Source organism: Staphylococcus nepalensis, from assembly GCF_002442935.1.
Classification (GTDB): Bacteria; Bacillota; Bacilli; order Staphylococcales; family Staphylococcaceae; genus Staphylococcus; species Staphylococcus nepalensis.
The window spans coordinates 2,422,202-2,479,872 of the sequence record NZ_CP017466.1; the positions used below are offsets into that span (position 1 = coordinate 2,422,202).

Genomic DNA, 57,671 nt, shown 5'->3' on the forward strand with positions numbered 1-57,671 from the left:
CTTAGAACATTATCTGGTAAGCGTAAAATAAATTGATAAAACAGCTGCCTATTAATCGGACCAGAAAAATGATAATTTACACTATTTATACCGTGATGATGTGCATGAGTGCTAGCTTTAACACCACTATTGTCTGAAGTTATATGAATATTATCCATACTTAAATTCGCGTATGTGGTAAAGTACTTAGAAGCGGTAGGGTTAATTTCATTTACTGCCATATCCATTACCTGTTTATTATGGTCAATAAGATCCATTTTATTCATAACAATCGCATGACACACAGCTAATTGCTCTTCCATTAACTGTATTGTATGCTTTGTATATTGGCCACGATTTAAGAATCTAGGCCCGTCTACTAAGCCTATCACCGTTGGTGGATTGACTTGTTCAACAATTTCTGGGTCTTGGCATGCTGCAATAATATCAATCGGATGTGCCAAACCTGTAGCTTCAATTATTATATGGCGCGTTGCACTTTTGCTAAGAAAATGTTTTAATTGTTTTATTAAATCTAGTTGCAAATCACAGCATACGCAACCATTTAATATGGACACAACCTCAATATCATTGCTTATTGCATGGCTATCAATATCTAAATTACCGTATTCATTTACGATAACTGCTGGGTTTTCATTGTTTTTTTGTAAATACTTTATATATTTGCTTAAGAACGTGGTTTTGCCACTTCCTAAAAACCCTGTGATGACTGTAATTGATGTTTTTTGATTTTTAATATTTTTCATATACTCACTCATTTCGTAATTAAAAATGTTTGCGTAAAACCTTAATTATTCTTATAATTAATCTTTCACTTGATAAAATATTGATTTTCTTCTAAACTTTATACATACTTTATTTTAGCATGGCACAGTGCGAAAGTATGTTTGAGGAAGTGTTACACAACATTAGACGGATTCAAATCCGAAACAGAAGGAAGAAAACGGATAGAATGTCTGGAGGAGAACTTTATGTCTGAACCACTTAATTTAAAGGATCAACTATGTTTTAGTTTGTATAACGCTCAAAGACAAGTAAATCGCTACTACTCAAATAATGTCTTTAAAAAATACAAGCTAACATATCCACAGTTTTTAGTTTTAACAATCTTATGGGCTGAATCACCTGTTAACGTGAAAAAAGTCGTTACTGAATTAGCGCTTGATACAGGCACTGTATCACCATTACTGAAAAGAATGGAGCAAGTTGATTTAATCAAACGTGAACGTTCTGAAGTCGATCAACGTGAAGTATTTATTCACTTAACAGATAAAAGTGAAGCAATCCGTCCTGAATTGGATACTGCATGTCAAGATGTAGCAATTGCATCTTCACTAAGCTCAGAAGAAAACAAAGAACTAAACCGATTACTTTCTAAAGTAATTAACGCCTTTACAGAAGAAAAAGCAAAATAACGCTAAGTATTAAATGTTTAGGTTGAACTACCTCAAATTGGATAATCTAAATATATTTGATTGATGATAAGGTGTACAGGACAGCAATGCATTTTGAAAAAGAAGCATTGCTTACTGTCTCGCCAAGACATTGGTGGATTGCATTAGAACTACTTGGTATAAGTTAGTTTATTTTTAGACTGATTCACCAAATACCAATATCAGATTAAGAGGCTGAGACGTTTAATAATGTCTCAGCCTCTTCTTTAGTATCTATTAAAATTTAAATTTACAACTGATTTATCGTTACCATTTGATATAAATAACCTTTGTTTGCTAATAGTGATTGATAATCACCATATTCAATGATTTCACCATCGACCATAACTGCTATTTTATCAAATTTTGGTAATAATCTTAAGTCATGAGTTGCAACAATTAAGGTTTGTGCTTGTTTATGAATTTCTTCCATTACAAGGTTCGTATGATAAATATCTAAAGCTGTCGTTGGCTCATCAAGGATCCATATAGGCGCTTCCTTCAGCAGTAATCTTGCAATACCTAGCCGTTGAATTTCTCCACCTGATAATGTATTACCAGAAAGCGTAATATTTCTATCTAAGTCTATATGCGTCAATCCTAATATATCGAAAACTTCTTTTATTACCTCATCCTCTTCATCTGTAAATAAGTTATCACGTACTTTACCATCAAATAATTGTTGTGTCTGTAATAATGCGTTAATGGCATCATATTTATTTGAATCTAAAATGTTTGTGACATCTTGTTGATTTATTAAAATAGCTCCATTATCACTTTGATAAAGACCTAACATCAATTGTAACAATGTACTCTTTCCTGAACCTGAAGGTCCAATAACTGCGATATGTTCACCTTCATGAATATTTAATTGAACTGCTTGCAAAGTATATGTGGATTGGTTCCAATATTTAAAGTTAACATTTTGAACTTCTAATAAAGGTTTATTGCTAGTAGCAGTTAACTCTAATTGCTCGTCCCCTTGTTTCATTGGATGTGCGATAACTTCATTTATATTACTTAAAGCTTCATCTGTGTCTGCCTTGTAATATGCAACATTGCTCATAGGTATAGCTTGTTCAAATAGTGTCAGCATCATTAGCACAATGCTTGTCAAATAGACAACATCTAATTGGTGATTTTGCACTTGTATTACACCCAAAGATAAAGTAGCAAATAAAGCAATCATTGATACTACATTCAAACTAAATTCATACAAAGATAAAAACCGTTGCTCTTTTGCTTGAGCTTGTTCATATTTACCTAATTGGTTTAAAACCCTTTGTTCATACAAAGCCGTTTGTTGGAAACGCTCTAATTCTTCATATCCTTCTTTATAGTCATAAAATTGATTTAAAAACTGACCTTGTACGTGGTTAACCCGTTTTTTGAGTGTTTGCGCTTTTTTAGCACTTAGCCAAGGTATCAATACCAACGTTATTAACATACTTAAAAATATGATTATTGCATGAACATAAGAAAAATAAAATGTTACAATCATTGCAATCAACGCAGTTAAACCTATAACGACCGGCGGGTAATAGACTCTTAGATAAATGTTTTGCAGTGATTCTACACTACCTACCATACGACCAAGAAGATCGCTTGAATTAAACTTTCTATAAACATCTGGTACAACAGGTATAATCCGTTTAAAAAATTGTACTCTGACATTTCTAAGCATAGTAAATGTTGTTTTATGCGATAATAGACGTTCAATATATCTTGCAACAGCTCTTAAAAATCCAAAGAATTTGACAGTTACGATTAATATCATTAATGCAAATAGTGGTGCACCGAGCGCACTTTGGGTTACCATATAACCGCTTAAGAAAAACATACCGAGTGCAGTTAAACTACCTAATACGCCAACAATAATAGATAATATTAAATCTTTATCTAGCTTAAATTGAATACGTGGTCTCATCACATGTCACCACCTTTATATTCATTTTCGTTTGTTACTTTGTTAGATTCAACCGTACCTTGATTAATTACAATACGTCTATCTGCATTTTTAATTGTATTCTCTCTATGAGCTATCGTAATAATAGTAGTATTTTTAAATTTTCTACTGATTGCTGATTGTATGATTTGTTCTGTTTGCACGTCTAACCCTGTTGCTGGCTCATCAAAAATCAATACATCAGGTCGCATTAATAACAGTCTTGAGAGTTCGATTCTTCTCATTTGTCCGCCTGATAGCATTTCTCCTCCCTCGCCAATCCAGGTATCTATACCGTCTTTTAAAATATTAACTTGTTGTTTTAAGTCAACATCTTCAAGGACTGCAAATATCTGATTATCATCTATCTCTTGAAACATCGTCATATTATCACGAATGGACGCATTAAAAATATATGGGCTCTGACTTAAAAATCCAATTTTCAATTGTTTTTTCTGATAAGTAACAGACCCAGTTTGCTGTATAAAATGTTGCGCGATTACTTGGGCTAAAGTAGACTTGCCTGCACCACTTTGACCAATTAATGCAATATGCTCTCCATTATAAATATTTAAATTGATATGCTTCAATGCCCGATGTTTCGCACCTTCATATTGATAGTCCACATTCTCAAGTTGAATTAAAGGCGTTTGCTGTATATTGGTCGGCACTTCGCGTTTGTTAATTGTTTCTTGTCGATCTAATAAATCAAACACAACGTCGCTTGAGCCTTCACTCTGCTTTCCTGTATGAAAAGATTGACCTAAATCTTTGATTGCATTATAAAATTCTGGAGCTAGAATAATGGCGATAGCTGCAGTTTTAAAGTCTATATTGTGAAATAAAATTAACCCTAACCCTGCTTCTAACGCGACAAGACCAATACCTAACATACTAATAAATTCCAACATTAAACCCGATAAAAATGCACTTTTTAAAATACGCATTGTTAAATCTCGAAATGTTGTACTTTCTTCGTATAAAGCTTGTTCGGTAGTCTTTGTTTTATTAAATAGTTTTAATGTGATAAGTCCTTTTATTTTATTTAAAAATTGTTGACTAAATTGATTTAAATAAGTCATTTTGTCTTTCGACTCATCGCGTGTTTTTAGTCCAAAAATGATATAAAATAATGGGATAAATGGCGCTGTTACAATCATAATTAACGCTGTATTCAAATGAATAAAACACATGGCGATAATGATAAATAAAGGAATCATCATTGATTTGAATACTTGTGGAAAATAACTATTAAAAAATGGTACGATGCCATCGATATTTTCTGTCAGTGTATTAATTTGAACACCGATTGGATCTGAAGATTTATTTAAAATCAATTGACGGCGCAAATCATATTTTACTCGTGTAGACATACGATCGCCTATCATTTGATTCATTGTATTAAATGTCGCTCTTGCTAATAAAATAATTAATGTTATCAGTAGTAAAATTAACAAATCTTGATGCGTATTACTTAACATTGCATTTAAAATTTCTGCTATAGCAATATTTTGAATAACTACAGTAATAGCTAATAATGCACTGATTACAAACATTAAAATAGGATAAGTTTTATATTTTACCGCTAAATTTGTTAATCTTTTCACAATTATCACCTAGTTCATATTATATAGGGATTATACAAAAATTAAATCAATTCGCTCATTGATTTATGTATTTTTATGAATGTAATTCATACTTTTGTCATAATTATAATTTTATTATTAAAACCTAAATTACATTCATGTAAACCATTCTTTTTTGACAATCCTATTTAGTTTTTGGATTATAGTAGATAATTCTATGTTTTTCTTGCTTTATTAAGACATTTAAACGAATAAACATTAAGCTAATCTAAAAATTTTTATTTTCTCTCGGCCTTTAGTCCAAATTCATATATATCTGTAGCACATTACATTTTTAATGTGCTATTATTATAAAATGAAAATAAATAAATTATAATCCATAATACGAAAGTAGGTTAATTATGATATTGATTGAATTAATAAAAGGTATCATTTTAGGGATTGTTGAAGGCTTAACTGAGTTTGCACCGGTGTCTTCGACTGGTCACATGATTCTTATAGATGATATGTGGCTCAAATCAACTCAATTTTTAGGTTCAGAATCCGCATTCACCTTTAAAATTGTCATTCAACTAGGATCCGTTTTCGCAGGAGCTTGGGTATTCCGTGAACGTTACTTTGAAATGTTACATATAGGAAAATATAGAGGTGAGCCTATCGACGGTATAGGCCAAAAACCAAAACGTCTAAACTTGTTACATATTATCGTTGGTATGATTCCAGCAGGCATTTTAGGTTTATTGTTCGATGATGTTATTGAAAAATATTTATTTAGCGTCCCAACAGTTATGGTTGGACTATTTGTTGGAGCAATTTATATGATTATTGCCGATGTGTATAGTAAAAGAGTAGCTCACCCTAAAACGGTTGACCAAATAAACTATTTCCAAGCTTTTGTGATAGGTTTATCTCAAGCCATTGCTATGTGGCCAGGTTTTAGTAGATCAGGATCTACAATTTCTACAGGCGTTTTAATGAAAATGAATCATAAATCAGCTTCCGATTTTACGTTTATTATGGCAGTACCTGTGATGTTAGCCGCTAGTGGATTATCTTTATTCAAAAACTTTGAATATATACAATTAGATCACTTTGGTTTTTACTTATTAGGCTTTATTACAGCCTTTATTGTTGGTTTAATTGCAATCAAAACGTTCTTATTCTTGATTAGTAAAATAAAACTCATTCCATTTGCTATCTATAGAATTATTTTGGTCATTATTATTGCTATTCTATACTTTGGCTTTGGTATAGGACAAGGTATTTCTGGTCAATAAAATGAGATTAAATACCAATTAATACTTGAAAAACTATTGAAATTCACCAAAAATTTCAATAGTTTTTTTAATATTTCCCTTTAATAATCCCAAGCAATAAATCCTTGAAAGACCGTATATTTACCGTTTATTTTCATGTATCATAGGGTAATAAGTAGATAGTATAAAATTATTGGAGGCAACGAGTATGGACAAAAAGCAATTAATCAGAACAATCATCACAGTAGCACCTGTGTTTTTAGTACCGTTAATCGTTGAACGTAAACGTATTAAGGATCACCCTGATGTTAAAAAAGCAAGTGATGCAACTGCTAAAGCTTCAAAAACAGTAGCAAACAAATCTGTTCAAATTAAAGATACAGTGGTAGACAAATCTGCTAATGCTAAAAATTACGTAATTGATAAAAAACACAATATTGAACAAAAACGTGAATTAAAACGTATTGCTAAAGAACATGATCCTGCTTATATTGAGAAAAAAGGCGAAAAACTTGAAAAAGAAAACCGCAAAGAAGCAGATAAAATGAATAAGACGCTTCAAAAAAATATAGATAAACGTCATAAAGAAGAAGATAAATCACGTCAAGAAAACGAAAAACAACGCATCCATTCAATGAAAAAATCTAACAAACATATGGAAAAAGTTGGCATGACACCAGGAAAACTTGACGAAGAAACTGAGAAAAAAGGCGAAAAATTAGAAAAAGAAAATCGCAAAGAAGCAGACAAAATGAATAAAAAGCTCCAAAAAAATATAGACAAACGTCATAAAGAAGAAGACAAAGCTCGTGAAAAAAATAAAAAAGCGCGTTTAGCTGAATTCAAAAAATATAAAGATTATGTTGCTAAAAGTATTGTTAAACAGAACGATGAAGAAAAAGGTAAATAAACATTATGGCTCAAATCATAATTGACGGAGATGCTTGTCCTGTTACCAATTCAGTAATTGAATTGACTAAAGGGACAAGCATCTTTGTTACCGTCGTTCGTAGCTTTAGTCACTTTTCTACCACTATACAACCTGACCATGTCAATATTATTTACGTTGATGATGGACCAGATGCTGTCGATTATAAGATTGTTAAGCTGGTCCAACCAAATGATATTGTAATTACACAAGATTATGGTCTTGCAAGTTTATTACTAAATAAAGCCAAATTAGTAATGCATCATAAAGGTTTTATTTATAATCAACATAATATCAATACATTACTTGAACAACGACATGCGAGTGCACAATTTCGAAAAAGTGGCGGTCGTACTAAAGGACCGTCTGCTTTCACATCAGAAGATGTCGCTTTATTTGAACAAAGATTTTTGTCTATTATAAATGAATCATCATTATTTACGGAGGAATGACATATGAAAAAAATTGCTGTTTATTGCGGTGCAAGCAAAGGTAAAGATGCTTCTTATATGAAAGAAGCATATCATTTAGGTCGTTATATGGCTGAGAATGGTTATGAACTCATATTTGGCGCAGGTTCAGTGGGAATCATGGGTGCTATTCAAGACGGTGTATTAGACTATGGCGGTTCAGCCATTGGTGTCATGCCGAATATGTTAAATGAACGTGAAATCACCAGTACAAGATTAAGTGAACTTATTTTAGTTGATTCTATGCATGAAAGAAAAAATAAAATGGCTGAATTAGCAGATGCATTTGTTATGGCACCAGGTGGCGCAGGGTCTTTAGAAGAGTTTTTTGAAATGTATAGTTGGGCACAAATAGGTATTCATCAAAAACCGATTGCTGTATTTAATATCAATGGTTTTTTCGAACCTTTACAATCGTTAATTAATCATATGATTCAAGAAGGCTTTATAGACGAAAAATACAAAACACTTGCCCCACTTTGTGACAGCCCGAAAGAACTGTTTGACTCCATTCATAACTATAAACCATTAGGTGTTAGAACATATGATTAAAAGTATAAAAATATGAATAAATCATAAATAGCACAAGCTTCAAGATAATAGAGCGGGGTGACGAATTCTTTAAAATGTAGTCCTTCCCCGCTCTCTTTTTATAATTATCTAAATAATATATTCAACAATTGTTTTAATATGAGACATGCAACAATGATGATAATAATGGCTGAAATTTTATTTAATACTATGATGTATTTACCTGTTCTATCAACATGCCCTACAAATTTACCTGCAATTGCCAAAAATATAAACCAAATCCATGAAATAGTTACCGTTGCCACAGTAAACAACACTTTATCCGAACCTTCATATAACGCAGCATTGGTGCCAATAACGCCAATCGTATCCATTATCGCATGTGGATTTAATAATGATACAGATATTGCGAACCCTATTTGTTTTCGTGCTGTCATAGAGTAATAATGTTCAAGTGTTTGTGGCTGTTCTTTCCACAATGACCAAGCCATATAAATAAGAAATACAAAACCTATGCAATAAATGATAATTTGTAATACCGGTAAAGATAATAATATAACGGAGACGCCTAAAACAGCTAACATAATTAAAAATGTATCACATAGCCCCGCAGTTATAATGACTGGCATTGCCTTGATTAATCTTTTATGATTTGCTCCTTGATTAAATACAAATACATTTTGCGCACCTAAAGGTAAAATCAAACCAAAGGCTAAAATCAAACCATGAATTAATGGTTGAATCATCCTATCTTCCTTTCTCTTTGTAATAACACAACTTTCCAATATAAAATCATACCATCATCTTCAAAACACATTATTTAACCAACCAATTTATTTACATCTTTAAATCATATGTTGATATAATCTGTTCTCCCTTAACTCATGCTTAATGTTAGTATATTGCCTATAAGAAGTTATTTGTAAACTACAAATTAGAATTAAATATTTGAGGTATATCTCCTAATCTATTCCTCTATATTAAGTATGATACAATAATTTCAAATTGATTTTATCAACCAGCTACAAACTAAAAAACCCACCAATCATTCAAAGGAGAAGTTTTAATGTTCATGCCAAAATACAAGCGAATTATTGATGATATATTATTAAAAATACATGACGGCGATTTAGAAGTAGGGATGAAACTCCCCTCTCAAAGAAATTTAGCTAATCACTACGGCGTCAATCGTTCAACTGTTATTCAATCATTAGAAATATTGCAAAGTTATGGTGTTTTAGAAAGTAAAGAACGTGATGGTTTATATGTGTCGAATAGTAAATGGAATACTTACATTAATCACAATATGAATTGGCATGAATATATTCACAATAGCAGCTCAAAGAACAATCAATACTTTATACAAAGAATCAATGAATTAGAGTTTGATGAAAGTTTATTACGTTTAAGTACAGGAGAACTTAGTCCAGATTTAATTCCAAACGAAAAATTTCGAAATATCTTTTCCAAGCATCTGACAACGCCTCTCAATACAAATTATGAACACCCTTTAGGGAATTTAAATTTAAGAAGCGCTATTGTAGATTACGTAAAAAAAAGAGGTATTCAATGCAGTGAGGATAATATTTGTGTTATTTCTGGAGCATTGCAAGGGTTAAAACTTATTGCTGATGGACTGCTAATACCGCATTCAAAGATTATTATAGAAACGCCTTCATATATAAATTCAGTGCACACGTGGCATAATATTCGAGCAGACCTTAAATTTCTACCAATTTCTAAGATTAAACAACAAATTAATAATATTTTTAATGTTAACACTCAAAATCAAAATAATATCTTCTATTGTATACCAACTTTACATAACCCTACGCAAAATTCATATACACAGGCAGAAAAGTATAAGCTAATTCAACAATGTAAACAGGCACATATACCAATTGTCGAAGATGATGTATATGGTGATTTGTGGTTTGAGCATCAACGCCCTCAACCTTTAAAATCTTTAGAAGATAGCGATAATATATTATACATCAGTAGTCTATCTAAAACAGTTAGCCCGGGGCTAAGAGTAGGATGGATTATAGGCAAGCCATCTGTTGTGATGCATTTAGCAGATTTAAAAATGCAAAATGATTATGGCGCAAGCTCATTATCACAATTTGTCGCTACTGAATGGTTAAAAAACCCTGCATACCATGAGCAACATTTAACACATCTAAATCGAGCACTTTCAATACGGCGTGATAAATTTTTAGACGCTTTAAATAAACATTTTCAAGCACTTGGTACCTGGACTGTCCCCCAAGGATCTTATTATATTTGGTTCAAATTAAATGTGCCGTTGAACATGAAATTACTGTTTGATTCAGCTATTCGTCACCATATTTTAATCAACCCTGGTGAAATATACGATAAAAACGCGCGAAATTATATTCGTTTTTCTTATTCTTATATAAATATTGAAGACATTGATTTTGCATTAGGCACCTTGAGTAAACTAATCAAAAACCAAATTTGTAATAAAACAAATTAAATATCTAACAAAATTTGCATAATAATTAAAAAGAGGGTTAACTGATTATAACCACCAATCAGTTAACCCTTTTTTAAAGGTCTTGTTCTTTATTTTGCTTTTTTGTTAAATCTTTAAAATATCTCACGTGCCTTTTAAGTGGATGATATTTACTTAGTTCTGGGTATTCAAAATAGTCATATCGTTCCATACCTATTTTTTCCATTACTTTACGCGAAGCAGCATTGCTTTCAGAAGTAAATGCATAAACTTCGTTAATGCCCTGTTGTTTGGCGTATGTTAGCACTGATTCTGCACCTTCAGTAGCCAAACCATTTCCCCATACTTCAGGTATCAAACGCCAACCAATTTCATAAAATGGTAATTCATCAAATGAATATTTACTTTCTTTAGGTACATAATTCAATCCGATAAAACCTAACCATCCATTTGTTTCTTTTAATTCAACAGCAAAAAGTCCAATACCATAATTTTTTATGATTTCATTCATTTTTTTCATATCATGTTCTGAACGTCTATAACTCAATAAACTTGGGAAATATCTACGCACTTGGTGGTTCGCATTCATCTGTTGAAACGGGAGTAAATCCTCCGCCTGCCAATCCCGTAATCTTAAACGCTCAGTTTCTATATAAACGGTCATATGTTACACCTCTAAACTGAAAAATAAATTTCTATAGAAAAGTAACGCGTTATGATTATCCTCATATCGCGCTACTACATGTATCAAGCGTTGCTTATGCTCTTGAAATATAACTAATTAACTCAACGTTCACAGCCACTTCTTTTAAACGACCACGTTCGCTTTTTGGCGCAGTGAATGTTGCGTCTATAAAATCATTTCTATGATTTAATTTGTAAGTAGCAACAAACGTATCAGTATCCGACTCAAAGTTAGGTAAATGTGCTATAACACGTTTAATCTCACCAGTTGAGTCTTTAATTTCTCTGCCTGTTATATGCTCAATTTCTCTACCTAATTCTGGTAGTGTAATAGAACGACCTTCCAATAAAATAAAATCTTTTTCATGCATTGTTATTCCCTCTCTCCTTATGAAAAATGCTTCTTTATAAACTTCGAATCATAAAGTCAAAATCAATAAATTAAAAATTGTCCCATTCATTAATCAGACTTTTAATTTTAAATGTACTTTTACAATTTTATTTATGCTCATTATGTTAATGATACCCATTATAACAATTAGTAAAACGATAATACAATCATTTCCTGGGAAATACAGTATTATTATTTTATAAACTGATTTAATTTAATTACAAATTATGTTTCAGCACTGATGTCTTTTTCTAAATTTTTAGATTTATCTTGAAGTTTGTCTTTTTCTTTTTCCAAATCTTTTTTCTGTTTTTCCAAATCTTTATTTTGTTTTTCTAATTTATCAATATCTTTCTCTAGCGATGCTTTTTCGTCATTTTGCCCGCACGCTGTAAATAATACAGTTGATGCAAGTATGAGTGCTAAACACTTTTTCATGTAAGAACTCCTTTTTAATGTCTTAATATTAATATAATTTTATCATTTTTCACTTTTATCTTCATTATTTATTGTTAATCTTTTACTCATTATCACCTTTTTTATATGATAACCTTGTTCTATATTGAGCCCTTGCATGATGCTATTATCGTTTGCTACTGTACTTTCAATCTCAACTGCACCTTTAGCATAAGCCCATAATTCAATCTCTTTTTTTAATGATTGGGCTATACCTTGATGACGATACGGTTTAGCAACATAAAGTATTTCTACAACGACTTTTTCTTGTTGTTTCAAATATCTGGCACAAATAAATGCAATTAATTGTGAATGCTCCCTTTCAATTAATACAATATCCGTTTCAGCTTTTAATCCACGTTCAATCATTTCTTTACGTAAAGCAACAGTGATCGTTGTCTTTTTATAATTTTCATATTGTTGCTCGAGTTCTTGTTCATGAATTTCAGCAATTTCACTTAGATATCGTTGTTCTGATAATTTTAATTGTTCCATAATGCCTCCTTTAAATGTGTTATTGATTTATATTACTATATTAGTCATAATTAGCTTTATCAATCTATTTCATATTAAGAAGGAATGTGATGTGACAATGAAATCTACTGATAAATTAATGCGTGAAAATAATGTGAAAGCATTACGTTTAAATAATACTGATCGTGATACATTTGAAAATTATATGACATACGTAAGAGCCGATTTAAGTGTAAATCCACATGACTCTGAAAAAATGTTAAATCGTGTATTAAACCAATTGCTAGAAGCTGAAAAAGATGGTGCGCTAGCAATGGAATTTTTTGATCATGACCCTAAAACCCATGCTAAGAAAGAACTTAGACGTTTACCTAATGAAACAATAAGAAATATTTTCAAATATATTATAAGACATATTATGCTTTTTGTTGGTATCTTTTGTTTCCTTAAAGGTTTTGCAGGTTTTTTTATTGGTGCTAAACGGTTATATCTATATACCTTTCCAATCACATTATTTGTCGGTATTGCGATTATCTTTTTCTTTATTTGGATGTTGTTCAAAACCGTTCAAATACGTTGTTTTAGCACTTCACATTGGGCATGGTTTTTAACTTATCTAGTTCTTTTGCTATCTGTATGCGGGATATTTTACGTATTTTTCATACCCCAAACTTTTTTGGCCATAGGTCCTTATATACTCATTAATAATTGGACATTTATCATTATTTCGTTCATTTTCATTCCAACTTCACTTTATATCGATCATCACTTCACTAATAAAGATACGAATGCTTCTTTATAATCTAAATATTATAAACAAGCTATCATAAATTACCATATAACAAAAACACCCCCTTCAAAGTTCTCACTTTTTAAGTGTCTACATTGAAGGGAGTGTTTAAAATTAAATAATGCATGCACAATTTTTATAAATGTTTTAATTAAGACATTGTCATGCTTTCTTTCTTTTCTACTGCAACATTTATAAATAAGAATATAAGGCCTATAGCCGTTAAAATTGGCGCAACTAAGCTTAGTGATGCGACTGGTAAATTCGTTACTACGACGCCTCCAATAAATGCACCTAATGCGTTACCTAAATTAAATGCTGATTGATTGAGTGTGCTGGCAAGTGTCGGCGCGTCTTGAGAAATTAATGTACTCTTATATTGAAGTGAAGGACTCATACTGAAACCTATGAGGCCAAAGAAGAAAATACCTGCTACCATCAACAATCCATTCATTTGGACAAAGTATAGTAAGATGAAATATAAGATAAACACACTAAATATAATTTTTAGTGCTTTATTCAAATTCCAATCCGCAAGTTTCCCACCTACAATATTACCTAATGTGACGCCCACACCGAATATAATCAATAGATAAGAAATTAAGTTTTCTTGTACATGTGAAACATCAATTAATACAGTTGATATATAAGTAAAGTATGCAAATACACTACTAAATCCAAAAAGTGTAACTGCTAAAGTGAGCCACAAACGTTTTTCTTTTAATATTTTCAATTCATTTAAAACAGAGGATTTCACAGTTTCTTTTTGCATTGGCACAAATATAATAATACCAATTAATGCTAATGCACCTATGATAGAAATAATAATAAATGTCATTGGCCAACCGAAGTTTTGCCCTATTAATGTTCCAAATGGCACACCTAATATGTTACTCATACTTAACCCCATAAACATTAATGCCATCGCACTAGCGCGTTTTTCAGGCTTAACCATGCTTGCGGCTAATATTGAGCCTATACCAAAGAATGAACCATGAGCTAATGAAGTGATAATTCTACTTGTCATCATAAAACCATAACTTGGACTGAATGACGCTGCAAAATTACCGATAATAAATATGGTCATTAACGCTAATAATAAGTACTTTCTGTTCCATTTAATGGTTAACATCACAATGATAGGACCACCAATTGCAACGCCTAAAGCATAACCAGTGATCAGCTGCCCTGCTTGGCTAACACTAACGTCAAAGTCTCGAGCGATATTAGGCAACAACCCCATTATTACAAACTCTGTCATACCGATTGCAAAAGCACCGATTGCAAGCATCCATATGGCAATTGGATATTTCATTTAAGACACCCTTCCTATTTCCGTTTTTTACACATGTTTGTGATTATACTAAAGTAACCACAGCGAAAACAAGCGTATTGCTTAAAATTTTTCCAATACATTATATTAATGCGCTTACATAAATTACCTTTTTTATTTATTGCTATATAGCCACCTCTGAAGCTTCAAAAAAGCAATACAAAATAAAAAAACTAGTAATTATTTAAAAATCAAACCATAAACTTTATACATGTTTATGATTGAATATAACTACTAGCTTTTGGGTTTAATTGATTAATAAAGCATCGATAAAAAACCATATAACCATAATAACCATGATGATTGCTTGCGCAATAGAACTTGCTAAAAACGCTATAACTGAACCAAAACTTGCTTTTAACGCTTTCGACAAATTCGGCTCTTGTATTAACTCTACCGCTAATACGGCCACAAACGGAATAATAATTATTCCAAAAGGTGGAAAGACAAAACATCCTATTACCACACCGATTAATGCTGCATATTCACTTAATTTAGAACCGCCAAATTTGTTTACAAAATACTTATTCATAACAAAGTCCGCTATAATAATAAATACTGTAAACAAGATCATCGATACATAAAATACCCAAGATAAGTTTTGATTATCAAAACCAAATTGATAAATCAAAAAACCTATCCATAATATAAGCACTGAAGGAATAATCGGTTTAATAAGCCCGATGAACGCCAAAACAAATGACGCTATAATGAATAACCATAAAATAAATGTCATCAAAACCTACTCCAAACTTTCTTCCGTAAATTTTTGTTCTTTTGTGAAGTATATTAATATCATACCTAAAAAGATAGAACACGCAGAAACAAAAAACACATTGCCTAAACCTACCCAATGGCTCATAATTCCCCCTAAAAGGTTACCACATAGTTGTCCTATTACCATTGCATTCGCAAACAGCGTAGATGCGTAACCTGGGAAATCAGGTAAAATATCTTGGAAGTAACTAATACCTAAACCTAACAAAATAGCTAGGAAAATAGCTAGAAACACTTGTCCTACAATCATCATTACAATACTGTTAAACACACCAATACTAAAGTAGAACAACCCTCCAAATAGTCCACCTAGTAGGAGTAAAGTTCGTGTAGTAAGTTTAGCTGATAAAATGCCTAATATGACCATAAATGGTACTTCTAAACCTGCACAAATACTTGCTAAAACGCCCACGCGGCTCTCTGGTTCTTTTAAATAATTGGTAACATACAATGGCATATTCAAGGTATACATCCATTGACCAATATGCAATAAAATGAAAGCTAAAAACGGTACAAATAGTACTTTATCACGTAACATATTCGGTGCAGCCGCTTCTACATGCGTACTGTCAGCAACTGGACGCTTCGTTTTAATGTCTTTAAAGAAAAATACTTGTAATAAAAGTGTAATTAAAATGATTGTTATCGTTCCGCTAAATAATCCTGCATATCCTTTAAACTCTAGTAACAATGCCCCAATTAGTGGACCAAATAAGAAGCCAAATGAAAATATCGAACGTAAAACCGCATTGGCAAATTTAGCTCTATCTTTTGAAGTAGAAGTATTTATGGATTCTCTTGCCGATGCATACATTTGAGGCATAGCCGGAGCAAAACATCCTTGAAAGATGGCATACATTGCTATAAATATCCATATCTCATGAATATAAAAATAAATTGAAAAACTGATTGCTCCCATAAAAAGTGCAGTAATGATAATGACTTTCCTGTTGATACTATGTGTATCAGAAAAACGCGCTACAATTGTATTCATAGTAAATTGACTAATTGCGGCTAACGCTAACAATAAACCGTACTGAGTAGATGTCATACCTAAATCATTTGTAGCGAATAAAACAAGATATGGCACTGTAATAGCAATCCCCATACCTAACAACATCATATTAACTACAAATAATTTATAATTTTTTATATGTAATAGTTCTCTAAACATTTAGCAGCCTCTATTCCTATTAATTTCAATTAGCTTCTGGCTAAGTTAAATTTATAATCGAATAATGATAAGCACTTTCCATGTACGATTACTCTACATATTCCATCATTAAATTAATAAATGAATCTACTTGGGGCAACTGTAACATGCTCGGGTCATAACTCAAATAAGTCGAACGAATTAATGGTTTATCATCGATGTCTACACGTTGAAATTCGAACTGTTCCCGATCTAAGTGTTTCATCATAATCTCAGGTAAAATCGTAACGCCAACACCATTTAATAACATTTCTTTACATGTTGCAACTTGGTCAACTGTAATCATCGCATGGTAATCTTGTCCTATTTGATTACCGTACCATTCTTTAATTTGATTAATGTATATCGGGTCAGCTTGAAACTCGATAAATGGCATTTTCTCAACTTCATCGTTTCGATTTTTAGGATGTATGAAAAAATGTTCGTCATTAAATAAATGTGTATTACTCAAATTCATCATTTTATTACCACGTATAATCATTACATGGTAATCTCTATGGTTTGCTTTAATCTGCTCACTTGAACCTACTTGAACTTGGATTTCTACATTTGGAAATTGTCGTGTATATAAATTCAAAACAACTGGTAACAATGTTTGGCCAATTAAAGATGAACAACCAATCGAAATCGTACCGTTTACTTCACCGATATGTGCTTGCATTTTATCTAAAAACAACCGTTCTCTGTTTAACATATCACGTGCATGTTCAATTATCATCATGCCTTCTGTTGTAGTTATCAGCTGTTTTTTAGTACGTATAAATACATCTACACCAAATGCATTTTCTATCGCTTTCAACCGCTGTGTTACTGCCGGTTGCGAAATATATAAAATTTCCGCTGCTTTTCTAAGCGTTTTTGTCTCATCTAATGTAGTTAACAAGCGATAATCGTCAATCTTCATAATTATCCCCCTATTTTTAGCAAATACTTCAATATTTTTATTTCCTTTTGTGGCGACTTTCCGGTTACGCTTCAACAATCTATTTAAATGCGATTTTTTCAAAACTTGCAGTGTTTACTATAACATGGTTATACCATAACTCATATAGCTAATTTCTATATCTCATAACCTAAAAATCATCGTGAAGTATAAGTGTTTTTGGAGTCTATATTGTTATTGGCTTTATTTTTATTTTGGCTAGTATCACAATGATGGTTATTATCATTTCCAGACTTCTTATACTGCGTATCTTTATGTGTGAAATCTTTACGTTTTTTGCTTTTAGCTTTATTTTTATGCACAGACGATTGCTTTTGGTTTTTGGCTTTTTGCTTTATTTTATGATAACAATACATCATTTTATCTTGCATCGTTGTAAAGTCTGTATCAATTTTAATCATCAATTGATGGGCTATAATATACGCTTCATGGTATTGCTTGTTTGTTATTTGCCCTTGATTTAATGCACGTATCAAGTCATCTTCATCAACAAGTTCGTATTCACCATTAGGCAAAACTAATACATCTAGACATAAATCAATAGTCCGTGCATTGCCCTTTTGTGTAACATTTTTTATATTTATATCGAAGTAATACTCTAATGGATTGCCCTTGTCGTCTAACATCACCGTGATACTATAACGTTTTTTTTCAGGTAATATTTGTAACCACTGATAATTATCATCAGCGACAATAATATTTTGTCCTACAACCGAGACTTCTAGCGGTTCTCGTACTTTTTTCATAGTTACTAACCCAATAATACCTTTGAATTTGTTATTATTCACTTTGACTTCGGTATATTCTCGGTCAACGATGCGACGCCAGTGACGTTTATCAATATATTTTACTTTCACTGCCACCATCTCCTTGTCATTATTATATAAAACTGAATCCTACATGTCATCTTATGTTTGTTGCATTTAGTTTTAAAATTGGTATCGAAAATATAATTATTTTTATTGTACTATATTTCATAGTGTAAAAGCGAAATTGACAATCATTGATAATTTTGTTAAATTTTATACATATTTTTCAGAAAATTCTTTAAAAGGGAGATAGTATTATGCCAACGACTCAAAGACCATTTAGAGCAGATCATGTAGGAAGTTTATTGCGCCCGCAACGTTTAAAAGACGCGCGTAAAGATTTCCAGAACAATGCCATTGACGCACAGACATTAAAAAGTATTGAAGATGAAGAAATTGAACGCATCATAGAAAAACAGCTAGAAATTGGATTACATAGTATTACTGATGGCGAATTTCGCAGAAGTTGGTGGCATTTCGATTTCTTAGAAAATTTAGACGGTGTAGAAGGCTATACATCTGACCGCGGATTATCATTTGAAGGTGTTGAAACTCGTAAGCACAATGTCAAAGTAGTTGATAAAGTGAAATTCAACCCAAACCATCCTCATTTTGAGCACTTTAAATTTTTATTCGATAAAGTGAATGGTCGAGCAACAGCTAAAGTTTCTATTCCAAGCCCAAATCAGTTGTTCCATCCTAATATTTTAAATGAAGCTATCTATCCAGACATCAATGACTTTGCACGTGACGTATCAAAAGCTTATCATGATAGTTTACTTAAATTTTATGAATTAGGCGCGCGTTATATCCAACTAGACGATGTCTATTGGGCAAATCTAACGTCTGGAACACAAAATACACGTGGTAGAGACAGAAGTGAAGAAGAAAAAGAAATTGCACGTCAACTTGCTTATAAAGTCGTTAATGATGCAGTAGAAGGATTGCCGGAAGACCTATTAATTACAACACATATTTGTCGTGGTAATTATCAATCTACTTGGGCAATTTCAGGAGGGTACGAACCAATTGCACCTTATTTATTTAAAGAACAATTAGACGGTTTTTTCTTGGAATATGATGATAACCGATCAGGTGATTTTGAACCTTTAAGATTCTTCCCTAAATCGCGTTCCTATGCAGTATTAGGATTATTCACTTCAAAAACAGGTGAGTTAGAAGATAAAAGTACTATTTTAAAACGGGTGAAAGAAGCACAGAACTATATAGATTTAGATCAAATCTGCTTAAGCCCACAATGTGGCTTTGCCTCTACAGAAGAAGGAAATAAATTAACTGAAGACGCCCAATGGAAAAAATTAGCATATATTGTTGAAATAGCAAATGAAATTTTTGGCACTTCAAAATAACTTAAACTAAAAGAGCGTATGACTTTTTCACATCAAAACGATTGTGAGAGTCATACGCTCTTTCAAGTATTTAACGTTTTATATCTTTTTGTGATAAAGCATAACGATTGTTAATTGTTTTTAAATTTGGATAAGTTTTATTCAACCATTCTTTACTGTATAATTCAAAATGATTAAATTCAAATGCAGGATGGCACATACATCCGACGAGCGCATAACCAGAACCACCTTCAATAGACGAAGCAAAAATCGTCCCCTTTGGGACTACAAATTGTAAAACATCGCCATTCTCAATATGAGGCCCTACCGTGACTTGTTGATAATTACCTTCTGGATGTATCATATGCACAGTAAGCGAATCGCCTGCATGATAATACCAAATTTCATCAGCATCTATACGATGAAAATGTGAAATATTATCATGTGTTAAAAGAAAGTAAATACTTGAGTAAGCTGGTCTTAAACTTTCCTCATTCCATACTTCTTTAATCACTTCTTTATAATATCCACCTTCTGGGTGCGGGTGTAATTGTAATTGATTAAGCCATTGTTCTACAGCGTTATTTTTGTTCATATTATTTCAAATCCACGTTATGGAATACGTTTTGAACATCCTCTAGATCTTCTAGCGCATCTACTAATTGTTCAAATGTTTCTTGATCTTCTGGTGATAATTCAATATCTGTCTGTGGTAACATTTCAAACTCAGCTACTTTAAATGTTTCAACACCTGTTTCACGTAAAGCGTCTTGTACTTGAGCAAATTGATCTGGTTCAGCGTATACAATGGTTAGACCGTCTTCATCAAAAACATCTTTAACATCGATATCTTGTTCCATCAAACCTTCTAAAATATCGTCAGCTGGTTTACCCTCAATGCCAAATACCGCAGTATGTTCAAACATATAAGCAACAGAGCCAGAAACGCCCATGTTACCGCCATTCTTACCAAACGCAGCGCGGACATCTGAAGCTGTTCTATTAACATTTTCTGTAAGTGCGTCAACCATTAACATTGAACCATTAGGACCAAAACCTTCATATCTCAGTTCATCGTAATTTTCTTCACCGCCACCTTTGGCCTTTTCGATTGCTCTATCGATAATATGATTTGGCACGGAGTACGTTTTTGCTCTTTCCAATGTTAAGCGTAATGCTTGATTAGATGTAGGATCTGGTTCCCCAGATTTAGCTGCTACGTAAATCTCTTTACCAAATTTAGCATATATTCTACTAGTATTTTTATCTTTCTGGGCTTTTTTCTCTTTAATGTTATTCCATTTACGTCCCATGATTTCATCTCACTTTCTAAATAAATACCTTTATCAATATGATATATTATACAATATTTTCATTATATTACATAGATTAAGCGATGTTTTTTTGAATTAACACTTAAACAGACTATATTTATTAATAAAATAGAGTCTTGTATCATTATACTTTCGATAACGGTATGATTGGTTCAAAGCCAAAACACTTGTTTGTTAAGAAAAAGCAAGATAGAAATTCAATTTTTAAATTGGATTACTATCTCGTCCTTACTATAAATATTTTAATCCTAAACATCGTATATATAACTTTAGAATTAAGATAGTTAATTTTTTGTCGTTTATACAAACATATGACATTTAATATATTTTTTTAAAGTTTCAATATAAGTATGCATTCAATTTTTATTATATTTAACAAAGCAGATCGTTTTAAATAGTGAATTGTCAGGCCATACATAGATAAAATGATTTTAAAAATCCAACACAATCAAAATTAGACTGCTAACTTCTCTTAGAACATAAGAAATCAGCAGCCTACCTTATCTTTGTCTAAACCTATTTTAGTTATTCAATCTAAACCATTTCTTATAAACCTTAAAAACACTTTTTAAGCGCCGCTTCTTTAAAGGTTTAGCGCTTGCATGTCTTATTTCTAAATTAGTAACACTTATATATGAGGCTTAGCTTATATCATTTCATGCAATATTACTATTTTCTAAATTTATTTGCTAATCTTAGTACGTATTTTATAATGTGTAATAAATTAATGAATAAATTAAAGCCCATTTCACGCGGCGAATATTGCCCTCGTTTCATACGGTTGAAATCATATAATGTATATAATAGAAATAGTAACAAACCAACTATGGTAATGATCGTATGAAAAATTGGATTATTTACAAACATACCAATAATGCCCGCAACAATTAATGCGACTAATGTTACAAATAAGTATTTACCCATACTCGATGCATTACCCACAAAAAAGTAACCTATAATGCCAAACGCAATAAATGCTCCTATAGCTAACAACACATTTTTATAGAATACTTCTGTCCCTAAATTTTGCAGATAAGCTGTAAATGTCGCATACGACAGCAAACCAACAACAATAGCATATATGTGAGAAATGACTAGCCCATATTTACGCGCACGATTAGTTAAAACTGTAAACAATACTAATACTAGCAGTACAATAGAGAGTGGTTTTCTCCATTCCATAGGTAAAAATTGTCCAAAATAACAACCGATACCAAATATAATCCAATAATAAACAAAGAACAGCCATACTTTGCCATAAGCACGTGCTTTAGATTTATCTTGTTTTGGTTTATGTTGCTTGTGGTTTACGTGTTGTGCTGAGTCAGCCAATGCATTCACTCCTTAGATGTTTTTATGTTTTATACGTTGATTATTTTACTCATTCAGACAGCATAATTAACGCATATCAGCTTTAATAAATTTCACTTCTTATTTAAATGTGTTATTATCATTTTCACTAATCCACAAAAAATCAAACATTTCTGATATATTTTTTTGGACATTTTATAATTTAATTGAAATGACTGGCTTTTCAAATGTTACAAAGTAATAAAATTCGAAATCATTTTTTTATAATTAAAGTCTCCTCAACTCCCTAACAAAGGTATTTAGTGGTTTTTATAATCTATTTTTTTAAATGTTAATAATATTACATCTCTATAACAATAAACACAAGCCTCTTATTTTTTGTTAATATGTAACGTGAATCCAGTTAAAGAAAAGATTAAACTCATATATTTAATTTAAACAAAGTTATGTATATAGGTGTGAGGAGGAGTTCTTTTGAAAAAGTTTGCATTTGCAGTAACCGCTGCTTCGGGTGCAGCAGCAGTGATTGCTAACCATGAAGCTGAAGCGTCAACGCAACATACAGTACAATCAGGTGATTCACTTTGGTCAATCTCAGAACAATATGGTGTTTCCGTAGATGAGATTAAACAAAACAATAATCTCGATAACAATATGGTATTTCCGGGACAGGTTATCGAAATTGGTGGAAGTGATCAAGATTCAAGTTCAAACAATTCTTCACAAACATCAGGCGGTTCAACACATACAGTTCAATCTGGTGAATCACTTAATGTAATTGCTAGCAATTACGGCGTGTCAGTAGATGAATTAATGTCAGCTAATAATTTAAATGGTTATTTAATCCATCCTGGACAGTCGCTTACAATCCCAAATGGAACAGGTACTGGTGGTTCTGGTGGTTCTGGTAACGGAGCAACACAAACACCAAATACTGGTAGTTCATCAGCTAGTGACGCTAACTTATATGATTGGGGACAATGTACTTGGCACGTATTTAATCGTAGAGCAGAAACTGGCAAACCAATTAGCACATATTGGTGGAACGCTGATCATTGGGCAAGCAATGCAGCGGCAGATGGCTATACAGTAAATAATACACCAACTGCCGGTTCTATTATGCAAAATTACGAAGGCCCAATTGGTCATGTCGCGTATGTAGAGCAAGTAAATCCTGATGGCAGCATCTTAATTTCAGAAATGAATTATAATACGCCGCCAGGTACAGTGGATTACCGTACAATTCCTGCTTCACAAGCTTCAAGCTATAACTATATTCACTAAAATATAGTTAAAATTTAGAAAATGAATAATGAAAGTAAACCACTAAATCTTATATAAAGTATTTAGTGGTTTTTATTTTTCATCTTGACTGTAAAAATGAAAACAAACCATTTTCTTTTCATTTTTTACAAAGGGTTTTATTGTCTACGCTCGTAAAAACGTTTAAAAAGGAGACAATCCTGCTTATATACTAATCGAGGCCGAGACGTTATTGATGTCCCGACCTCGATTCAAATTTAAGATTAATAATATAAACATAACCTTTTAAATGTTTTATAAGAAAATATCAATAGCATAGTAAATAATTGCTGCTACTAACGCAGAAATTGGTAATGTAATTACCCAAGTTACAATCATGCGTTGTGCTGTATTCCACTTAACACCTTTGATACGATTAGATGAACCGACACCTAGAATAGATGAAGATACAACATGCGTAGTTGATAACGGGAAGTGTAATGATGAAGCAACAAATATTGTTAATGCAGACGATAAATCTGCTGCTGCGCCATTCGCTGGACGTATTTTCATGATATTTCCCCCAACAGTTTTGATGATTTTCCAACCACCAACAGCTGTACCTAAGCCCATTGCAGTAGCACAGGCTATTTTCACCCATAATTGTGGTTCGGTACTTGTCCCTGTTTGGATATTTGCTACTATTAGGGCCAAAGTAATAATCCCCATTGATTTTTGTGCATCGTTTGTACCGTGTGAAAATGATTGTAGCGATGCAGTGAAAATTTGGAAAAATCTAAAGTTACGATTCGTTTTGGTAAGATTAGCATTTTTGAATACCACTTTTACAATTGAATACATAATAAAACCAACACAAAAAGCAATAATCGGCGATAAAAGTAATACAACAATAATTTTTGTAAAACCTTGATAGTGCAGTACAGCAAACGAGCCTTGTGAAGCAATTGCTGCACCGGCGATTGATCCGATTAAAGCATGGGAAGATGAGCTAGGTATACCAAAGAACCAAGTCACTAAATTCCATATAATTGCTGCCAAAATTGCAGCTAAAACAACGATAAGCCCATTTTCTAATTTAAATGGGTCTACAATGTCTTTTGTTATCGTACTTGCAACTCCAGTAAATGTTAACGCACCAATAAAGTTCATAACAGACGCTAAAATAATTGCAGTTCTAGGAGTTAAGGCACGTGTTGAAACAGCAGTAGCGACGGCATTGGCTGTATCATGGAAACCATTGATAAAGTCAAATATCAAAGAAAAAATAACGATAGCTACTGTGATAATCAAAATATATTCCATAAGTTAGGACTCCTTAGCTATTTTTCATTATTATTGTTTCAAAGTTATTCGCTACAGCCTGACATTTATCAGCAACTTCTTCTAAACTTTCGTAAATTTCTTTGATTTTAATCAGTGTGATCGGATCTGTCTCACTATTAAAAATATGTTTAATAGACTGACGTAATATACCGTCACAATTAGTTTCAAATTCTTTAATATTAATAGAATGAATACGCATGTGAGAGAGTTTCTTATCAACCAATAAACCTACTGCCAATTTCATTTCAGCAATAGCTTTTTGGATATTATCAACAAATTCAGCCATATATTCATCCGTATATTCAATAGAGTACATTTCAAACATTGCGGAAGTTTCTTCTATTGCATCTAAAACATCGTCAATGGCGTTACATAAAGAGAGGATATCCTCACGTTCAATAGGTGTAATGAATGTTTGGTTCAAATCTGAAATCACTTGATGCATTAATTCATCACCATGTGATTCGTATGTTTTAATATTGTCTGAGTATGCTTTAAGATCTAAATGTGTATTAAAATCCATTTTGCCAAATTCAATTGCTGCACGGTCTAAGTTGAATACCATTTCCTCAAGTTTCACCATGAACTTATCTTTTTTCTTGTTAAACATTCAAAAAATCCTCCATTTACAGTGACCATTACAATCACCTTCAATAAATTTAAAAAAATTAGATTCCTTTAGAGACAAATTAAGATTGGCAAGATTTACAATGCGCTCATTATTTTGACAATTATTAAAATTATGTAAATGAACTTTTGCTTTCTAGGTTTAAAAAATCTTACAAATGTTGATTTGCTCTTATTTGAAAATAGCACAAATTTAACAAACTCACAATTAAATTTACAAATTCTTAACATTACATTTTAGTTAAATTAATAAAAATGTGCTTATTTCTACTATTACATTTTGCTTTTCCATAAAAAGTTTCAATTGCATATTACACATCGTTAATCAAAACTCACAATAGCAATAATTGCATAATTTCCATCTATAATCAACAACTATTTTGATTCATTTTTTAAAACTTTAAATGGTACGAACCTCTCAATTTCTATTCAATTATAAATATCAAAATAAAAAAATAAAAGAAGCAACAAAATCATACTTTCTTAAAAGATTTTGTTACCTCACTCACTATGAATATTACATTTTAATTCAAACTTATTTTAAATACACTTTCAATTCAGGCAATCATTACCAATTACATAGAAAAGCTTAATATCTAATAGCCTAGACTCTCTATTTGTTTTCTAAGTTAGTTATAACTTAAGGGTAAAAATACACAGTTTAGATATTTGGAAGTAGTTATTTTAAAAATTGAAATAATTAATGCTCAGATAATCTGGATACTAATTCATTTTGGTTAGGGAAAATAAATTGGACTGATGTTCCTTTTTGCATTTCTGAATTAATATGGACTGTGATACCTAATTTTTCTTTTACATTTTGGACAAGATACAAACCTATACCAGAAGACGTTGTTTCATTACGATTCGAGGTGGAAGTAAAACCTTTATCAAATATTCTTGGCAAATCTTTTTGGCTAATGCCTCTCCCCTCATCTTTTATATTCAACGCTACATGATTTTTAATTAACGTTCCATTAATATGGATTGTACTATGTTCACTATATTTGACTGCATTAGATATAATTTGCCTTATCATCATTCGACACCATTTAGTATCTGTATACACCTTGTAGGATGTTTCGAAATTGAGTTCAAAGTCTATACCTTTTGCTTGGCTGATATATCTAGAAATCTGAATTTCATCAATAACTAAACGTTTTAAATCAACATGTTCATAATACATATCTTTATTTTGTGATTCTAATCTAGTTAAAAATAAATGTCTATCTAACATATCGTTGATACGTGTCCATTCGAATAATAAAGCTCTTTTTCTTGTACCGTCATTTTCTTTTTCAATTAATAACTTTAAAGCAGTAACAGGTGTTTTAATATCATGCACAAAATCAGTTAGTGAAGCTTCAGTAGACTTAATTTGCTTTTTTTGCTTTGTTACTAACATTTTTTGAGTTGTAATTTGATTATACAAATATTCAACCATTTGTTGTTGAAACGGCGTATCTGCAAGTGATTTATGCTTTAAAGCTTCAGGTTCAATATTTTCATCTAAATGTTTTAAAAATTTAACTTCTTTTATATAGGTATACAGTAAAAATATAAAACTTAACCCTATATTTAAAATGATAATATATAAAATGCTATCTACACTTAAATCGTAATCTAAGTACGCAATACCCAAAAAAATAAATTGTAAAAACAGTAGCCATAATATCCAATGCTTACGTGAACGTATAAACATCCATACCCATTTAATACTATCCATGGGCCATATACCCTTTTCCTATTTTAGTTTCAATTGCATCCTTCATATCAATATCAGATAATTTTTTTCTTAAACGATTTACATTGACCGTCAGCGTATTATCACTCACAAATGCTTCATCATCCCATAACGCAGTAATCAAAGTATCTCTAGTGACAATTGTATCTTGTTTTTTCACTAGCATTTCTAAAATAATCATTTCTGTTTTAGATAAATAAATCACCTTATCTTCTCTGCTAATGCTATCTTTTGTAAGATCAAGTGTCGCTTCTTGCCAAGTTATTACTCTTTTTTCATCTAAGCTAAATTGATAAACACGTCTATAGATAGCTTGTAATTTTGCAATTAATACATTTGTATTAAATGGCTTTTGAACATAATCATCTGCCCCTAATTCCATACTCATAACTTGGTCCATTGGGTTATCTCTAGAAGATAAAAAGAGAATTGGTGTATTTGATATTTCTCGGATTTTACGTGTCCAATAGAAACCATCATATTTAGGTAGTTTTATATCCATGATCACAATTGCTGGATCTACTTCATTAAATTTATCCATCACTAGATTAAAGTCCTCAACACCATTAACATTAAAATCCCATTGTTCTAGTTCTTCACTCAGTTCTTTAAATAATGTCATATCATCTTCCACTAACAAAATCTCCATATACTCACCTCAATTATTTTGTATATTTTATTTTTTCACCCGAATTGATACGTACTTGATAATGTTTAATTCGGCAATCGATTTCAAATCCTCTCATCATTAAACCTTGAAATGGGGATTGAAATAGATAATAAACTGGCCAAGTTAACTTAGGAATATAATCATATAAATGCACTAAGACTTGTTGTGTGCCTTTTAATTTACGGAATTCTAACTTTCCTTGCTTTTTGAAATTAGATTTTACAATTTTACCACCTACGAGCAATAAAGTAATCATGTCTGTATCAGTTTCAATCCTCTGAAGTACCAATAAAGGGTCATGCTTATTTTTTATATAAATAATAAAATAATCTTCTTTTTGAACTGTATGTAAAAAAGTACCTTTCGTTTCATCTAACCATTTAAAATAATATTCTACCATTTGATTTAAAGTCCAATTCATCGGTAATTGTATACTCAATGCACTTCTCACATCATCATATTTCGATGATTGGAGTTCTACAGCTACGTGTGGGCGCGCTACTTCCGCTTTCGTCTGTGTTACTTCAGTACCATAAGCTGATAAACGCTGTATTGTTTCGGTATCAAAACGGCTACCACTAATATAAATTATTTTGCCTACACCTTGTTTAGCTGCAGCTCTACCAAAATTATCTGCCGCTATTAAATTCATGTCTCTAGCAGCTGCCTGCGTCAATTTAGCCGAATGTTTCGTTGGATCTAAATAAAATATCGCTATATTCATGCCATTCATAGCTGATAACACATCATTATAGTTATAAATATCTTTTTCTAGCCAAATAATTTCTTTAAAATCTTTTTCCTTAGGGTACTTCGACAAAGTATATAATACCGCATCGTCTTTAATAGAGGGAATTAAATTTTTCCCTATATAGCCTGTAACACCTGCAAGTAGTATATTAGGTTTCATAATACTCCATCCTTTAACGTATATTTTCTTATTTTAAATATTCCCTAGTAAATTCAAGTTAATGATGTTAAGTTATACTATAACTGAGTTTAAAAATTAGGAATAAGGAGTGGACATATATGGTTCATCAAATTCGAGAAATTGGTATCAATGATATAGAACCTTTCGTTAAACTATTAAGCACGATCTATGATGAATCTGATTATTTGATATACAATCCGGGCGAATATGCGCCGTCTAATACAGACGCAGTTGCAACTTTAGAACATTACATTACTTCCCCTTCTAATGCCATTTATATCGCAGAAAATAATGGCGAACTCGTTGGCTTTGCAATCGTCGCTACAGAAAATTTCGAACGCACACGTCATGAAGCACATTTTTCTATGGGTGTTATAAGACACTATCGCGAAAAAGGATTAGGACAATCATTAATCAATTCTATCGAAGCGTGGTGTTTAAATCATGATATTCATCGCATCGAAGTCGAAGTAGTTCCTGAAAATACGACCGCTGTTGATTTATTTAAAAGTGCTAATTATCAAATCGAAGGAGAACTTAAAGATAAACTATTTATTGATCATCGTTACTATAATAAATATATCATGGCTAAATTACTAATTTAACGATTTAAATGTAAAAAAACATAAATAACTTTCTTATTTATAGTTTAATCTTTTTTTTATAAATATCCAAATGACAATGACATGTTTTGAATTAAGATATAAAACACTGCTTTTATTTAATTACTAAACTTTGTAAGTTGAAATTCGATGCTTTGAAAAGTGTGAAATACAACTCTAACATTTCTAAGTGCTGTCTGACTAATATGGCTAAAATCAAATAATATATCATGAATCAACTAAACCTTACCCTGTATTCCAAATGAAGTATATGCTTATGATTATGCTACACTCCTAAACTTGAACGCTAAAATTCAACTTCAGGAGTGTTTATTTATGTGTAGTAAAGTGCACTTTAGATTTCAATTAAAGTTAATTCAAGTGTACAACTTTAAAACATGAAGTTATAGAATATGAGGCAAAGCATACAATATTAAATAATTTTAAATAAAATACTATTACAATCAGTGTAACGCTTTAGTTACCAAAATTTCTAATCTCATATAGTTAAAAATACAAAAAACAAGTAAATTAAAAGCAAGATATCTGTGAAAACCAGAAATCTTGCCTTGGTTAGTTAGTTTAAACAAAAATGACCACAATCAATATTCAATTCTTTTAAATAAAATTAAACTAGCAGCATAAAGAATTAAACAATAAGCGATAGACATAATTAATATAATAATAAATTGTGATAAAAATACTTTGAGGCTGTTAGCATCTGTGAAACCATTAGGGAAAAGATAATGGAGGCCATGAATTAATGGCGCAATTGATATAAACATAAATAATAAAATAACACCTAATATAGTAAAACCAGTTGAAAACTTCATAGATAATAATACTGCAAAACATATAGCGATAAATGAAATACCAAAAATGCCAAAAATACTTAAAATATCAGAATACATATCCTCTGTTTCAGTAGGCAAAAACATCCCAGAAGCGTAGTTGAAATTTTTAATAAAAGTAAAATAGAGTACTTCCGAGACTATAAACAGTATAAAGAAATAAATAGTGTATATAGTAATCAAAGTAAATAGTTTAGTGTTAAGCAGTTTTGTACGTTTAATATCTTTGTAAAAAATTAATTTACCGCTACTGTATTCTTCGTAAAATAGTAAACTAACAAAATAAGACATCATGATTAAGGGTATGGCGAATTGAGATTGCGCCAATAATATGCCACAATAAAAATCTAAACCAGACAATCCATTGTTGACGCCACCAACTTGCATAAAATTAGTTGGTAGAAATAAAGTGATTAAATAGAGTAACGGATATAAAGCGATAGCGAAAAAAATTTTAGCAGATGTACGGGATGATATATTCAAGAAAATATTTCTAAATAACATTTAATCATCTCCTTTATTTTCAAAATGATTGAAAATGTGATATAAATCTTCTTCAGTATTTTCTATGCTTACTAAATTATATTTTTCGAGTATCTTTTGCATTAAACCATTATAGTCATCTCCCTCTTTATTAATATAAATAATATTATCTTCTATTTTATTAATTATTGGGAAAAATTCTATATATGAAAGCGTGTCTGCTTGTGTAACATTTTTATTAAGTACTATTTTAAACGAAACATGTTTATCTAATTCTATACTATGCAGCTTGCCTTCTTTTAACATGACAAACCTATCACATACTTCTTCTAGTTCATTTAATTGGTGACTTGATATTAAAAGAGAAATACGCTTGTTTTTAACCCAATTTTTAAGTGAGCTTATCAATATTTTCACGCCATTAGGATCTAATCCTACGAAAGGTTCATCCATAATTGCTAATTTAGGCTCAGTTAATAAACACATTGCTAACGAGAGTCTTTGTTTCATACCAAAAGAAAAATCTTTAACTTTTTTATTTTTAGTATCTAATAGACCCACTAATTTTAATATATTATGAATATTATCTATGTATTGCGTTTGATTATTTACCTTTAAAAAGTATAATAAGTTCCTTTCAGCTGTTAAATGCTCATAATAAACAGTATCAATCATAATTCCAACATTTTTTAATATATTGTCGTGTTTAAAAATATCTATTTTATCAATATAAATATGACCTGAAGTTGGTTTTTTAGTTTTAGCGATTATTTTCATTAAAGTTGTTTTGCCAGCACCATTTTTACCTAGTAGACCCACTATTTCTCCTTCATTAACAGTTAAATTTATATTATCCAAAATCATGACATTATCATTTTTAAACTTTTTATAAATATGATCTATTTTTAACATCTTTGCTCCCTCTTTTCGTAAATAGTTTAGCCAGTAAATAACTTAGAACAAAGTACAGTAAAAAAAGAAATGTTAATTGGGAGAGTGATAACAGATTCGTATTCATACTAGTATAAAATCCGTCTTTTTCATAAGCATATTTTGAAGCTATATCATAAAAAACAGGGTTATGCATAATTGATTTAGCAGATATCACGTAATAGATTAGGTTAAAAATACTCATAATAAATATGAGTGATATAGTATATTTAGTTTTACTAAAACATATAGAAATCATATTTATCATAATTGGAATTATGATAATACCTAATAGCATTACTATCAAACCTAAATTAATATTTATAATTGACATCGTTATAGAACATACAATATTTAAAACGAATGAAATTAAAATACTTTTATATTTTGCATTCAATTTTAAAACCTCCACTTTTAAGAAAATCTATATACAAACACGTTAATATAACCAATGAAGAAAAATAGCATCCTGTAATTTATATTTATGATATAGATAATACAATAAAAGACTTATTGGAAACTTCGTCAGCAAATTTATTAAAAAATTCCCATTTAAATGTAAAATTAAAGCAAACATTAAAGAACCTATAATAAAACTCCATTTTTTATTAAAAGCAGACATCAGTATCATTAATATTAAATGTCGGAATAAAAATTCTTCACCGAAAGCGACTATAAAATATTCTATTGTTGCTGCTTTGCCAGCTAAGTATAATGATAATAATAAGACTATCGGAAATAATATTACTGTTCTTTTCCAGTCAAATACATGGTTCAAAAGGTGTTTTATAGGTTTGCCTAAAAAACGGTTAATTAATAAAAGCGGTAAAAGTATAAAAGATAATAAAAAACACACCACAAAAGACATTAAGTATATACGTGAAAATACACTGTCGTTGAAAAACGTAATAAACATTATACATACATTAAAAAAACACCTACAATCATAATTAACGCGCTTGATGATAAAACACTTTCAAATTTTTTCATTATTAGCTCCTAGCCTCAGAATAGAAAAGACTAAGATATTAATTTAAAATTTTATTAATATCTTAGTCTTTAACTACCACTTATTTTGCTTAGAAATACCATCTTTTACCTCTTCTACCAAATTTAAAAATCCATATATTTACCTCATTCAAAGAAAAAAGATCCATTAATGATTTCATAACGCTCCCCTCCTTTCACTATGAGTATACTCTATTTTTTTATAAGACACAATACAATAATAATTTTAATATATTTATATTTTTTTAGTTATCTACAGTTTAATATAAAATAATGATTTTTTAGTTATGATGTTTTAAAGGTATAAGTATATTATACAAAGTTCTATTTATAATACTTCATAATCACTTTAAATAAGCATATAAATATTAAAAAGTGTGCATTAATCTATTTTGATAAGCTAGTGTTATAGTGTGAAAGTAACTGAGTGTTAACAATTATTTCTTAGCATTGATGCGCTTATCATTATTGAAGTAATAATAATGCTTAGGGTACTGACTAAATAATGATATGCTTTTTATAGCTGATTGTTACTTATCTTCTGAAAATAATTGTTCGCGAGTCGTTTTGAATATCCACGATTCGGCCGAAAAATGCACAACCAAAATTAAACTTTTCATATCAAAAAAAGCACCTCCATTAAAATGGGGTGCTTTTTTGGTAAATGTATATAGGCATGATGTTATACTACATTACTTTAGTATGGATTTAGTTCAACGCCATTAGGGTTAGTCTGTTCTGCGTTAAATTCAGTTTCGACACCTGATGATGTTGTGTTTCTACTTAGAAATGCTAACACGTCTTTCATATTTTGTTGTGACTCTGGCAATTCCATATGAAATTGATATTGATGTCTTAATTTATGTGTACCATCATAAAACAATTTGTCGACCGGTACGTCTGTTGCTTTTAATTTTTTATAAAAATTAATATTTTGACTATAAAACGGATCGGCATCACCAACAGATAAAAATGTGGGCGGATAATCTTCAGTAACTTGGTTTATGGTAGACATTTCACTAATATATTTAAATTGTTGTTCCCAATTTCGTTTACCAGTATAACTTTCCATAAACAATTGAATTCTCGGAAACTCTGTTGCCCTAACTGTTTTCATATCAAAGAATCCACCAAAAAAGATTGCTGCTTTAAGTTGGTCAGGCTCAAATTGTTGTTTAAATTCCATATCTTCTTTTAATGATTCATTTGTTTGGATCGCGGCATATTGACTCGACAATTGTGCACCAGCAGAATCTCCACCAAAAATAACTTGATCAAAATCAATCGGTAATTCATGTTTATTTCTTTTAATAAAACTTACTGCTTGATCAATTTGTTGTAGTTGCATAGGATATTTAAAATCCGGCGCAAGTGCATAATTGATATTCACGACAATATACCCTTGCTCAGCAATTTTAGCTAACAAAGGATTTTTGTACTGTTTGTCTCCAGCGATGAAACCGCCCCCATGCATCCAAAAAATCACCGGGAGTTTATTATCTTGGTCTAATTCATTTGGGGTTAATATATCCAGTCGGCTATTCGGCAAGCCGGTGCCATAAGTGATATTTGTAAATGCGTTCACATTTTTATTATTGATTTGTACTTTTTCATCTATTTCTCTTGTATTTTGTCTGTCATATTGGAATTTTAAAAGTAATGCCATAATTACTGCAACAATAATAATAATGACCGTCGTGATAAGGGTCCACTTACGTTTATTTTTCATAGATTACCTTTCCTTTCGGAAGCATTGTACCATAATAAATAATTTCACAATAGTATTATTAAGAATTGACACACTAGAAAACTCAGCTTGCAGTTATTAGCAAGCTGAGCTACATTATATTTTTATTTATATTGTTTCTTTAACATTTTATGCAATGAATTTTTTGTTTTGTCGTTTTCTACTGTAGTACTTAATAAGTACGCCAATAACAACGATAAGACCAACATAACCCATAATTGGATATAAATAGTTTATTAAGCCTGCGAAACCAACAAAGCTTAAACCATAAGCTATAATTACCATAGCTACAATAAAAATATGATACTTTTTACTATATGGTTCTGTGAACCGCGCTGCGAAAGAATACATTAAACCAAGGATTGTATTATACATTACAGCTAACATAATGATTGATAAGACAAGCGCTATCCATGGACTTATATCATTCGCTAGCGTCAACATTGGTATGTCTGCATCTTTAATTTTAGGAAATTCAGACTGTAACGCAAAGTTAATTAAAGCTAATAATACCGTATAAACAATACCACCAAATAAAGCGCCTGCGCCTGAAACTCTACGTCTTGAAGCGTCGCCACCGATTGCTACTATTGTACTAAACCCTACGGCAAAAGCCAGTCCACCATAGTTTATACCATATATAATTCCTTTCCATAAAGTATCTTCTGGTACAGTCTCATTGACCTCACCAAATGAGATACTACCGTTAAATAAATAATACCCAGCAATAATAACTACTAACACAATTAGAAACGGCGTAACAATGCCTAATGCTCTAACAATTTTATTAAAATCCATCAATAGTGTGATATATATTGCGATAACCATTATCAATGCACCTAACCACGTCGGTACACCGAAACTTTCTTGAAATGTTGATCCTGCTCCAGCAATCATTGTAACTGAAATACCGAATAAGAAAAAGATAAGTAAATAGTCCACAATTTTACTGAATGCACTTCCGAATAAATAATCTAAAGTTGATTCATGGTTTTGTGCGTCAAACGCCGTACCAATCTTTGCAACTTGTCTACCTATAAATCCTAAAATGAGACCAGAAAGTATAACACCAATATATGACCACAAGCCATATGGTGAGAAGAATTGCATAACTTCCTGTCCTGTTGAAAAGCCAGCACCTACAACGATACCGACATAAGCGAAACCAATTTTTATAGCTTCTTTATTCAACCCCATGTGATAAATAACCTCCTCATAGTTAACACATTTTGTAATTATAACGTACTGACTATAATTTGCAACATGACAAAATTAAAGTTTACACAATCCATTAAAAAATAAAGATTATATACAGACTATTTATTCCTTTTTAATCATTCACTTTTACTTTTAAAAATAAATAATTGCATATCACATATACTATTATAATAAATAATATCAATTAACATTTTGCAACTTTATACATTTTCTTTTTATAAAGACACACCAAAAATACAAGTAAATTTTTTTGAAAAAATTTTTATTTTTTTAAATAAACGTCTATTTCATCCTAATCATGATTAAACAATAGTCCTATTTTTGAACATAAAAAAACCGAAAACAATCAATATAGAATCGAATTGTTTTCGGCTGAAACCATTTTCATATTCAATTGTTACCACATCAGAATTCAATCATATCCAACATTTAACTATTGCTTATTAATGTGCATTTTTAAAATGATTAAGTTCATTGAAATCGACTACTACATTATCTAAACGTTTAGCAGTTTCTTTTAATACATTACGTGCAACACTATTTGAAGGATCTATTTTCAGTATTTGGCGAGAAATCTCTAATGCTTTTTTATCAGAAATGACTGGTTCGGGAACTGCGTGTAATAATAACATTTGCAATAAGCTTTTTACTTCTTTGCCGTCAGTAAGTTTTATGGATGATTCCGCATGGTAATAAGCAGAATCTAAAGCTCCTTGTAGTTCACTTAATGGATAGACAAGTAATAGAAAAGCTAAGTCGTGCATTTCTGCAGTTTCTTCATTTTTCATCATATCTAAAATACATGTATAGAACATGATACTTTCCACTTCATGAGCACTTGAGATATAAGCTTCTTCAAATTCCATAAAATCTGTCTGGGACATAAGACGTTTTACTGACTCAAATTCGCCGTTTAAGACATGCTTCTGTATCAATGCTTTCATGGCAATGTCCTCCTAGATATCCAGATTTCTATAACAGTTATACATTATTTTACCACATCTCAATTATATATTCATTTAAAAAGAATATTTTTATCAAGTTAATTGAAGGCCTTTTAATTATAACTGTTCAATTCACACCATTGCTGAAATTTTATACATGTATCCTTGAATTTGCACTAATTGAATTGGTTGTTCAATTCATCTACTACTTCATCAATTGAGTTCCCTACAGAGATTTTTACAGCTGCATTAAAAGCACCCTCCACTATCGGTGCATTCATTTTTTCTACACGGTAATTTCCTTCATACATCTCAATGGCTAAATCAAGGTTCATCTCAGCAGAACCTATATCATAAAAACATAAAGCATCATTATCCAATTGGTTGATCATTTCTTGAATATCATCATAAGAAGTGCCAATATTACCATTTGCGCCACCTTGAGCTACAACTCCAACATCTTCTCCTACCATTTGATTAATAAGCGCTTTTGTTCCTTCAGCGATCTCCTTGCTATGGCTTACAATGATAATTTGTGTCATGGTTAATCAACTCCAATCAATGCGTTTAAGATATACACACTACTTTGGGCGCCAGGGTCAACATGACCTTTTGATGCTTCTTTGAAATAAGCTGCTCGGCCTTTTGTAGCTTCTATATTTTCGGTCAAATCTGCATAAGATTGCAGGTCCTCAAACGCTAGTGTGTCTCCATTACTCACCGCTTCGCTTGCACGTTCAATCACGTCATACATTGTTTTTTCATTCAATTCAACTTTGCCACGTTGAGCAACTGCTTCTGAAAATGTTTTGAGCACTTCTTTCAAGTTATCATTATCTAATTCATCTTTGACGACTTGTGACATTTTTACAAAACTAAAGCCATACAATGGACCAGAGGCCCCGCCAATATTTGACATTAATGCCATTCCAGTAGACTTGAATAATGCTGCCATTGAGTTATCATCTAGTTGTTCAGGCAAGGATTTAAATCCTCTTAACATATTCACGCCATGGTCGCCATCGCCAATCGCTCTATCTAACTCTGTTAATAACGGCTCTTTTTCCTCAAAAACATCAACTAAATTAAGTAGTCTCTCTTTTAACTCTGCTACATTCATATATCTTCACTCCCTCTTATATCTATCACCGTATTAAATATTAAAATACGGACTACTTGTAGATGTAGTCAGAGCTTCATATACGGCTTCAGAGTATGGCACAAATGTTAATGAAACACCTTCCATATCTAATGAAGTCATATAATCTCCGACTAACCACAGTTTAACGTCTTTTTGTTTATCATCTAATTGTTGTGACACATATTTTGTTACAATATTTAGTTCAGACAATGGCGTTGCCCCCATGCCATTGACCATGACAATCAGTTGTTTAGCTTTTACTTCTTTTAATAACTCAGCTATTAGTCGTTCTACAATCAAATCAACACTTTCAATTTTCTTACTTGCTAATCCCTTTTCACCATGTATACCAATTCCAATCTCCATTGATTCATCATCAATATCAAAGCCATATTGTCCGGTTGTAGGCACTAACGGGGGCGTTAGTGCCATACCTATAGATTTTATAGTTGGTAATAATTGTTCTAGTTTTTTTTTAATTGTAGCGAGTGACTCTCCTTTATCTGCTAGATAACCAGCAACTTTATGCACAAATACAGTACCAGCTACGCCTCTACGTTGGGTTTCATCACTTACAGCTACATCATCTTTGACTACCACTGTTTCAACTTGTATATCTTCCATCTCCGCCATTTCTTGTGCCATTTCAAAATTCATAACATCTCCGGCATAATTTTTGACAACAAGTAACACGCCATCGCCATTATCTACGGCTTTGATCGCACTTAAAATCTTGTCCGGTGTTGGAGATGTAAAGACCTCACCACACACTGCAGCATCTAACATACCTTCTGCAACGTAACCAGCGTGAGCTGGTTCGTGACCACTGCCCCCGCCAGAAACAATCGCTACACCTTTTTCTTTTTTATTTTTTCGTACCACAACTGTATCGGAAATAACTTCAATCTGTTTATTTGAAATCGTAAGACCATCTAACATATCTGATAAAAATTGTGTTTTATCTTTGATTAATTTTTTCATAACGACGACCTCCTATTTTTAGCTATTCATATATAGTATACATTATCTATAAATGTAAACGCTAACAACTCCTCGTGTACTTTTAAAAAGAGTGGGTTACTAATCAATGTGTACTGGATTGATTATAGATACCCACTCTTGTTGAATAATTATGGTTTTTTAATTTATTAGGTTTAATGTGATACTTTCATATAATTCCCCAAAATATCCCTCTTAAACTGATTTTGTTTTATACATTAAGTATAAGAAATAAGGGGCACCGATAATTGATACTACAATACCTGCTGGGATACCAGAAGGTTGTAATATGATTTGCCCTACCGTATCTGCTAACACAAGTAAAAACGCACCGATAAATATAGATATTGGTAAGAATAATTGATGTCTTGGGCCAACTATAGATTTAGCAATATGTGGGCCCAATAATCCAATAAAACCAATAGCACCAGCAACTGACACCGCTGCTGAAGAGAGTACGACTGCGATTAATAATAGCACTATGCGTTCTTTTCCAATTTTCACACCAACGCCTTGAGCAATATATTGATGCGTATTTAACAGATTTAAAACATTCGATTTTAATAATAAAAATGGGATAAGTACAATGACCCAAGGCAAGAATGCAATTACAAAAGCCCATTCGTCACCCCAAATGTTACCCGCAAGCCATGAAGCAATAAATTCCGATTGGTCTTCATCAAATGTAGACATGAGCGTGAGCGAACCACCGCTTAACGCTGTAGCCATACCCACACCTACTAATACCATACTTGCCGGCGTGATACCTTCACCCCTATTGTAACTAAATGAAAATATAATTAATGCAGTAATTATACCGCCTAACATACTGATAAACGGTAGTACATAAACAAAGTTATCTGCGCTTACTTGTCCTACCACGATAAATAATGCGATAGCGAACCCGCTGCCAGCATTTATACCTAAAATACCAGGCTCAGCTAACGGGTTTTTAGTTACACTTTGTATAATAGCTCCACTCATTGCTAAAGCAGCGCCAGCTAAAATAGTAATAATCATTCTTGGAAGCCTAAATTCCATTAAGATAAGTGTATCAGTGTATTCACCTTGTCCTATTAATGTCTTAAAGAACGTACCTACTGACATCTTGTATTCACCCGATGTCATACTCCAAGCACACGCCAATAGTACCAATATGATAAGTATCGCCATTGTTAATAACTGCTTATGTCTTAACTTTGGATCTATCATGAAAAGCGCCCTCCTCTTTTAACTAAATATAAAAAGTAAGGTACGCCAATAAATGAAATGATTGCCCCAACTGGAGCTTCACCTAACATACGAGCTACCGTATCTGCAACCAACAATAACAAACCACCTATAATAGCTGTTAATGGAAGTACACGTGCATAATCTGTACCGACTAAATAACGCACTATGTGAGGTACCATAAGTCCTACAAATGCAATTTGACCAACCATAGCTACTGCAATACCAGCCATAACCATTGAAATAATCAAAGCAATTGCGCGTGTTAATGCTACGTTTTGACCCAAACCTATGGCTAGAGTTTCGCCTAAATTTAAAATAGTTAGTTGCTTACTCATCGCAACAATGATGACAAGTGCAACTATTATAAATGGAGCTGCCCATATTAATTGACCCCATGTTGTGCCAGATACGCCGCCTGCGCTCCAGAACGTCAAACTTTGATTTAATCTAAACAATAGTGCAACACCTTGACTTAAAGCTGTCAATAAAGCACTTACTGCAGCACCGGCAAGGATAATTCTCATAGGGTTAAAACCATCACTTCTTGATCTACCTATCATGAGGACTATAAAACCACCCATAATGGCGCCGATAAACCCCGCTATCATTAATACTATAAATGGGGCTGTTGGATAAAATGCAAAAGTGAGTGCTAACATGAAAGAGGCTCCTGAATTTAACCCAATCAAACTTGGATCTGCTAAGCCATTTTTAGTCACACCTTGAATAACTGCTCCTGAAGTCGCCAAAGCAACCCCGACTAACATAGCTCCTATATCTCTTGGTATGCGTATTTCACTTATTATATTATGTTGTTGATTTTTACTGTCATAATTGAAAACAGCGTCAAATATAGTTGAGATATGGATTTTAGCATCCCCAATTACAATTGATACAACCAAAGCAACAATGAGTAATACTACGCTAATGATAAATGTTGTTGTAAAATTTAGCTTCCCTTTTTTCTGTGTGGTCATCATTACACCTAAACTTCTGAATAGCTTTTTTTACATAAATCATAGGTAACTAGCATAGGTTTCCCAGTTCTGGGATCAGTACTAATTTCTACGTCTATATTGAATACTTTTTCTAAAATTTCTTTTGTTAATACTTCTTCAGTGTCACCATCTGCAACGATATCTCCTTGCTTCATCGTAATTAAATGGTCTGAGAAACGCACTGCTTGATTAATATCATGTAATACCATAATGATAGTACAACCTTGCTCTTCATTAAGTTGGGTAATTAATTCTAATATTTCTAATTGATGTGAAATATCTAAATAGGTTGTAGGTTCATCTAAAAAGATAATATCTGTACGTTGCGCTAATGCCATTGCAATCCATACTCTTTGACGTTGACCGCCACTTAAATCATTGATAGGACGCAGACGGAATTCATAAGTTCCCGTCACTGTCATAGCCCAATCAATCTCTTTTTTATCTTCTGCAGATAGTCTGCCAAACCCTTTTTGATGTGGAAAACGTCCATAAGATACAAGTTCTCCAACTGTTAATCCATCTGCTACTTCTGGTGATTGAGGTAAAATAGCAATTTTTTTAGCTACTTCCTTGGTTGATTGCGCATGCAAATCTTCGCCGTCTAGTTTAATTTCGCCACCTTTAATTGGCAATAATCGTGAAAGCGCTTTTAATAAGGTTGATTTTCCGCAACCATTAGGTCCAATAATAGATGTTATTTTACCTGTAGGAATGTGTACATCTAACTGGTCCACAATCACATTATCCCCGTAGCCTATCGTAACTTGTTCTCCTTCTAAGCGAGTCATAGTTTCCCTTCTTCCTAATACATAATAAGCATAAAATAATCTATATCGTTTATATTTGTTTATCGTATTGTTCTTCCAAATGATAATCATTATCACAGATGATATTATATCATTTTTTAGGTATGATGACTAATAAATATGATAGATTATCACTGATTATCTTAAGAATTTATACATTTATGTTTGCTATGTAAGTTAAAAAAAAAAACGATTTGAAGTGCCTATAACAATCGCGTCTTATTCTTGAATATGTTATCAACAGTAATTGGTGAAATAAGACAATTCATGCTGATAAAAACTGCTCCTACATTTGATAATTTAAACTTTATAAAAAATTAAAACCTTGATACACGATTTAAATCCTGTAACAAGGTTTTAATTTACAATTTTTCAATTAATGTTCATCAATTAAAAAACCATTACCATAGACATCACGTACATCATGAATAACGAGAAATGCCTCACTGTCTATTTTTTTGATTAAACGTTTGGCTTTGGTCACTTGCGTTTTTGTAATGACAACATATAATATATCTTTTTCTTGTTTAGAGAAATATCCTCTACCATTTAAAATAGTAAGTCCGCGTCCAACTTGTTCATCAATCACCTTAGCAATTTCATCTGGTTTGCTAGAAATAATCGTCATTGCTTTTTTCGTATTTAAGCCTTCAATAACATAATCCATAACTTTTGTACCGATATACAGTGATATCACTGTAACTAATGCACTAGGAATTGGTATCACTGTTAATGAAATTGCCACAACAATTAAATCGAAGAACAATAAGGCATAGGGCGTACTGACGTCTAAGTATTTATTAGCGATTCTAGCTAAAATAGTTGTACCAGCTGTCGTTCCTCCTGCAAGCACAATCACACCAATACCCAAACCTACACACATGCCCCCAAAAACAGCATTAACGAGTATATTACCAGTTTCTATTTCCCAGCTTACAGTTAATTCTAAAAATAATGATATCAAAATGGTTGCCACTATTGTTAAATACATACTTCTTTTACTCAAGAATTTATAGCCTATGGCAATAAGCACCACATTAAATACAAAGTTAGTTATACCAGGGGATACGTGAAAGGCATAATAAAGTACGATAGCTATACCGGTCACGCCTCCCTCACCTAAATCAGCAGATATGATAAAAGTGTTAACGCCTGCTGAAAATATAAATGACCCGATTACTACCAAAATTAAATCTCGTACTGTTTTATTCACTCACATGACCCCCTTATATAACTCCAATCACTTGAATATTAGCAAACTATGGAAGATACCACAATATCATTCATAAAATACAGCTTATAAATACATGTGAAAAACCTTGATATTATCATATTTATTGCATTATCTTCTTTTAGAAGTTTAAAAATTCTGAATTTTCGGTTTACTTATACACTTTCCTTTGCTATAATAAAACCTATCTTCTTATTGATTAGCAATAAGAAGCCATCTCCTTTGTGTTGTTTATAGTAACATACAAAACAATTTTTGCTCGAGTATATTGGTAGTACCTAGTCCTTACTATTAATATACAATTAATTCATTTCCCGTGAAAGCCAAGTAATATTGAATGTGTATCGTCACTTCAATTACTTGGCTTTATTTTTTGATTTAATAATCGTTTAAAACAGAAACGGGTAGAAGCTGCTTCCTTCTAAATTTACTTTCTTCTCTCTGAACTTTAATGATTAGATAAAATAATACAAGCGCGGCCTTCTTCTTTTTTCCAATTAAATGCGCTTTATATAATAATGAGAGAAACATGATTATTTATGTTTCAGACCTTTTTATATCCATTTAATGCACAAAAAAGCGCGAGATGAAAACCAAGTGAATGCATTGGTTTTCTATTTCGCGCTATCTTCATACGCCATGCTAAAAATATATTTTCTATAACACTTCATCATATTTTTCTATTGTTTGATAAATAATTCACTCAGTTTATACAACCACTTCACGCATGGTGTATTACCAAGCAAATAATCCAACAAAGCCAGCAGTCATGAGTGACACTAAAATACCTGCAAGTAACATCATAGGTACATATTGTGACACGAAATCTGAAGTTTTTTTATCTACGATACCTTTCAACGTACCAATAATCATTCCTATCGTTGAGAAGTTAGCAAAAGATACTAAAAACGTAGTAATCACTGCACGTCTATGTGGAGAATAAGCATCTACTACATCTTTAATTTGTCCCATTACCACAAACTCATTTGTTACGATTTTCTTAGCCATTTGTTGCGCAACAATCCAAGCTTCGTCAAATGGTAAGCCAAGTAATAAAGCAAATGGATACATGAAAGTGCCTAAAATTTGGTCAAGACCAAAGCTGCCTTTGAGACCAGCCCAACCACCAATAATACCTGTAATTAAATTGATAAAGCGATCAATTAAATCAGATAATGCAACAAAGCTAATAACGAAAGCGATAATAATCAAAATTAATTTACCAGCATTTAATACTGAATCTCCTAAAAATGAGAAAAATGGTTGTTTTTCAATTTCTTCATTGCGGATACTGTAAATAACATCTTCTTTCTCTTCTACTGAAACAGGATTTAAGATAGAAGATACGATAATTGCGTTAATGATATTTAATGGAATAGCAGTCAAAACTAAATCGCCCGGTATCATAGAAACATATGCACCAACGATTGCACCAGAGATTGAACTCATAGCCATCATAGCAACTGTTAACACACGTGTTTCTTTCATTCTTTTCAACTGTTCGTTAGATACGGCTAAAGCTTCTGTATTACCTAAAAACATCATTTCAATACCGAAGAAAGATTCGAATTTTGGTTGGCGTGTGACTTTAGCTAAAAACCAACCGATACCACCAATAACTTTAGGTAAAATATTAAAATACATTAAAATATCGAAAAGCGGTACTACCAATAAAATTGGGAATAGCGCACTTACAGCCATATCCATCGTTTCAGTATTTACCCAACTTGCAAAAGCAAACCCTGTACCTGCATGTGCAGAGTCAATCACCCAAGCAATTCCGTTCGCTAAGTATTGGACGCCTGCTTTCCCCCAAGGAAAATACATAAAGAACCATGCTAAGAACAAGTTAATAACGACTAATATACCAATAGATTTCCACTGTATGTCTGATTTTTTTCTAGAAAAAAGTACAGCGATACCTAAGAATACAATTAACCCAATAATGTTAATCAATAAAAACATCATACACCCACCATTTCTTAATTAAATAAATAATTAGCTGAATATATAAAAGCAACACTCGATTATGTATAAGAATTATTAAGATGAGCACATTGTCTACTGCTTGTTTTAAGCTACATGTATTAGTCCAGCTATCGTTCAATGCACTCATCTTTTAATTTTATTTCCTATTTATTTAATACTATGCTTGATGATAAAATCATCATTCCCTCAATGATTGTCACTTAATAATTCACAATAATTATATCATGTATGTACATTATATAAAATAACAATTTTATAGTTCGCATATATTTAAGAAACATAATTGATTCACGCAATATTATACGTGTTTTCATGTTGTTTTCATTAATTGTTCAAACTATCTTGTTAAGTTTTGTGTATGGACAAATTGCTGATATTTTTCGTGACTAGCCATTAGCGCTTGGTGCGTTCCTATACCTGTTACATTACCATTATCAATAAAAATAATCTGTTCAGCTTTCTTAATTGTGGATAACCTATGGGCAATCACAATTGTTGTTCGATTTTCCATTAATTCTTCTAAAGCATCTTGGATTTTTCTTTCACTTTCACTATCTAAATTGGCAGTAGCCTCATCTAATAATAAAATATCTGGATTTTTAACAAAACTTCGCGCAATATCTATACGTTGACGCTGGCCTCCTGATAATTTTAACCCTCTTTCACCAACAATAGTGTCATAGCCTTCTTCAAACGCTACAATAAACTCGTGACAATTTGCCAATTGTGCGTAATAAATCAATTCTTCATCAGAGACTTCCCGGTTAATACCATATAAAATGTTATCTCTAATCGTACCATTCATCATAGAATTAGACTGCATCACATACCCAATTTTCTCTCGCCATGCTCCTAATGCTATATCATAGATGGATTGATTGCCATATTTAATATCACCATGCTCAATATCATACATACGTTCAATGATATTGAATATGGTACTCTTACCTGAGCCCGAAGGCCCTACGAATGCAGTTACACTGCTAGATGGTATATCAAATGATATATTGGAAAGTATTGGTTTACTACCATATTGAAAATCCACGTTTTCAAAGGTTAAGCTCCCATCAATAATTGGCTGTAGTTGTCCTGTAACAAATACTTCAGTAGGTTCTTCCATAATTTCGTATATACGGCTACTTGCACCAACAGCTTTTTTATAGTCTGTGACTAATGTAGATAAATTTATAAGAGGCTGTGTTAATTGAATAACATAAAAAATCATTGCAATGAGTGTCCCTGCTGTGATTGCGCCAGTTGAAATACGTATCGCACCAAATCCTAAAATAACTGCAATCGTTAATAACATAATAACACCTGATATCGGTTGTATAACTGCTGTAATCTTCGCTTGTTTCAAACCTAAAAAGTATATCTCTTTTAAATTTTTATGCGCATTATCTAATTCAATCTTTTCTGTTCGTGATACTTTAACTAATCGCATTTCTGTTAATACACGGCCTAATAATCCGCTAAAATTAGCTATTTCTGCTTGCGTTTTTTTTGATATATTTTGCATAATTTTACCCAATGGAATCATTATTAATACAAATATAGGTATTGTAATAAATGTTAATAAAGTCATTTGCCAATCCATCACAAATAACATTATTAAAGATCCTACAATAGTTAATACAGAAGGCAGTAAATTGGGCAGTTTTTGCGAAATAAATTCATTAATCACTTTTGTGTCATCCGTTAAACGGCTCATTAATTGACCACTTTCATTTTTATCAAAAAATGGCATTTTTAAATGGATAATATGTTTCCATAAAACGGAACGAATAGCATAAATGATTTTCTCCCCAATTTTACTCAATAAATACAAACCTATACCACTGAGTAAAGCGTTTATAATAAATATGGATATAAAAGCAGTGATAAACATCCAATTAATATTTTCAAAAGAAAATTTATCTACAAGTTTACCTGTAAAAAAAGGAACTACTAGTCCAGTAATACTGCCTAATGAAGAAATTAAAACAGCAATGATAATCAGACCAACAGGCCATGATAATTTTTTAAATAAGTAGAATAACGGATTCTCTTGTTTCATGTGTATTTACCTCTTCTAAAAATTTTTTAATTGTTTCATAACTTATGTTAAATGTGAGCAGTTTAACTTTAAAGTAATAAGCTAATTCAATTTTAACTCAATTATTTCGTGTTTTGCACAACAGTTTTCGATAATTTAATTATTTCAAATTTTCATTGGTGTAACATTTTATAATCTTCATACAATATGCTAAAATACTTCTGTTGTAGTCAAACAGAATATATTAAGAGGGAATGTAATTATGAGAAAGTTAATTATGGTAATTGTAACTGCGCTCTTCGTCGGTTCAATTATAACACCTTTTGCCGAAGCAGAAACAATAACACCCACGCAAGCGGCAAACCAATATGGTTATAATGTTACCGATGATTATCAGCCTGAAAGTGCAGTAAACATTGCTCAAACTGGTCAAATTCTTTATCAATATAATATTGATCAAAAATGGTACCCTGCTTCAATGACCAAACTAATGACAATGTATTTAACACTCGAAGCAGTAAAAAAAGGTGATTTAGCTTTAGATGACAAGGTGAAAATCACTGATAAACATTATCGAATGTCTACCTTGCCTGAATTAAGTAACACTAAGCTCTATCCTGGAGAAACTTATACTATAAAAGAGTTGCTTCAGATTACAGTTTCAAATTCAAGTAACGCTGCAGCGCTTATACTTGGACAAGAAGTTTCTGACAACCTTTCAGATTTTACTGATTTAATGAATAAAAAAGCAAAATCTATCGGTATGAAAGATACACATTTTGTAAATCCAACAGGCGCTGAAAATAACCAATTAAAAGATTTTGCACCAAAAAAATACAAAAATGAAGATAATAATACTTCAACTGCTAGAGACTTTGCTATTTTAGCACAACGTACAGTTCAAGACACACCGAATATCCTACACTTTACTAAACAACTAGCACCAACACAACACGGTGTTACATACTATACATTTAACCATTCATTAGAAGGTGCAGATATGAGTTTAGAGGGTACGGATGGTTTAAAAACTGGGTCAAGCGATATTGCGGATTATAATCATACCATCACTACCAAAAGAGATAAGTTGAGAATTAACCAGACGATTATGGGTGCAGGTGATTACAACAATTTAGGTGGTGAAAAACAACGCAATATGATTGGTAATGCCTTAATGAATATGTCTTTCGATCAATATAAATACCAAAAAATTATTTCAAAAGGTACACATAAAATTAATGGCAAAACATATTATGTAGAGAAAGATTTATATGATGTACTTCCAAGTGATTTCGATAAAAATGATTATAAATATGTTATAAACGACGGCAAACTGCATATTGAATATGACCGTAAATTTATTTCTGATAAATACGGACCACCAACAGTTAAGGTAAGTAAGCCAATTATGCATCAAACTACTACAATCGTTAAAACAACTTGGGATGAACATCCTGTCTTAACTTTACTGGGTACTGTTTTAATTATTGCTGCTATTGCTATTATTATTTATCTTATTATCGAAGCTTTCAAAAAAAGAAAAAACCGTAAATAAGCTATAAATAACTGCTTATTAAAAAATGTTTTTCCAATAAAAAGGATCGTTCACATTTTGTGAACGATCCTTTTTACATAGTTACTTAAAATTAATTTAGAGACGAAATCTCTTTTTTCAAAAAGATTGCTTTCTTCCAATTCTGTAAAAATCGCTAGACACCTAAAATTAAGTTAATCAAAAATTTAACCTAACCATCTGCGACCAATATCATAGTCAGGGCTGAGACATTGCTTTATGCCCCAGCCCTAATACATATATGTGCCTAACGTATGATTTACGGTTAACTAAACAACCTAAAAATAATTGCTTGTCAGTTTATTTTTCAGCGTCGCCATATAGTTCTTTTTTAATTTGAGTCGTAGAAATGCCTTCAGTACGGTTAAGGTAAATGACTTCACATTTATCTTTCAAGAAATCAAATTCACCTTCCCAATCATGTCCCATTACGAAAGTATCAATTTCATAGCGATCAACATCAATTTCTTTTTGACCCCATCCACTTTCAGGGATTACTAAATCAACATAACGGATAGATTCTAACATCATTTTTCGTTGTTCATAGTTATAGTAAGATTTTTTGTTTTTAACACGATTAAATTCATCTGTAGATAAAGCTACTACTAAATAATCGCCCATTTCTCTAGCTCTCCTCAATAATTCAATATGACCATAATGTAATAAATCATACGTTCCATAAGTAATAACACGTTTCATGCGCTCATACTCCTTAACAAAATTTAATTAAAATTAACATTTTTTAAAAGTATAGCATAATGATCAAAAGTTTACGAATGATACTAAGTTTTACTTTTTAAGTATTTGCTTTAATTTTAATTTCCCTCTAAATTTAAAACGTTTCGGAATTGTTTCAAATTTAAAACGATAATAATTAGGTCGACCAATGCCGACACTTAGTAATGTCTCTTGCCATTTTTTGTATAACGTTTTATCCCAGTACTTGTTCGCTTGTTCAACAACTTTGATGATTCTAAACATTGCTTCCCCAGAATAATCTGTATTCTGCATGCTTTTCATATAAGACGTTACAATATCTAAAAGTTGATGTGTTAATTTTTTGTTATGTTCTAAATACGCTTGTAATAAATAACTCACAATGAGTTCGTCCATACGGTAACTATAATAAATACGTTCTTCCCTCAACAATAGTGTGTTCATAACTCTATTTCTAACTTTAATAGCGTCGCTCATATAACTTACAAATCGACCTGCTCTTTGATCTGTCACTGAACCTTTTTCTTCATGATAACCATATACAATAAAGGGTAATAGTTGAATATCGCGCGCTTTTTTGTACGCCTTAATCATAAAGGTATGTTCTTCGCAAAAAACAACATCTGCATCAAATTGTAAATCTTTAAATTTGGCACTAAACAATTTCCCACCAGGTCCAATAGACTGCATCATTTCAGGGCATTGCGCTAAGTTTACTTTATCAAATTTCTGTATCGGTTTGTGCGTGTAAACGCCTTTCCACTCGCCCTTATTTAATCTACCTATTTGCCCTAGGACGATATCTACATGTTCATCTTGTTGATAGTAATCTGCCATTGCATCTATACTGTTTGGTAAAAATTCGTCATCTGCATCTAGAAATATAAAAGCATCACCTGAAACATGAGTTAAAGCGTTATTTCTACTCATCGCTGCACCTTGATTATTTTGGTTTATGATATAAATATTTTTAGATGATTTTTGCAACTGTTCCAAAATTTGCTGACTTTCATCAGTAGAACCATCATTGATACAAATAATTTCATAATCTTGTTTAGTATCGATAGAACTGATTGCTCTTTGTATTGTGTTAGCTGCATTATAAACTGGTATGATAATTGATAATTTCATTCTTTCACCATTTTCTCTATATGATTTATAACTTGGGTTAAACTATCTTGCACATTATACTTATGCCAAGGTTCAAATAATGGTTTTAAACCATCTCGTTGTTCTTTTAATTTACATATTAATTCCTTTTCACTATACGCTTTATAATATTCTGGAATATTATAATAAAAAACGTTTAGCCCTCGTTCTTTTTCATAGTCAGCTTCATCATACACATAGAAGAAAGTTGGTTTATTTAGCAAACTTGCTTCTATTGCTAATGAACTATAATCTGTAATAACGATATCTGCCATAATCATCAATGTCTGTAAGTTAATCTTAGATTGTTTGTCTTGAGATAGGGACGGATGCAATTTACTAAACAATGTATATGACGGTAATGCCGCTTCAAATTGTGCTTTATCAATACTACGATTGGATTGATTATGTTCACGGTACGTAGGTACATAAAGCGCTACTTTATCTTTGATGCCGTATTGCAATTTTAATTCTTGTTGTCTTTGGGTTATATCTAACCTTGTGTACGGCACTAAACGTGGTAAACCTGTTCTTAAAAATTGATGGTCTTGTGCACCAAATGAGTCCTTAAAGCATTTAACCATTGGCTCGCCACCGACTAAATATTTGTCAGTAGCTTGATAAACACTTTGATATTGCTTAACCATTTTCTTATTATTTAAATCAACTTGATGGTCTGTAAGTCCAAATTTTTTCAACGCTCCTACAGCATGCCATGTCTGAATAATTGTCTGTTGCGGTTTCTTTTTGAGCCCTCCAAGCATTAAATAATATGTATCAATGACTATGATTTTTGCTGTACTTATTATCTTAATGTGTTGAAACACTTGTTTATTACCTGCAGGAATAAATAGTACATTTTCAAAGTTTTTAACATATTTTCTATTTATTTCCTTGGAAATAACTGTAACATGGTATGACTTACGATTTAATGTTTCAATAATCGGAAGTACATCCTCAACAAATGTCATCATGATTACAATGTGGTTGTTTTTTATTTTTTTCTTTTTATAAATTAAATTCAAAAAGCTAACAATTGTCATATAGAGCTTTTTTATTAACTGTCTCAAAAAATCCACCGCCGATTTATAGTTTGTTTTCTTCTATTATAGCCATCTTATATTTAAAATTATAGAAAAATCCTTTAACGACGTTTAAGCCATTAAAGGATTTTATTTTATATATTAAGAATCAATTATCAAATTGGTATTACATAAAGTCTGCAAAATGGTCTCTATAACGCATATGCATGATTGATCCTATGATAAATAAGAACACAATAATGAAAAAGTTGTAGAATGTTAATTCCCAGTGTGTAATAAAGTACCATTCATTATGTAGAACTGCGGCACGATATGCTTCCGCAAGATAATAAATCGGGTTAAGTTGCATAACGTCTTTAACGATACCTTCTGGAGGTACAATTAAAATAGATGAAGCAAAGAACACCATTCTCATCAATGCTTGAATTGCCGGTTGTGTATCTTTGACGAGCACTCCTAATGTTGACGTAAATAACGCTACTGTTGTAGTAAATATGAGTGCAAATGGCACATATAAGAATAATTGAATTGTGTAAATAGACGGGTAAAAACCACCTAGCATACACAACAAAACAACAACTACTAATAATGCAATATGTCCATAGAACCTACTCATAACAATATAAGAAGGTATAATAGATAACGGGAAATTCATCTTGGCCACATGGTTATATTTACTCGCTATTGATTTTGTGCCTTCTAATATACCTTGGTTCACAAAGAACCACATACTAATACCTACAAGTAACCAATAAATAAATGGTATACCATCAATTGGCCCATTATTTCTGATTCCTAGACCAAACACAAACCAATAAACCATGATTTGCATTGCTGGATTAATTAATTCCCAAGCCATGCCTAGGTAATTATTTGTATTTGTAATTTTGACTTGGAACTGTGCTAATCTTTGAATTAGATAGAAATTTTTGAAATGCTCTTTTAAAACTACCCACACTGCACTCATTTAAATAAACCCACTTTCAATCGATTTACTAATCATAATTATGTTATAACAAGACTATATTCAAATCTAATATACGCTTTATAAATTATCTTAACAACTGCCATTTACTTTAGTAAACTAAATGCATAGAATAATAGCAAAAACACATGAATATTAAACTCATTTATAACAAAAAGTTATTACAATTTGTCAACTTCACTATAATTGATTTTATAACTCAAATTCAGTAAAATTTAACAATTGTATAAGAACATCGTTTTTAAATTTTGTACTCACTTACTTTACAATAGGTTAATAAATTTAACAACTAATATAATATATAATATACTATACATTATCTGCAAATAAGGAAGGTAAAATTATGAATGTATCGGTTAGCATTGAACATGTAACTAAAGAATACCGCATCTATCGCAATAATAAAGAGCGTTTAAAAGATGCCTTAGTCCCTTTTCATAAAAACAAAACATTTTATGCCCTAAATGATTTATCACTAACTGCATATGAAGGTGATGTCATCGGCCTTGTAGGTATTAACGGGTCAGGAAAGTCTACACTAAGCAACATTATTGGTGGATCACTTTCCGCTACTTCTGGAAATATCGATCGACACGGTGAAGTGAGCGTGATTGCAATTAATGCCGGTTTAAACGGACAATTATCTGGTATTGAAAACATTGAATTTAAAATGTTATGCATGGGATTCACTAGAAAACAAATTAAAGAATTAACACCTGATATTATCGAATTCAGTGAACTTGGGGAATTCATTTATCAACCTGTTAAAAAATATTCAAGTGGTATGCGTGCCAAATTAGGTTTTTCCATTAACATTACAACAAACCCAGATATTCTCGTTATCGATGAAGCATTATCTGTTGGTGATCAAACTTTCGCTCAAAAATGTTTAGATAAGATTTATGAATATAAAGAACAAGGCAAAACAATATTCTTTGTTAGTCATAATATGAGACAAGTTCGAGAATTTTGCACTAAAATTGCATGGATTGAAGCAGGTAAACTGAAAAAATTTGGCGAATTAGAAGAAGTTTTACCTGAGTATGAAAAATTCTTAAATGAGTTTAAAAAGTATTCCAAAGATGAACAAAAAGCATTCAGAAACGAATTAGATAACTCAAGATTCGAAGTAAAATAAAATCCATTAACTCTGAAATAGAATTAAATGAATTTATTTTCGCTACAATGAATCACACTTCAGTATATGATTATAGATTTGTTTAAAATCATTTTTATTATAGCAGCCTTACTAGAAAACTTAATGTTCGTACTTAAATTAAAAGCCTAGGCATAAACCATGCTTGGGCTACAAATATGATATAGACCGTAGATCATCGGTTAAAATGCTTTTTATATTAAGCTTTAGAAAAAGTGTCTCTTTACATCTACTTATTACTAAATAAATATTTATATTTTCAACAATAAACCTATATAGAAATTTATAGTTCTAATTAAATGCCACATGTCACTATGTCGTAGATGACTGAAAATCCATAAAGAAACTACTGCCAATCATAAGTAATGAGGCTGGTATATTTAGTTTATACCAGCCTCATTACTTAGTTATTTTTTGTTTAATTACTTTAAACACAAATCTAGGTATTGCTTTCATTCTTCCAAGACGTTTCCAATCTATAATAAAGCGATATACCCATTCTATATTTAATTTTTGAAATACATTCGGAGCTCTTTTTTTCGTACCACTGAACACTTCAATAGAACCACCTACACCCATAAGTAAGGTTTGATTAAATTGATTTTCATGACGAACAATCCATTGCTCTTGCTTGGGATAACCCATCCCGGCAAATACATAATCAGGTTTAAACGAAGTGACTTGTTTTAACACCATTTCATCTTCTATATCAAAGTAACCATGATGTGAACCAAAATAAATATTAGGATATTTTTCGCTTAGTTTTTGTACTGCCTGCGTTACGATTTCATCTTTGGCCCCTAATAAAAATACGTTTTGATAATTAGCATTTGCGATTTTCAAACATTCTTCCATTACTTCTATGCCTGGCACGCGTTCCTTTAAAGGTGTTTTAAGTAATTTTGAAGCCATAACAATACCTGTACCATCTGGCACCACATAGTTGGCGCCATTGATTAAATTACGGTAGATTTCATTGTTAGTAGTATAATCTACAATTTCAGGATTAGCTGTAACAATGAATAAATTGTTTTGAGTTTCTGATTCAAAAAATTGTTTGATATGATTTCGCATTTCTATTAGTGTCACATTATCAAATAAAACAGATAGTACATTTACTTTTTCTAATTTGTCAATTTTCGTCATGATTAGTAATCTCCTAACTCCATCTCTCAATATACATTCATTTTTATTGTAATTTTAACATACACTTTCACTCACATATATTACAATATTAATAAAACGATAGCTAAACTATCTCAATATACATCAAAAGTCTAAATGCTTTATGAATGATATTACTCTATACTATTAAGTAAGCAATCGCATTTGATGATTTTCTAAAACATAAACAATTGAAATATTAAAACGAGGTTTTCTATGACTAAAGTTAACGCATTTTTTAGCTCATCCATACAATTACATCTTTATTGGATTATTTTTATCGCCATCCTTTATATCGTGATACATACTTATCGAAATAAATCTATCAACCCAATTTTAGATATATATTTTAACTATATTCCAGTATTAACCCACGAGTTTGGCCATATACTATTCAATAAATTAAGCGGTGGCAAACCTAGCGACCTAGTCATTGTAGCGACACCATCAGAACGACTTGCTACATCGCAACAAGGCTTTGCAATTACACAATCAAAAACAAGTTTAGGTCAATCCATCACTACTTTCGGTGGTTACGTTATGCCTCCACTTATGCTATTTTTAGGTTTTTTATCTATTAAATATCAATATCCAAGTCTATTTATCACTGCGTACCTATTAATGTTTATCTATTTCTTATATTTAACTTCCAGAAAATTACTTCCTATCATCATTGTGATACTATTATTTGCACTTTTATATTGCTTATTTCAAAGTGACAATCAACGAATGATACTTTACATTGTCACTGTTACCCAACACTTTATATTAGGTGTTTTACTCGGCGAAGTTCTTCAATCATCTTGGACTATATTTAAATTAACATTTTCGGAAAACAGGGTGAATTGGGATGGTAGCACTTTAAAAGAATTAACGCATATACCAACTTTTGTTTATAGTGTCATTTGGATAGCGATTAACTTATTTACAGTTTATCAACTATTCAAAACATACTTCCTTCCATAAAATTATTTTTGAATGTAAAGGAATAAGTGACAGAACAAGCATTACATTTCAAAAAATGATTATAACGTGAAATCACTGGTAACTAGATTTTAAATACTTATTGTAGGATCTAGTTATTTTTTCCGTTTTGTTAATTGTTGATTTATCTTAAAAATGATTTTTAACCATAAGTATTCATACTCAAAATAAAAGGCGCCTTCATTTTTGAAATGGAGGTGCCTTTTAGTATTTAAAACCTTGCAATTTTGAATGTTCATACTTACTTATAGCTGCTGTGCCATTTTATGGTCTCTTGTCCTTACACCCCAATAGCATCAGTGCATTAAAATATCGTACCTTTATAAACAAGTGGGCAAAAACAGACGACCTTGACACGATGAAATTACTTCTATACGTTTGTTTCTATCATCAAGTTAAATCAGCTTTAACAGCTATTAATATATAAACCTTATTTAACTAAATTGTAACTCCTACTTATTCTTAAACAAGGATCATTCTCTTTCTAAACACAATTATATACAATATTCATAAGAAAATGTAAATCAATTCTCTATAATTGAACTCTACTATTTTTCAGCATAAATATGCATTGCATTATCATAACTAAGCACTGTTATTTTATCTTCTTTCTGGACCATAATGACTTTATTTGTATCATCTTTATTCACTATCTTTATTTGTTCATCAATTAATATATCTTTACTTGTTAAATAAACTAACAATTCTGTTCTGTCTCGAACCCGCTTAATTGTCACTTCATCTCCAGCTTCAAATGACAATAAATTGGTTGTATATATCTCTTTATATTGGTTGTCTCTTGGTATAATACCACCATGAGGGCAAGTAATTGGATAATCTAATAATTTATCTAAGCGTTCTACGAATAAATGAGAAACTTTATGCTCTAGTACCTCTGCTTCTTGATGTACCTCTTCCCAATTATATTCTAATATTTTTATTAAAAATAACTCTAATAAACGATGTCTTTTAATAATGTCTAAAGTGTATGTCAATCCTTCTTCTGAAAGTTGCACACCTTTATACGGTTTCGTTTTTACAAATCCAGATTTTTCTAAACGATTTACCATTTCACTTACAGATGGCGGTTTAATATTTAAATACTGGGACAATGTCTTATTTGAAACGAAAGAATGATCGCCATTATGCGTTAAAATTGCTTTCAAATAATCTTCTTTTTCTTCAGTTAGCATGGTCTCACCTCTCAAGTCATTCACTTTATTGTACCACGAATCTACTTGACACGCTAAAAGTTCATGTTATATTATGAATTAAATTAGGTTAGCCTAAAATTTAAATTAAGGAGGTCTAAAATGTTAAAAATTAATAACTTAAATCTCACTTTAGGGAACAAACATGTTTTAGATGATATCAATCTTGAAATTCCTGTCAAAGGTGAAATTATTGGAATTATGGGACCCAATGGTGCAGGAAAATCCTCACTACTTAAATCTCTCATCGGAGAATTTAAATCAACTGGAAGTGCTAATTTACATAATATTGCTATGCAGCAAACGCTAAAAACAATAACATATATACCCCAAAAAGCACATATTGATTTAGATTTTCCAATTAAAGTTGAGGACGTTGTACTTTCAGGGGCTTATAAAGATATTGGATGGTTTAAATTTATTA

The 57,671-nt window shown here is 31.5% G+C and carries 57 protein-coding genes (2 of these 57 running past the window's edge); 14 read left to right on the forward strand and 43 right to left on the reverse strand.

Features of this window, described 5'->3' with window-relative positions; all coding sequences use genetic code 11:
* A protein-coding gene (locus tag BJG89_RS11610; RefSeq protein WP_096810745.1) for a CobW family GTP-binding protein crosses the window boundary here: on the reverse strand, positions 1 to 746 show its 5' portion. It extends 181 nt beyond the left edge of the window; 746 of the gene's 927 nt are visible here — the first part of the coding sequence; the start codon lies at positions 744 to 746; its stop codon lies beyond the left edge, outside the window.
* 225 nt (positions 747 to 971) lie between these two features.
* Between BJG89_RS11610 and mgrA the strand changes: the two genes are divergently transcribed.
* Positions 972 to 1,415 (forward strand): global transcriptional regulator MgrA, encoded by a 444-nt coding sequence (mgrA, locus tag BJG89_RS11615; protein ID WP_096810746.1) that lies wholly within the window; start codon positions 972 to 974, stop codon positions 1,413 to 1,415.
* 268 nt (positions 1,416 to 1,683) lie between these two features.
* Here mgrA and cydC read toward each other — a convergent pair whose 3' ends face one another.
* Together cydC and BJG89_RS11625 are read right to left on the reverse strand one after the other, a co-directional pair.
* On the reverse strand, positions 1,684 to 3,360 hold the full coding sequence (cydC, locus tag BJG89_RS11620) for a thiol reductant ABC exporter subunit CydC (protein ID WP_096810747.1): 1,677 nt from the start codon (positions 3,358 to 3,360) through the stop codon (positions 1,684 to 1,686).
* Complete coding sequence (locus tag BJG89_RS11625) at positions 3,360 to 4,985, reverse strand: ABC transporter ATP-binding protein/permease (RefSeq protein ID WP_096810748.1); 1,626 nt, start codon at positions 4,983 to 4,985, stop codon at positions 3,360 to 3,362. Before BJG89_RS11625 ends, cydC begins: the two co-directional genes overlap by 1 nt.
* A gap of 380 nt (positions 4,986 to 5,365) precedes the next feature.
* Here BJG89_RS11625 and BJG89_RS11630 point away from each other — a divergent pair, with 380 nt between their 5' ends.
* The 4 genes from BJG89_RS11630 (at position 5,366) to BJG89_RS11645 (ending at position 8,170) form a co-directional block, all read left to right on the forward strand.
* Positions 5,366 to 6,241, forward strand: coding sequence for an undecaprenyl-diphosphate phosphatase (locus BJG89_RS11630; protein WP_096810749.1), 876 nt, complete (start codon positions 5,366 to 5,368; stop codon positions 6,239 to 6,241).
* Between the two features lie 187 nt (positions 6,242 to 6,428).
* Complete coding sequence (locus BJG89_RS11635) at positions 6,429 to 7,130, forward strand: hypothetical protein (RefSeq protein WP_096810750.1); 702 nt, start codon at positions 6,429 to 6,431, stop codon at positions 7,128 to 7,130.
* A 5-nt stretch (positions 7,131 to 7,135) separates the two neighbouring features.
* A complete protein-coding gene (locus tag BJG89_RS11640; protein ID WP_096810751.1) occupies positions 7,136 to 7,600 on the forward strand; it encodes a YaiI/YqxD family protein in 465 nt (154 codons plus the stop codon).
* Positions 7,601 to 7,603: 3 nt separating this feature from the next.
* Positions 7,604 to 8,170, forward strand: coding sequence for an LOG family protein (locus BJG89_RS11645; protein ID WP_096810752.1), 567 nt, complete (start codon positions 7,604 to 7,606; stop codon positions 8,168 to 8,170).
* Positions 8,171 to 8,274: 104 nt separating this feature from the next.
* Here BJG89_RS11645 and BJG89_RS11650 read toward each other — a convergent pair whose 3' ends face one another.
* Complete coding sequence (locus tag BJG89_RS11650) at positions 8,275 to 8,895, reverse strand: LysE/ArgO family amino acid transporter (RefSeq protein ID WP_096810753.1); 621 nt, start codon at positions 8,893 to 8,895, stop codon at positions 8,275 to 8,277.
* Between the two features lie 320 nt (positions 8,896 to 9,215).
* Here BJG89_RS11650 and BJG89_RS11655 point away from each other — a divergent pair, with 320 nt between their 5' ends.
* The gene (locus tag BJG89_RS11655; protein ID WP_096810754.1) at positions 9,216 to 10,646 is read left to right on the forward strand and encodes an aminotransferase-like domain-containing protein; all 1,431 of its coding nucleotides are present in this window, start codon (positions 9,216 to 9,218) and stop codon (positions 10,644 to 10,646) included.
* Positions 10,647 to 10,719: 73 nt separating this feature from the next.
* Here the strand turns inward: BJG89_RS11655 and BJG89_RS11660 are convergent, their stop codons facing one another.
* The 4 genes from BJG89_RS11660 to BJG89_RS11675 all read right to left on the reverse strand — a co-directional run bounded on the left by BJG89_RS11660 (position 10,720) and on the right by BJG89_RS11675 (position 12,651).
* On the reverse strand, positions 10,720 to 11,289 hold the full coding sequence (locus tag BJG89_RS11660) for a GNAT family N-acetyltransferase (RefSeq protein ID WP_096810755.1): 570 nt from the start codon (positions 11,287 to 11,289) through the stop codon (positions 10,720 to 10,722).
* 94 nt (positions 11,290 to 11,383) lie between these two features.
* A complete protein-coding gene (locus BJG89_RS11665; protein ID WP_096810756.1) occupies positions 11,384 to 11,680 on the reverse strand; it encodes a hypothetical protein in 297 nt (98 codons plus the stop codon).
* A 245-nt stretch (positions 11,681 to 11,925) separates the two neighbouring features.
* Complete coding sequence (locus BJG89_RS11670) at positions 11,926 to 12,138, reverse strand: SA0632 family lipoprotein (protein ID WP_096810757.1); 213 nt, start codon at positions 12,136 to 12,138, stop codon at positions 11,926 to 11,928.
* Between the two features lie 42 nt (positions 12,139 to 12,180).
* Positions 12,181 to 12,651: a GNAT family N-acetyltransferase gene (locus BJG89_RS11675; RefSeq protein WP_096810758.1), complete on the reverse strand. Its 471-nt coding sequence runs from the start codon at positions 12,649 to 12,651 to the stop codon at positions 12,181 to 12,183.
* 97 nt (positions 12,652 to 12,748) lie between these two features.
* Between BJG89_RS11675 and BJG89_RS11680 the strand changes: the two genes are divergently transcribed.
* Positions 12,749 to 13,432 carry a DUF1129 family protein gene (locus BJG89_RS11680; protein ID WP_096811239.1) on the forward strand — a complete coding sequence of 228 codons (684 nt, stop codon included), beginning with the start codon at positions 12,749 to 12,751 and terminating at the stop codon, positions 13,430 to 13,432.
* A 139-nt stretch (positions 13,433 to 13,571) separates the two neighbouring features.
* Here the strand turns inward: BJG89_RS11680 and BJG89_RS11685 are convergent, their stop codons facing one another.
* From BJG89_RS11685 to BJG89_RS11705, 5 genes are all read right to left on the reverse strand, one after another.
* Complete coding sequence (locus tag BJG89_RS11685; RefSeq protein ID WP_096810759.1) at positions 13,572 to 14,735, reverse strand: MFS transporter; 1,164 nt, start codon at positions 14,733 to 14,735, stop codon at positions 13,572 to 13,574.
* Positions 14,736 to 15,000: 265 nt separating this feature from the next.
* Complete coding sequence (locus BJG89_RS11690) at positions 15,001 to 15,489, reverse strand: DUF456 domain-containing protein (protein WP_096810760.1); 489 nt, start codon at positions 15,487 to 15,489, stop codon at positions 15,001 to 15,003.
* Between the two features lie 6 nt (positions 15,490 to 15,495).
* Positions 15,496 to 16,704 carry a sugar efflux transporter gene (locus BJG89_RS11695; RefSeq protein ID WP_096810761.1) on the reverse strand — a complete coding sequence of 403 codons (1,209 nt, stop codon included), beginning with the start codon at positions 16,702 to 16,704 and terminating at the stop codon, positions 15,496 to 15,498.
* An 88-nt stretch (positions 16,705 to 16,792) separates the two neighbouring features.
* Complete coding sequence (locus BJG89_RS11700; RefSeq protein WP_096810762.1) at positions 16,793 to 17,647, reverse strand: LysR family transcriptional regulator; 855 nt, start codon at positions 17,645 to 17,647, stop codon at positions 16,793 to 16,795.
* Between the two features lie 176 nt (positions 17,648 to 17,823).
* Positions 17,824 to 18,543 (reverse strand): ribonuclease FAU-1 family protein, encoded by a 720-nt coding sequence (locus BJG89_RS11705; protein WP_096810763.1) that lies wholly within the window; start codon positions 18,541 to 18,543, stop codon positions 17,824 to 17,826.
* A 209-nt stretch (positions 18,544 to 18,752) separates the two neighbouring features.
* On the opposite strand from BJG89_RS11705, the gene BJG89_RS11710 reads away from it, so the two are divergent.
* Complete coding sequence (locus BJG89_RS11710) at positions 18,753 to 19,865, forward strand: 5-methyltetrahydropteroyltriglutamate--homocysteine S-methyltransferase (protein WP_096810764.1); 1,113 nt, start codon at positions 18,753 to 18,755, stop codon at positions 19,863 to 19,865.
* Positions 19,866 to 19,935: 70 nt separating this feature from the next.
* Here BJG89_RS11710 and BJG89_RS11715 read toward each other — a convergent pair whose 3' ends face one another.
* The 3 genes from BJG89_RS11715 to BJG89_RS11725 all read right to left on the reverse strand — a co-directional run bounded on the left by BJG89_RS11715 (position 19,936) and on the right by BJG89_RS11725 (position 22,510).
* On the reverse strand, positions 19,936 to 20,439 hold the full coding sequence (locus BJG89_RS11715; protein ID WP_096810765.1) for a cupin domain-containing protein: 504 nt from the start codon (positions 20,437 to 20,439) through the stop codon (positions 19,936 to 19,938).
* 1 nt (position 20,440) lies between these two features.
* Positions 20,441 to 21,157, reverse strand: a complete 717-nt coding sequence (locus tag BJG89_RS11720; protein WP_096810766.1) for a YebC/PmpR family DNA-binding transcriptional regulator — start codon at positions 21,155 to 21,157, stop codon at positions 20,441 to 20,443.
* Positions 21,158 to 21,847: 690 nt separating this feature from the next.
* Positions 21,848 to 22,510: a Bax inhibitor-1/YccA family protein gene (locus BJG89_RS11725; protein ID WP_096810767.1), complete on the reverse strand. Its 663-nt coding sequence runs from the start codon at positions 22,508 to 22,510 to the stop codon at positions 21,848 to 21,850.
* A 453-nt stretch (positions 22,511 to 22,963) separates the two neighbouring features.
* On the opposite strand from BJG89_RS11725, the gene BJG89_RS11730 reads away from it, so the two are divergent.
* On the forward strand, positions 22,964 to 23,773 hold the full coding sequence (locus tag BJG89_RS11730; protein ID WP_096810768.1) for a CHAP domain-containing protein: 810 nt from the start codon (positions 22,964 to 22,966) through the stop codon (positions 23,771 to 23,773).
* 273 nt (positions 23,774 to 24,046) lie between these two features.
* Here BJG89_RS11730 and BJG89_RS11735 read toward each other — a convergent pair whose 3' ends face one another.
* The 5 genes from BJG89_RS11735 to BJG89_RS11755 form a co-directional block, all read right to left on the reverse strand.
* On the reverse strand, positions 24,047 to 25,054 hold the full coding sequence (locus tag BJG89_RS11735; protein ID WP_096810769.1) for an inorganic phosphate transporter: 1,008 nt from the start codon (positions 25,052 to 25,054) through the stop codon (positions 24,047 to 24,049).
* Between the two features lie 13 nt (positions 25,055 to 25,067).
* Positions 25,068 to 25,685: a DUF47 domain-containing protein gene (locus BJG89_RS11740; RefSeq protein ID WP_096810770.1), complete on the reverse strand. Its 618-nt coding sequence runs from the start codon at positions 25,683 to 25,685 to the stop codon at positions 25,068 to 25,070.
* Positions 25,686 to 26,402: 717 nt separating this feature from the next.
* Positions 26,403 to 27,428: a sensor histidine kinase gene (locus BJG89_RS11745; RefSeq protein WP_096810771.1), complete on the reverse strand. Its 1,026-nt coding sequence runs from the start codon at positions 27,426 to 27,428 to the stop codon at positions 26,403 to 26,405.
* On the reverse strand, positions 27,421 to 28,095 hold the full coding sequence (locus BJG89_RS11750; RefSeq protein ID WP_096810772.1) for a response regulator transcription factor: 675 nt from the start codon (positions 28,093 to 28,095) through the stop codon (positions 27,421 to 27,423). Before BJG89_RS11750 ends, BJG89_RS11745 begins: the two co-directional genes overlap by 8 nt.
* Positions 28,096 to 28,108: 13 nt before the next feature.
* On the reverse strand, positions 28,109 to 29,026 hold the full coding sequence (locus tag BJG89_RS11755) for a Rossmann-fold NAD(P)-binding domain-containing protein (protein ID WP_096810773.1): 918 nt from the start codon (positions 29,024 to 29,026) through the stop codon (positions 28,109 to 28,111).
* Positions 29,027 to 29,145: 119 nt separating this feature from the next.
* Here BJG89_RS11755 and BJG89_RS11760 point away from each other — a divergent pair, with 119 nt between their 5' ends.
* Positions 29,146 to 29,652, forward strand: a complete 507-nt coding sequence (locus BJG89_RS11760) for a GNAT family N-acetyltransferase (protein ID WP_096810774.1) — start codon at positions 29,146 to 29,148, stop codon at positions 29,650 to 29,652.
* Positions 29,653 to 30,251: 599 nt separating this feature from the next.
* Here the strand turns inward: BJG89_RS11760 and BJG89_RS11765 are convergent.
* From BJG89_RS11765 to BJG89_RS11840, 16 genes are all read right to left on the reverse strand, one after another.
* Positions 30,252 to 31,004: an amino acid transporter gene (locus tag BJG89_RS11765; RefSeq protein WP_096810775.1), complete on the reverse strand. Its 753-nt coding sequence runs from the start codon at positions 31,002 to 31,004 to the stop codon at positions 30,252 to 30,254.
* Entirely contained in the window at positions 31,005 to 31,895 is an 891-nt protein-coding gene (locus BJG89_RS11770) for an ABC transporter ATP-binding protein (protein ID WP_096810776.1), read from the reverse strand.
* On the reverse strand, positions 31,870 to 32,325 hold the full coding sequence (locus BJG89_RS15060; protein ID WP_353653826.1) for an Msa family membrane protein: 456 nt from the start codon (positions 32,323 to 32,325) through the stop codon (positions 31,870 to 31,872). The genes BJG89_RS11770 and BJG89_RS15060 overlap by 26 nt, the downstream gene beginning before the upstream one ends.
* A gap of 27 nt (positions 32,326 to 32,352) precedes the next feature.
* Positions 32,353 to 32,829 (reverse strand): CPBP family glutamic-type intramembrane protease, encoded by a 477-nt coding sequence (locus BJG89_RS15065; protein WP_096810778.1) that lies wholly within the window; start codon positions 32,827 to 32,829, stop codon positions 32,353 to 32,355.
* 789 nt (positions 32,830 to 33,618) lie between these two features.
* A complete protein-coding gene (locus BJG89_RS11785) occupies positions 33,619 to 34,650 on the reverse strand; it encodes an alpha/beta hydrolase (RefSeq protein ID WP_096810779.1) in 1,032 nt (343 codons plus the stop codon).
* 147 nt (positions 34,651 to 34,797) lie between these two features.
* On the reverse strand, positions 34,798 to 35,865 hold the full coding sequence (locus tag BJG89_RS11790; protein ID WP_096810780.1) for a YkvI family membrane protein: 1,068 nt from the start codon (positions 35,863 to 35,865) through the stop codon (positions 34,798 to 34,800).
* A gap of 464 nt (positions 35,866 to 36,329) precedes the next feature.
* Positions 36,330 to 36,830, reverse strand: a complete 501-nt coding sequence (locus tag BJG89_RS11795; RefSeq protein WP_096810781.1) for a hypothetical protein — start codon at positions 36,828 to 36,830, stop codon at positions 36,330 to 36,332.
* Positions 36,831 to 37,006: 176 nt separating this feature from the next.
* Positions 37,007 to 37,372, reverse strand: coding sequence for a dihydroxyacetone kinase phosphoryl donor subunit DhaM (gene dhaM / locus BJG89_RS11800; protein ID WP_096810782.1), 366 nt, complete (start codon positions 37,370 to 37,372; stop codon positions 37,007 to 37,009).
* A gap of 2 nt (positions 37,373 to 37,374) precedes the next feature.
* Positions 37,375 to 37,950 (reverse strand): dihydroxyacetone kinase subunit DhaL, encoded by a 576-nt coding sequence (gene dhaL, locus BJG89_RS11805; RefSeq protein WP_096810783.1) that lies wholly within the window; start codon positions 37,948 to 37,950, stop codon positions 37,375 to 37,377.
* A gap of 33 nt (positions 37,951 to 37,983) precedes the next feature.
* Positions 37,984 to 38,952 carry a dihydroxyacetone kinase subunit DhaK gene (dhaK, locus tag BJG89_RS11810; RefSeq protein ID WP_096810784.1) on the reverse strand — a complete coding sequence of 323 codons (969 nt, stop codon included), beginning with the start codon at positions 38,950 to 38,952 and terminating at the stop codon, positions 37,984 to 37,986.
* A gap of 213 nt (positions 38,953 to 39,165) precedes the next feature.
* Positions 39,166 to 40,182: a FecCD family ABC transporter permease gene (locus tag BJG89_RS11815; RefSeq protein ID WP_096810785.1), complete on the reverse strand. Its 1,017-nt coding sequence runs from the start codon at positions 40,180 to 40,182 to the stop codon at positions 39,166 to 39,168.
* A complete protein-coding gene (locus tag BJG89_RS11820; RefSeq protein WP_096810786.1) occupies positions 40,179 to 41,180 on the reverse strand; it encodes a FecCD family ABC transporter permease in 1,002 nt (333 codons plus the stop codon). Before BJG89_RS11820 ends, BJG89_RS11815 begins: the two co-directional genes overlap by 4 nt.
* An 8-nt stretch (positions 41,181 to 41,188) precedes the next feature.
* A complete protein-coding gene (locus tag BJG89_RS11825) occupies positions 41,189 to 41,992 on the reverse strand; it encodes an ABC transporter ATP-binding protein (protein WP_096810787.1) in 804 nt (267 codons plus the stop codon).
* Between the two features lie 394 nt (positions 41,993 to 42,386).
* On the reverse strand, positions 42,387 to 43,223 hold the full coding sequence (locus tag BJG89_RS11830; RefSeq protein ID WP_096810788.1) for a YitT family protein: 837 nt from the start codon (positions 43,221 to 43,223) through the stop codon (positions 42,387 to 42,389).
* Positions 43,224 to 43,976: 753 nt separating this feature from the next.
* On the reverse strand, positions 43,977 to 45,206 hold the full coding sequence (locus tag BJG89_RS11835) for a NupC/NupG family nucleoside CNT transporter (protein WP_096810789.1): 1,230 nt from the start codon (positions 45,204 to 45,206) through the stop codon (positions 43,977 to 43,979).
* A 361-nt stretch (positions 45,207 to 45,567) separates the two neighbouring features.
* The gene (locus BJG89_RS11840) at positions 45,568 to 47,286 is read right to left on the reverse strand and encodes an ABC transporter ATP-binding protein (RefSeq protein WP_096810790.1); all 1,719 of its coding nucleotides are present in this window, start codon (positions 47,284 to 47,286) and stop codon (positions 45,568 to 45,570) included.
* A gap of 241 nt (positions 47,287 to 47,527) precedes the next feature.
* Here BJG89_RS11840 and pbp4 point away from each other — a divergent pair, with 241 nt between their 5' ends.
* On the forward strand, positions 47,528 to 48,820 hold the full coding sequence (gene pbp4 / locus BJG89_RS11845; RefSeq protein ID WP_096810791.1) for a penicillin-binding protein PBP4: 1,293 nt from the start codon (positions 47,528 to 47,530) through the stop codon (positions 48,818 to 48,820).
* A gap of 318 nt (positions 48,821 to 49,138) precedes the next feature.
* Here the strand turns inward: pbp4 and tagD are convergent, their stop codons facing one another.
* The 4 genes from tagD to BJG89_RS11865 form a co-directional block, all read right to left on the reverse strand.
* Positions 49,139 to 49,537 carry a glycerol-3-phosphate cytidylyltransferase gene (gene tagD / locus BJG89_RS11850; protein ID WP_096810792.1) on the reverse strand — a complete coding sequence of 133 codons (399 nt, stop codon included), beginning with the start codon at positions 49,535 to 49,537 and terminating at the stop codon, positions 49,139 to 49,141.
* Positions 49,538 to 49,627: 90 nt separating this feature from the next.
* A complete protein-coding gene (locus BJG89_RS11855; RefSeq protein ID WP_096810793.1) occupies positions 49,628 to 50,686 on the reverse strand; it encodes a glycosyltransferase family 2 protein in 1,059 nt (352 codons plus the stop codon).
* Positions 50,683 to 51,774 (reverse strand): teichoic acid glycerol-phosphate primase TarB, encoded by a 1,092-nt coding sequence (gene tarB / locus BJG89_RS11860; RefSeq protein ID WP_096810794.1) that lies wholly within the window; start codon positions 51,772 to 51,774, stop codon positions 50,683 to 50,685. Before tarB ends, BJG89_RS11855 begins: the two co-directional genes overlap by 4 nt.
* Before the next feature lie 139 nt (positions 51,775 to 51,913).
* Positions 51,914 to 52,714: an ABC transporter permease gene (locus BJG89_RS11865; RefSeq protein ID WP_096810795.1), complete on the reverse strand. Its 801-nt coding sequence runs from the start codon at positions 52,712 to 52,714 to the stop codon at positions 51,914 to 51,916.
* A gap of 361 nt (positions 52,715 to 53,075) precedes the next feature.
* Between BJG89_RS11865 and tagH the strand changes: the two genes are divergently transcribed.
* A complete protein-coding gene (tagH, locus tag BJG89_RS11870) occupies positions 53,076 to 53,870 on the forward strand; it encodes a teichoic acids export ABC transporter ATP-binding subunit TagH (protein WP_096810796.1) in 795 nt (264 codons plus the stop codon).
* A 417-nt stretch (positions 53,871 to 54,287) separates the two neighbouring features.
* Here tagH and tarA read toward each other — a convergent pair whose 3' ends face one another.
* Positions 54,288 to 55,034: an N-acetylglucosaminyldiphosphoundecaprenol N-acetyl-beta-D-mannosaminyltransferase TarA gene (gene tarA, locus BJG89_RS11875; RefSeq protein ID WP_096810797.1), complete on the reverse strand. Its 747-nt coding sequence runs from the start codon at positions 55,032 to 55,034 to the stop codon at positions 54,288 to 54,290.
* A 234-nt stretch (positions 55,035 to 55,268) separates the two neighbouring features.
* On the opposite strand from tarA, the gene BJG89_RS11880 reads away from it, so the two are divergent.
* Complete coding sequence (locus tag BJG89_RS11880; protein WP_096810798.1) at positions 55,269 to 56,018, forward strand: M50 family metallopeptidase; 750 nt, start codon at positions 55,269 to 55,271, stop codon at positions 56,016 to 56,018.
* Between the two features lie 566 nt (positions 56,019 to 56,584).
* On the opposite strand, the gene BJG89_RS11885 is transcribed toward BJG89_RS11880, so the two are convergent.
* Positions 56,585 to 57,229 (reverse strand): metal-dependent transcriptional regulator, encoded by a 645-nt coding sequence (locus BJG89_RS11885; protein WP_096810799.1) that lies wholly within the window; start codon positions 57,227 to 57,229, stop codon positions 56,585 to 56,587.
* 120 nt (positions 57,230 to 57,349) lie between these two features.
* On the opposite strand from BJG89_RS11885, the gene BJG89_RS11890 reads away from it, so the two are divergent.
* Positions 57,350 to 57,671 carry the 5' portion of a metal ABC transporter ATP-binding protein gene (locus BJG89_RS11890; protein ID WP_096810800.1) on the forward strand. 410 nt of this gene lie beyond the right edge of the window, so 322 of the gene's 732 nt are visible here — the first part of the coding sequence; its start codon is at positions 57,350 to 57,352; its stop codon lies off the right edge, out of view.

What these genes read in the sequence shown, in the direction of transcription:
- mgrA (WP_096810746.1), top strand. Translation starts at nt 972, where the DNA reads ATGTCTGAACCACTTAATTTAAAGGATCAACTATGTTTTAGTTTGTAT.
- cydC (WP_096810747.1), bottom strand. Translation starts at nt 3,360, where the DNA reads ATGAGACCACGTATTCAATTTAAGCTAGATAAAGATTTAATATTATCT.
- BJG89_RS11630 (WP_096810749.1), top strand. Translation starts at nt 5,366, where the DNA reads ATGATATTGATTGAATTAATAAAAGGTATCATTTTAGGGATTGTTGAA.
- BJG89_RS11635 (WP_096810750.1), top strand. Translation starts at nt 6,429, where the DNA reads ATGGACAAAAAGCAATTAATCAGAACAATCATCACAGTAGCACCTGTG.
- BJG89_RS11640 (WP_096810751.1), top strand. Translation starts at nt 7,136, where the DNA reads ATGGCTCAAATCATAATTGACGGAGATGCTTGTCCTGTTACCAATTCA.
- BJG89_RS11645 (WP_096810752.1), top strand. Translation starts at nt 7,604, where the DNA reads ATGAAAAAAATTGCTGTTTATTGCGGTGCAAGCAAAGGTAAAGATGCT.
- BJG89_RS11650 (WP_096810753.1), bottom strand. Translation starts at nt 8,895, where the DNA reads ATGATTCAACCATTAATTCATGGTTTGATTTTAGCCTTTGGTTTGATT.
- BJG89_RS11655 (WP_096810754.1), top strand. Translation starts at nt 9,216, where the DNA reads ATGTTCATGCCAAAATACAAGCGAATTATTGATGATATATTATTAAAA.
- BJG89_RS11660 (WP_096810755.1), bottom strand. Translation starts at nt 11,289, where the DNA reads ATGACCGTTTATATAGAAACTGAGCGTTTAAGATTACGGGATTGGCAG.
- BJG89_RS11665 (WP_096810756.1), bottom strand. Translation starts at nt 11,680, where the DNA reads ATGCATGAAAAAGATTTTATTTTATTGGAAGGTCGTTCTATTACACTA.
- BJG89_RS11670 (WP_096810757.1), bottom strand. Translation starts at nt 12,138, where the DNA reads ATGAAAAAGTGTTTAGCACTCATACTTGCATCAACTGTATTATTTACA.
- BJG89_RS11675 (WP_096810758.1), bottom strand. Translation starts at nt 12,651, where the DNA reads ATGGAACAATTAAAATTATCAGAACAACGATATCTAAGTGAAATTGCT.
- BJG89_RS11680 (WP_096811239.1), top strand. Translation starts at nt 12,749, where the DNA reads ATGAAATCTACTGATAAATTAATGCGTGAAAATAATGTGAAAGCATTA.
- BJG89_RS11685 (WP_096810759.1), bottom strand. Translation starts at nt 14,735, where the DNA reads ATGAAATATCCAATTGCCATATGGATGCTTGCAATCGGTGCTTTTGCA.
- BJG89_RS11690 (WP_096810760.1), bottom strand. Translation starts at nt 15,489, where the DNA reads ATGACATTTATTTTATGGTTATTCATTATAGCGTCATTTGTTTTGGCG.
- BJG89_RS11695 (WP_096810761.1), bottom strand. Translation starts at nt 16,704, where the DNA reads ATGTTTAGAGAACTATTACATATAAAAAATTATAAATTATTTGTAGTT.
- BJG89_RS11700 (WP_096810762.1), bottom strand. Translation starts at nt 17,647, where the DNA reads ATGAAGATTGACGATTATCGCTTGTTAACTACATTAGATGAGACAAAA.
- BJG89_RS11710 (WP_096810764.1), top strand. Translation starts at nt 18,753, where the DNA reads ATGCCAACGACTCAAAGACCATTTAGAGCAGATCATGTAGGAAGTTTA.
- BJG89_RS11715 (WP_096810765.1), bottom strand. Translation starts at nt 20,439, where the DNA reads ATGAACAAAAATAACGCTGTAGAACAATGGCTTAATCAATTACAATTA.
- BJG89_RS11720 (WP_096810766.1), bottom strand. Translation starts at nt 21,157, where the DNA reads ATGGGACGTAAATGGAATAACATTAAAGAGAAAAAAGCCCAGAAAGAT.
- BJG89_RS11735 (WP_096810769.1), bottom strand. Translation starts at nt 25,054, where the DNA reads ATGGAATATATTTTGATTATCACAGTAGCTATCGTTATTTTTTCTTTG.
- BJG89_RS11740 (WP_096810770.1), bottom strand. Translation starts at nt 25,685, where the DNA reads ATGTTTAACAAGAAAAAAGATAAGTTCATGGTGAAACTTGAGGAAATG.
- BJG89_RS11745 (WP_096810771.1), bottom strand. Translation starts at nt 27,428, where the DNA reads ATGGATAGTATTAAATGGGTATGGATGTTTATACGTTCACGTAAGCAT.
- BJG89_RS11750 (WP_096810772.1), bottom strand. Translation starts at nt 28,095, where the DNA reads ATGGAGATTTTGTTAGTGGAAGATGATATGACATTATTTAAAGAACTG.
- BJG89_RS11755 (WP_096810773.1), bottom strand. Translation starts at nt 29,026, where the DNA reads ATGAAACCTAATATACTACTTGCAGGTGTTACAGGCTATATAGGGAAA.
- BJG89_RS11760 (WP_096810774.1), top strand. Translation starts at nt 29,146, where the DNA reads ATGGTTCATCAAATTCGAGAAATTGGTATCAATGATATAGAACCTTTC.
- BJG89_RS11765 (WP_096810775.1), bottom strand. Translation starts at nt 31,004, where the DNA reads ATGTTATTTAGAAATATTTTCTTGAATATATCATCCCGTACATCTGCT.
- BJG89_RS11770 (WP_096810776.1), bottom strand. Translation starts at nt 31,895, where the DNA reads ATGTTAAAAATAGATCATATTTATAAAAAGTTTAAAAATGATAATGTC.
- BJG89_RS15065 (WP_096810778.1), bottom strand. Translation starts at nt 32,829, where the DNA reads ATGTTTATTACGTTTTTCAACGACAGTGTATTTTCACGTATATACTTA.
- BJG89_RS11785 (WP_096810779.1), bottom strand. Translation starts at nt 34,650, where the DNA reads ATGAAAAATAAACGTAAGTGGACCCTTATCACGACGGTCATTATTATT.
- BJG89_RS11790 (WP_096810780.1), bottom strand. Translation starts at nt 35,865, where the DNA reads ATGGGGTTGAATAAAGAAGCTATAAAAATTGGTTTCGCTTATGTCGGT.
- BJG89_RS11795 (WP_096810781.1), bottom strand. Translation starts at nt 36,830, where the DNA reads ATGAAAGCATTGATACAGAAGCATGTCTTAAACGGCGAATTTGAGTCA.
- dhaM (WP_096810782.1), bottom strand. Translation starts at nt 37,372, where the DNA reads ATGACACAAATTATCATTGTAAGCCATAGCAAGGAGATCGCTGAAGGA.
- dhaL (WP_096810783.1), bottom strand. Translation starts at nt 37,950, where the DNA reads ATGAATGTAGCAGAGTTAAAAGAGAGACTACTTAATTTAGTTGATGTT.
- dhaK (WP_096810784.1), bottom strand. Translation starts at nt 38,952, where the DNA reads ATGAAAAAATTAATCAAAGATAAAACACAATTTTTATCAGATATGTTA.
- BJG89_RS11815 (WP_096810785.1), bottom strand. Translation starts at nt 40,182, where the DNA reads ATGATAGATCCAAAGTTAAGACATAAGCAGTTATTAACAATGGCGATA.
- BJG89_RS11820 (WP_096810786.1), bottom strand. Translation starts at nt 41,180, where the DNA reads ATGACCACACAGAAAAAAGGGAAGCTAAATTTTACAACAACATTTATC.
- BJG89_RS11825 (WP_096810787.1), bottom strand. Translation starts at nt 41,992, where the DNA reads ATGACTCGCTTAGAAGGAGAACAAGTTACGATAGGCTACGGGGATAAT.
- BJG89_RS11835 (WP_096810789.1), bottom strand. Translation starts at nt 45,206, where the DNA reads ATGTTTTTATTGATTAACATTATTGGGTTAATTGTATTCTTAGGTATC.
- BJG89_RS11840 (WP_096810790.1), bottom strand. Translation starts at nt 47,286, where the DNA reads ATGAAACAAGAGAATCCGTTATTCTACTTATTTAAAAAATTATCATGG.
- pbp4 (WP_096810791.1), top strand. Translation starts at nt 47,528, where the DNA reads ATGAGAAAGTTAATTATGGTAATTGTAACTGCGCTCTTCGTCGGTTCA.
- tagD (WP_096810792.1), bottom strand. Translation starts at nt 49,537, where the DNA reads ATGAAACGTGTTATTACTTATGGAACGTATGATTTATTACATTATGGT.
- BJG89_RS11855 (WP_096810793.1), bottom strand. Translation starts at nt 50,686, where the DNA reads ATGAAATTATCAATTATCATACCAGTTTATAATGCAGCTAACACAATA.
- BJG89_RS11865 (WP_096810795.1), bottom strand. Translation starts at nt 52,714, where the DNA reads ATGAGTGCAGTGTGGGTAGTTTTAAAAGAGCATTTCAAAAATTTCTAT.
- tagH (WP_096810796.1), top strand. Translation starts at nt 53,076, where the DNA reads ATGAATGTATCGGTTAGCATTGAACATGTAACTAAAGAATACCGCATC.
- tarA (WP_096810797.1), bottom strand. Translation starts at nt 55,034, where the DNA reads ATGACGAAAATTGACAAATTAGAAAAAGTAAATGTACTATCTGTTTTA.
- BJG89_RS11880 (WP_096810798.1), top strand. Translation starts at nt 55,269, where the DNA reads ATGACTAAAGTTAACGCATTTTTTAGCTCATCCATACAATTACATCTT.
- BJG89_RS11885 (WP_096810799.1), bottom strand. Translation starts at nt 57,229, where the DNA reads ATGCTAACTGAAGAAAAAGAAGATTATTTGAAAGCAATTTTAACGCAT.